59 protein-coding genes and 1 pseudogene are annotated in these 53,895 nt (G+C 70.4%); 27 read left to right on the top strand and 33 right to left on the bottom strand.

Annotated elements, in window-relative coordinates; genetic code table 11:
- Positions 1-156 precede the first annotated feature (156 nt).
- The 3 genes from RZ50_RS19905 to RZ50_RS19895 all read right to left on the bottom strand — a co-directional run bounded on the left by RZ50_RS19905 (position 157) and on the right by RZ50_RS19895 (position 3,593).
- Entirely contained in the window at positions 157-2,169 is a 2,013-nt protein-coding gene (locus tag RZ50_RS19905; RefSeq protein ID WP_308271920.1) for a beta-N-acetylglucosaminidase domain-containing protein, read from the bottom strand.
- Complete coding sequence (locus RZ50_RS19900) at positions 2,166-2,591, bottom strand: hypothetical protein (protein ID WP_254802882.1); 426 nt, start codon at positions 2,589-2,591, stop codon at positions 2,166-2,168. Before RZ50_RS19900 ends, RZ50_RS19905 begins: the two co-directional genes overlap by 4 nt.
- Before the next feature lie 672 nt (positions 2,592-3,263).
- Complete coding sequence (locus tag RZ50_RS19895; RefSeq protein ID WP_196948912.1) at positions 3,264-3,593, bottom strand: hypothetical protein; 330 nt, start codon at positions 3,591-3,593, stop codon at positions 3,264-3,266.
- A gap of 207 nt (positions 3,594-3,800) precedes the next feature.
- On the opposite strand from RZ50_RS19895, the gene RZ50_RS19890 reads away from it, so the two are divergent.
- Genes RZ50_RS19890 through RZ50_RS19880 form a run of 3 tightly spaced genes read left to right on the top strand, consistent with a single transcriptional unit; the run spans position 3,801 to position 7,079 of the window.
- The gene (locus RZ50_RS19890) at positions 3,801-4,187 is read left to right on the top strand and encodes a hypothetical protein (protein WP_196948913.1); all 387 of its coding nucleotides are present in this window, start codon (positions 3,801-3,803) and stop codon (positions 4,185-4,187) included.
- On the top strand, positions 4,184-5,926 hold the full coding sequence (locus RZ50_RS19885) for a relaxase/mobilization nuclease domain-containing protein (RefSeq protein WP_196948914.1): 1,743 nt from the start codon (positions 4,184-4,186) through the stop codon (positions 5,924-5,926). The genes RZ50_RS19890 and RZ50_RS19885 overlap by 4 nt, the downstream gene beginning before the upstream one ends.
- A gap of 16 nt (positions 5,927-5,942) precedes the next feature.
- Positions 5,943-7,079: a hypothetical protein gene (locus tag RZ50_RS19880; RefSeq protein WP_196948915.1), complete on the top strand. Its 1,137-nt coding sequence runs from the start codon at positions 5,943-5,945 to the stop codon at positions 7,077-7,079.
- A 284-nt stretch (positions 7,080-7,363) separates the two neighbouring features.
- On the opposite strand, the gene RZ50_RS19875 is transcribed toward RZ50_RS19880, so the two are convergent.
- From RZ50_RS19875 to RZ50_RS19860, 4 genes are all read right to left on the bottom strand, one after another.
- Positions 7,364-7,672, bottom strand: a complete 309-nt coding sequence (locus RZ50_RS19875) for a GNAT family N-acetyltransferase (protein ID WP_196948916.1) — start codon at positions 7,670-7,672, stop codon at positions 7,364-7,366.
- A gap of 101 nt (positions 7,673-7,773) precedes the next feature.
- Positions 7,774-8,208 (bottom strand): NUDIX domain-containing protein, encoded by a 435-nt coding sequence (locus RZ50_RS19870; protein ID WP_308271917.1) that lies wholly within the window; start codon positions 8,206-8,208, stop codon positions 7,774-7,776.
- Positions 8,205-9,458 (bottom strand): DegT/DnrJ/EryC1/StrS aminotransferase family protein, encoded by a 1,254-nt coding sequence (locus tag RZ50_RS19865; RefSeq protein WP_196948917.1) that lies wholly within the window; start codon positions 9,456-9,458, stop codon positions 8,205-8,207. Before RZ50_RS19865 ends, RZ50_RS19870 begins: the two co-directional genes overlap by 4 nt.
- Complete coding sequence (locus tag RZ50_RS19860; protein WP_196948918.1) at positions 9,455-10,447, bottom strand: Gfo/Idh/MocA family protein; 993 nt, start codon at positions 10,445-10,447, stop codon at positions 9,455-9,457. Before RZ50_RS19860 ends, RZ50_RS19865 begins: the two co-directional genes overlap by 4 nt.
- Positions 10,448-10,602: 155 nt before the next feature.
- On the opposite strand from RZ50_RS19860, the gene RZ50_RS19855 reads away from it, so the two are divergent.
- Entirely contained in the window at positions 10,603-11,928 is a 1,326-nt protein-coding gene (locus RZ50_RS19855; protein WP_196948919.1) for a helix-turn-helix transcriptional regulator, read from the top strand.
- A gap of 276 nt (positions 11,929-12,204) precedes the next feature.
- Here the strand turns inward: RZ50_RS19855 and RZ50_RS19850 are convergent, their stop codons facing one another.
- From RZ50_RS19850 to RZ50_RS19835, 4 genes are all read right to left on the bottom strand, one after another.
- Positions 12,205-13,053, bottom strand: a complete 849-nt coding sequence (locus tag RZ50_RS19850; RefSeq protein WP_196948920.1) for a helix-turn-helix transcriptional regulator — start codon at positions 13,051-13,053, stop codon at positions 12,205-12,207.
- Positions 13,054-13,089: 36 nt separating this feature from the next.
- Positions 13,090-13,611, bottom strand: a complete 522-nt coding sequence (locus RZ50_RS19845) for a DUF6879 family protein (RefSeq protein WP_196948921.1) — start codon at positions 13,609-13,611, stop codon at positions 13,090-13,092.
- Positions 13,583-13,825, bottom strand: coding sequence for a hypothetical protein (locus tag RZ50_RS19840; protein ID WP_196948922.1), 243 nt, complete (start codon positions 13,823-13,825; stop codon positions 13,583-13,585). The genes RZ50_RS19845 and RZ50_RS19840 overlap by 29 nt, the downstream gene beginning before the upstream one ends.
- Positions 13,826-14,157: 332 nt before the next feature.
- Complete coding sequence (locus RZ50_RS19835; protein WP_308271914.1) at positions 14,158-14,700, bottom strand: GNAT family N-acetyltransferase; 543 nt, start codon at positions 14,698-14,700, stop codon at positions 14,158-14,160.
- A 612-nt stretch (positions 14,701-15,312) separates the two neighbouring features.
- Between RZ50_RS19835 and cutA the strand changes: the two genes are divergently transcribed.
- The gene (cutA, locus tag RZ50_RS19830; RefSeq protein ID WP_308271912.1) at positions 15,313-15,624 is read left to right on the top strand and encodes a divalent-cation tolerance protein CutA; all 312 of its coding nucleotides are present in this window, start codon (positions 15,313-15,315) and stop codon (positions 15,622-15,624) included.
- Here the strand turns inward: cutA and RZ50_RS19825 are convergent.
- A complete protein-coding gene (locus RZ50_RS19825; RefSeq protein WP_196948924.1) occupies positions 15,621-15,965 on the bottom strand; it encodes a hypothetical protein in 345 nt (114 codons plus the stop codon). The two genes, cutA and RZ50_RS19825, sit on opposite strands and share 4 nt — an antisense overlap.
- Before the next feature lie 637 nt (positions 15,966-16,602).
- Positions 16,603-17,178, bottom strand: coding sequence for a TetR/AcrR family transcriptional regulator (locus tag RZ50_RS19820; protein ID WP_196948925.1), 576 nt, complete (start codon positions 17,176-17,178; stop codon positions 16,603-16,605).
- Between the two features lie 291 nt (positions 17,179-17,469).
- On the opposite strand from RZ50_RS19820, the gene RZ50_RS19815 reads away from it, so the two are divergent.
- Positions 17,470-18,231, top strand: a complete 762-nt coding sequence (locus tag RZ50_RS19815) for an SDR family NAD(P)-dependent oxidoreductase (protein WP_196948926.1) — start codon at positions 17,470-17,472, stop codon at positions 18,229-18,231.
- 310 nt (positions 18,232-18,541) lie between these two features.
- Here the strand turns inward: RZ50_RS19815 and RZ50_RS19810 are convergent, their stop codons facing one another.
- Complete coding sequence (locus RZ50_RS19810) at positions 18,542-19,570, bottom strand: bifunctional lytic transglycosylase/C40 family peptidase (protein ID WP_308271910.1); 1,029 nt, start codon at positions 19,568-19,570, stop codon at positions 18,542-18,544.
- 219 nt (positions 19,571-19,789) lie between these two features.
- Here RZ50_RS19810 and RZ50_RS19805 point away from each other — a divergent pair, with 219 nt between their 5' ends.
- The 10 genes from RZ50_RS19805 to RZ50_RS19760 all read left to right on the top strand — a co-directional run bounded on the left by RZ50_RS19805 (position 19,790) and on the right by RZ50_RS19760 (position 29,954).
- Complete coding sequence (locus tag RZ50_RS19805; RefSeq protein ID WP_196948927.1) at positions 19,790-20,218, top strand: hypothetical protein; 429 nt, start codon at positions 19,790-19,792, stop codon at positions 20,216-20,218.
- Between the two features lie 3 nt (positions 20,219-20,221).
- Complete coding sequence (locus tag RZ50_RS19800) at positions 20,222-20,506, top strand: hypothetical protein (RefSeq protein WP_196948928.1); 285 nt, start codon at positions 20,222-20,224, stop codon at positions 20,504-20,506.
- A gap of 52 nt (positions 20,507-20,558) precedes the next feature.
- Entirely contained in the window at positions 20,559-21,317 is a 759-nt protein-coding gene (locus RZ50_RS19795; protein ID WP_196948929.1) for a hypothetical protein, read from the top strand.
- Positions 21,290-22,750 (top strand): hypothetical protein, encoded by a 1,461-nt coding sequence (locus RZ50_RS19790; protein WP_196948930.1) that lies wholly within the window; start codon positions 21,290-21,292, stop codon positions 22,748-22,750. The genes RZ50_RS19795 and RZ50_RS19790 overlap by 28 nt, the downstream gene beginning before the upstream one ends.
- Positions 22,747-24,195 carry an SCO6880 family protein gene (locus tag RZ50_RS19785; RefSeq protein WP_374199961.1) on the top strand — a complete coding sequence of 483 codons (1,449 nt, stop codon included), beginning with the start codon at positions 22,747-22,749 and terminating at the stop codon, positions 24,193-24,195. The genes RZ50_RS19790 and RZ50_RS19785 overlap by 4 nt, the downstream gene beginning before the upstream one ends.
- A 159-nt stretch (positions 24,196-24,354) precedes the next feature.
- A complete protein-coding gene (locus RZ50_RS19780) occupies positions 24,355-25,728 on the top strand; it encodes an ATP-binding protein (RefSeq protein WP_308271908.1) in 1,374 nt (457 codons plus the stop codon).
- On the top strand, positions 25,725-27,461 hold the full coding sequence (locus RZ50_RS19775; RefSeq protein ID WP_196948932.1) for a type IV secretory system conjugative DNA transfer family protein: 1,737 nt from the start codon (positions 25,725-25,727) through the stop codon (positions 27,459-27,461). The genes RZ50_RS19780 and RZ50_RS19775 overlap by 4 nt, the downstream gene beginning before the upstream one ends.
- The gene (locus tag RZ50_RS19770; RefSeq protein WP_308271906.1) at positions 27,454-28,050 is read left to right on the top strand and encodes a DUF4913 domain-containing protein; all 597 of its coding nucleotides are present in this window, start codon (positions 27,454-27,456) and stop codon (positions 28,048-28,050) included. The genes RZ50_RS19775 and RZ50_RS19770 overlap by 8 nt, the downstream gene beginning before the upstream one ends.
- A gap of 129 nt (positions 28,051-28,179) precedes the next feature.
- Positions 28,180-28,431: a hypothetical protein gene (locus RZ50_RS19765; RefSeq protein ID WP_196948933.1), complete on the top strand. Its 252-nt coding sequence runs from the start codon at positions 28,180-28,182 to the stop codon at positions 28,429-28,431.
- Positions 28,371-29,954: an ISL3 family transposase gene (locus RZ50_RS19760; protein WP_217680670.1), complete on the top strand. Its 1,584-nt coding sequence runs from the start codon at positions 28,371-28,373 to the stop codon at positions 29,952-29,954. The genes RZ50_RS19765 and RZ50_RS19760 overlap by 61 nt, the downstream gene beginning before the upstream one ends.
- 25 nt (positions 29,955-29,979) lie before the next feature.
- Here the strand turns inward: RZ50_RS19760 and RZ50_RS19755 are convergent, their stop codons facing one another.
- From RZ50_RS19755 to RZ50_RS19695, 13 genes are all read right to left on the bottom strand, one after another.
- Positions 29,980-30,768, bottom strand: a complete 789-nt coding sequence (locus RZ50_RS19755) for a hypothetical protein (RefSeq protein ID WP_196948935.1) — start codon at positions 30,766-30,768, stop codon at positions 29,980-29,982.
- Between the two features lie 120 nt (positions 30,769-30,888).
- Positions 30,889-31,089 (bottom strand): hypothetical protein, encoded by a 201-nt coding sequence (locus RZ50_RS19750; protein ID WP_196948936.1) that lies wholly within the window; start codon positions 31,087-31,089, stop codon positions 30,889-30,891.
- Between the two features lie 296 nt (positions 31,090-31,385).
- The gene (locus RZ50_RS19745) at positions 31,386-31,787 is read right to left on the bottom strand and encodes a hypothetical protein (RefSeq protein WP_196948937.1); all 402 of its coding nucleotides are present in this window, start codon (positions 31,785-31,787) and stop codon (positions 31,386-31,388) included.
- 210 nt (positions 31,788-31,997) lie between these two features.
- Positions 31,998-33,653, bottom strand: coding sequence for a hypothetical protein (locus RZ50_RS19740; RefSeq protein WP_196948938.1), 1,656 nt, complete (start codon positions 33,651-33,653; stop codon positions 31,998-32,000).
- A complete protein-coding gene (locus RZ50_RS19735; RefSeq protein WP_196948939.1) occupies positions 33,650-34,036 on the bottom strand; it encodes a hypothetical protein in 387 nt (128 codons plus the stop codon). Before RZ50_RS19735 ends, RZ50_RS19740 begins: the two co-directional genes overlap by 4 nt.
- Positions 34,037-34,191: 155 nt before the next feature.
- Positions 34,192-35,298 (bottom strand): hypothetical protein, encoded by a 1,107-nt coding sequence (locus RZ50_RS19730; RefSeq protein ID WP_196948940.1) that lies wholly within the window; start codon positions 35,296-35,298, stop codon positions 34,192-34,194.
- A gap of 412 nt (positions 35,299-35,710) precedes the next feature.
- Positions 35,711-36,217, bottom strand: coding sequence for a GNAT family N-acetyltransferase (locus RZ50_RS19725; RefSeq protein WP_196948941.1), 507 nt, complete (start codon positions 36,215-36,217; stop codon positions 35,711-35,713).
- A 14-nt stretch (positions 36,218-36,231) separates the two neighbouring features.
- Positions 36,232-36,894: a hypothetical protein gene (locus tag RZ50_RS19720; RefSeq protein WP_308271902.1), complete on the bottom strand. Its 663-nt coding sequence runs from the start codon at positions 36,892-36,894 to the stop codon at positions 36,232-36,234.
- A complete protein-coding gene (locus RZ50_RS19715) occupies positions 36,807-37,019 on the bottom strand; it encodes a hypothetical protein (RefSeq protein ID WP_196948943.1) in 213 nt (70 codons plus the stop codon). Before RZ50_RS19715 ends, RZ50_RS19720 begins: the two co-directional genes overlap by 88 nt.
- A 148-nt stretch (positions 37,020-37,167) precedes the next feature.
- Entirely contained in the window at positions 37,168-37,386 is a 219-nt protein-coding gene (locus RZ50_RS19710; protein ID WP_196948944.1) for a hypothetical protein, read from the bottom strand.
- Between the two features lie 344 nt (positions 37,387-37,730).
- Positions 37,731-38,579: a helix-turn-helix transcriptional regulator gene (locus RZ50_RS19705; protein ID WP_196948945.1), complete on the bottom strand. Its 849-nt coding sequence runs from the start codon at positions 38,577-38,579 to the stop codon at positions 37,731-37,733.
- A 24-nt stretch (positions 38,580-38,603) separates the two neighbouring features.
- The gene (locus tag RZ50_RS19700) at positions 38,604-39,128 is read right to left on the bottom strand and encodes a DUF6879 family protein (RefSeq protein WP_196948946.1); all 525 of its coding nucleotides are present in this window, start codon (positions 39,126-39,128) and stop codon (positions 38,604-38,606) included.
- Entirely contained in the window at positions 39,052-39,363 is a 312-nt protein-coding gene (locus RZ50_RS19695) for a hypothetical protein (RefSeq protein ID WP_196948947.1), read from the bottom strand. The genes RZ50_RS19700 and RZ50_RS19695 overlap by 77 nt, the downstream gene beginning before the upstream one ends.
- Positions 39,364-39,581: 218 nt before the next feature.
- On the opposite strand from RZ50_RS19695, the pseudogene RZ50_RS19690 reads away from it, so the two are divergent.
- A pseudogene (locus RZ50_RS19690) lies at positions 39,582-39,890 on the top strand (SAM-dependent methyltransferase); the annotation flags it as partial.
- 149 nt (positions 39,891-40,039) lie between these two features.
- Here RZ50_RS19690 and RZ50_RS29345 read toward each other — a convergent pair.
- The 4 genes from RZ50_RS29345 to RZ50_RS19675 form a co-directional block, all read right to left on the bottom strand.
- Positions 40,040-40,285, bottom strand: coding sequence for an ATP-binding protein (locus tag RZ50_RS29345; protein WP_308271899.1), 246 nt, complete (start codon positions 40,283-40,285; stop codon positions 40,040-40,042).
- Positions 40,177-40,572, bottom strand: coding sequence for a hypothetical protein (locus tag RZ50_RS19685; RefSeq protein WP_374199960.1), 396 nt, complete (start codon positions 40,570-40,572; stop codon positions 40,177-40,179). Before RZ50_RS19685 ends, RZ50_RS29345 begins: the two co-directional genes overlap by 109 nt.
- 185 nt (positions 40,573-40,757) lie before the next feature.
- Complete coding sequence (locus tag RZ50_RS19680; protein WP_196948948.1) at positions 40,758-43,097, bottom strand: glycoside hydrolase family 3 C-terminal domain-containing protein; 2,340 nt, start codon at positions 43,095-43,097, stop codon at positions 40,758-40,760.
- A gap of 61 nt (positions 43,098-43,158) precedes the next feature.
- On the bottom strand, positions 43,159-44,487 hold the full coding sequence (locus tag RZ50_RS19675; RefSeq protein WP_196948949.1) for an MFS transporter: 1,329 nt from the start codon (positions 44,485-44,487) through the stop codon (positions 43,159-43,161).
- A gap of 107 nt (positions 44,488-44,594) precedes the next feature.
- On the opposite strand from RZ50_RS19675, the gene RZ50_RS19670 reads away from it, so the two are divergent.
- The 6 genes from RZ50_RS19670 to RZ50_RS19645 all read left to right on the top strand — a co-directional run bounded on the left by RZ50_RS19670 (position 44,595) and on the right by RZ50_RS19645 (position 49,284).
- Positions 44,595-45,206, top strand: a complete 612-nt coding sequence (locus RZ50_RS19670; protein ID WP_196948950.1) for a TetR/AcrR family transcriptional regulator — start codon at positions 44,595-44,597, stop codon at positions 45,204-45,206.
- Between the two features lie 60 nt (positions 45,207-45,266).
- On the top strand, positions 45,267-47,117 hold the full coding sequence (locus RZ50_RS19665) for a sulfatase-like hydrolase/transferase (protein WP_196948951.1): 1,851 nt from the start codon (positions 45,267-45,269) through the stop codon (positions 47,115-47,117).
- Positions 47,118-47,200: 83 nt separating this feature from the next.
- Entirely contained in the window at positions 47,201-48,193 is a 993-nt protein-coding gene (locus RZ50_RS19660) for a formylglycine-generating enzyme family protein (protein ID WP_196948952.1), read from the top strand.
- Positions 48,190-48,585: a YidH family protein gene (locus tag RZ50_RS19655; RefSeq protein ID WP_196948953.1), complete on the top strand. Its 396-nt coding sequence runs from the start codon at positions 48,190-48,192 to the stop codon at positions 48,583-48,585. The genes RZ50_RS19660 and RZ50_RS19655 overlap by 4 nt, the downstream gene beginning before the upstream one ends.
- Positions 48,582-48,884, top strand: coding sequence for a DUF202 domain-containing protein (locus tag RZ50_RS19650; RefSeq protein WP_196948954.1), 303 nt, complete (start codon positions 48,582-48,584; stop codon positions 48,882-48,884). Before RZ50_RS19655 ends, RZ50_RS19650 begins: the two co-directional genes overlap by 4 nt.
- Before the next feature lie 130 nt (positions 48,885-49,014).
- A complete protein-coding gene (locus RZ50_RS19645) occupies positions 49,015-49,284 on the top strand; it encodes a hypothetical protein (RefSeq protein ID WP_196948955.1) in 270 nt (89 codons plus the stop codon).
- An 11-nt stretch (positions 49,285-49,295) separates the two neighbouring features.
- On the opposite strand, the gene RZ50_RS19640 is transcribed toward RZ50_RS19645, so the two are convergent.
- A complete protein-coding gene (locus RZ50_RS19640) occupies positions 49,296-49,934 on the bottom strand; it encodes a TetR/AcrR family transcriptional regulator (RefSeq protein WP_196948956.1) in 639 nt (212 codons plus the stop codon).
- A 117-nt stretch (positions 49,935-50,051) separates the two neighbouring features.
- Between RZ50_RS19640 and RZ50_RS19635 the strand changes: the two genes are divergently transcribed.
- From RZ50_RS19635 to RZ50_RS19625, 3 genes are all read left to right on the top strand, one after another.
- Positions 50,052-51,104 (top strand): medium chain dehydrogenase/reductase family protein, encoded by a 1,053-nt coding sequence (locus RZ50_RS19635; RefSeq protein ID WP_308271891.1) that lies wholly within the window; start codon positions 50,052-50,054, stop codon positions 51,102-51,104.
- A gap of 278 nt (positions 51,105-51,382) precedes the next feature.
- A complete protein-coding gene (locus RZ50_RS19630) occupies positions 51,383-51,787 on the top strand; it encodes a nuclear transport factor 2 family protein (RefSeq protein ID WP_196948958.1) in 405 nt (134 codons plus the stop codon).
- 94 nt (positions 51,788-51,881) lie between these two features.
- Positions 51,882-52,385, top strand: coding sequence for a nuclear transport factor 2 family protein (locus RZ50_RS19625; protein WP_196948959.1), 504 nt, complete (start codon positions 51,882-51,884; stop codon positions 52,383-52,385).
- 151 nt (positions 52,386-52,536) lie between these two features.
- Here the strand turns inward: RZ50_RS19625 and RZ50_RS19620 are convergent, their stop codons facing one another.
- Positions 52,537-53,151: a TetR/AcrR family transcriptional regulator gene (locus RZ50_RS19620; protein ID WP_196948960.1), complete on the bottom strand. Its 615-nt coding sequence runs from the start codon at positions 53,149-53,151 to the stop codon at positions 52,537-52,539.
- Between the two features lie 37 nt (positions 53,152-53,188).
- Between RZ50_RS19620 and RZ50_RS19615 the strand changes: the two genes are divergently transcribed.
- Entirely contained in the window at positions 53,189-53,515 is a 327-nt protein-coding gene (locus tag RZ50_RS19615) for a rhodanese-like domain-containing protein (protein ID WP_196948961.1), read from the top strand.
- Positions 53,516-53,895 lie beyond the last annotated feature (380 nt).

Genomic DNA, 53,895 nt, shown 5'->3' with positions numbered 1-53,895 from the left:
GCCCGCGATCGCCAGGGTGCGGGCGGGGATCCGGGCCAGCCCCTCGCGCCAGGCCGGGTCGGGGTCGCTTCCGGATGGTGCTGACCACCGGCTGACCTCGCACCTCCGCCCGCGCTGGACCGCGCGCTCCCGCTACGCGGCCGGTGGTGACGGCCGTCACCCGCCCGTGTGGCGGGGCAGGTGAGGGGCTTGTTCGAGGAAGGTGTCGAGCACGCCGTCGGCGATTTTGACGGGGCCCTGGGGGCGGGTGGCGCCTGGCAGGGTGTGCTGGCGGGCGGCTTGTCCGGCGTGGTCGCGGGAGCGGGAGAAGAGCTGCTCGGCGCGGGCCGTGTCACCGTCGAGGCGGGCCAGCAGGGCGTCGCTGGTGTCGGTCAGGGCCTGTCCCCACAGGGCGATGGCGTCCAGCCAGGGTTTCGCCTCGGCCGCCAGACCCGCATCGGGCACATGGGCGCGGATCTGCTGAGGGGCGGCGGCCATGGAGCGGGCGTAGCGGCCCAGTTCCTGTGCGGCCTGCTGTTGGCGGCCGGCCTCCCAGTCGGCCTGGAAGCGGTTGATGCGGGCCTGCAGCTCGGGAGCTTGGGGCTGCCAGGGGGTGCCGTCCCAGCTGGGGGCGAGGTGCTGGGTGTCGAAGAAGAGGGCCAGGGCGTCGGTGGTGGAGGGATCGCCTGCGGCGAGGTAGCGGGCAGCGGCCCGGAGGCTGGCCTCGGGGGTGTAGGCGCGGGTGTTCCAGGCGTAGTCGGCGCCGGTGAACAGGACCGGCTTGCTGGCCGAGGCCTGGTTCATGGGGTTGAGGACGATGCCGGTGAGGTGTTCGTCCAGGGTGGGGGCGCGGCGTGCGTAAGGGGCGAGCAGCAGGCGTCCGGCCGCGTGGTCGTAGTCGTTGGTGGGGTAGTTGTCCCACAGGGTCACCTCACGGCCCCACACGTCCGTGGCGTCGTCGGCCTGCTGGGCGGTGACGCTGGTGGGCACGACGTCCGCGCCGGTCCACATCATCGCGATCCGGCCGTCCAGTGTGCGGCGCAGAGTCTTCTTGTACGGAGTGTCCTTCAGGTCGCTGTACTGGGTGGGGACCATCTGCAGCGGTCGCACGTCGGGGTGCTGGTCCGCGAAGTCGTGCTGGAGGCGGTTGAGGAGTTCGCTCTGGGCTGCCGCCATGGCCTGTTCGTTCAGCGGTCCCCAGCGGGCCAGGTCCGCGGCGCAGCTCCACACCGGCAGCGGGTGGATGTCGTCGAAGGCCATCACGAAGTCGCGTATCCCCAGCTGGTACAGGGACCGCAGTTTGCCGGTGACGGCGGTGCGGTCGGCGGCCGAGCTGTAGCACATCGACTTGCCGGGAGAGAGGGCGTAGGTGAAGTCCACGTGGTTCTCGCGGGCGGCCCGGGCGAGTTCGGCCAGCTGTGCGGCCTGGGCGGCGGGGTAGTCCTCGCGCCACCGGTCGCGCTCATAGGGGTCGTCCTTGGGCGCGTACAGATACGTGTTGAGCTTCATCCGGCCGTAGAAGGCCAGTTGGTCAAGCCGCTGGGCCTGCGTCCAGGGAGTGCCGTAGAAGCCCTCGACCACGCCACGCTGGGGGATGGAGGGGTAGTCCACTACCGTCGCTCCGCTGAGGGTCCTGCCACGGATCAGCTGGGTGAAGGTCTGCGCCGCGTAGTAGACGCCGGCCGTGTCCTGCCCGGCCAGCACCATGCCGCTGCGGCCGTCCACCGTGCCGGAGGTGATCTGGTAGCCCTCGGCGGGAAGGCCGCCAGGACCGAAGGCTCCGCTGCGGGCCAGCAGTTCGCCGACGCGCGGAGCGTCGCGCCGGCCCAGAATCAGCGTCAACTCAGCTTGCGGGGAAGGTTGTTCCTCGACACGGGCGGTGCGCACCTCGGCCCCTGCCGCACGCAGCGCCTGGGTGACCACCTCCACCGCCTGGTCGTCGGCCCCGTCGTCATGGAGCACATCGACCCGGCGGGGAACGGGCAGGTCCGCACCGGTGCGGCGGATCTCGTGCGGCGTGGGCGACACCTCGGGCAGGTCGGGCCCGTCGACCGGGCCGGCAGTGATCGACGGGGCCGATGTCGCGGGCCTGGCGGACGGCGGGCCCGGGTCCCGGGGTGCGCATGCGGCGGCGGCGCCCAAGGCCATCGCCACCGCCGTCGCGGTGGCGGCCTGCTTGACCCGCCTCACCGGCCGCTCCCGTGCGCACGGTCGGTGCCTGCCTTCAGCAGGGACCAGGCGGCGACCGCCAGCACCAGGAACCAGCTGCTGGGAACGAGCAGGAAGAGCGAGGTGATCACGGAGGAGACGGGGTCACCGAGCGGAAGAACCAGCCAGTACGCGGCAGCACTGGTGACCACCAGACCGAGGGTGCACAGCGGCCATACGAGCACCCCTGCGATCTTCGACGCCCTCGTCCACCCCGGGACGAGCAGCCACACGACCGCCCCGATCAGCCAGCCCACGACGGGCAGGAGGTAGCCGCCGAAAACCACCAGCAGGACAGCGACCACCTGGCGCCGGCTCCACCGCGGGAACGGCTGCTGTCGACTCTCCCCGGAGGGCACCTGGTCGGCGGCGGACGGCGGGAGGGACACGAGGGGATGTGTCACGGGCACTCCTTCTGCATCGGGCTGCGGCAGCCTCCCCCGGGCTAACCCTGGAAAAGAGGCATCTGTTCGGATTGTGACGAAATAGGACGGTCGGCCGGTTCCCCCCAGATACAGCGGCCCGGCACGGGGCGAGCGTCCTACGCGGTCACGCGCGTCGGACGGGAGCACAGACCCGCCGATGTCGCCCCCCTTGATGCCCATTCGCCCTGCCCGCTGGCGGCTTCGGCGTCCAGGTGCCCGTACCGGTCGTGCCGCGCCCCGGCCTGCCGCCGGCCGACGTGTCGTTCTTCCGCTGCTGGTCACCGGCCCCGCTCTCGCTGGCGAAGCTCGTCTACGTGGTGTGCTGCCGCTGGCGGATCGAAGAGGACTTCCAGACCGCCAAGAGCACCATCGGCCTGGACAAGGGCCAGGTCACCAGCTGGACCTCCCTGGCACCGCTGGAGTACCGCCGCCCTGGTCGGCTACGCCTTCCTCGCCGTCATCGCCGCCCTCGAACGCGACACCCCGGACAGCGATCGGCACATCGACCTCGCCCCCCTCACCTGCCACGAACTTGCCGCGGCTGAACGTCCTACAGTTTCCCGGGAGATCCGCCCTGGAGTTGATGGAACAATGACCACTAACTCGCTGTAGGCAGCCACCGCCACCCACCAGCCGAAGCCGCGCCGACGCTCAGCCGCTTTGCACGCTGGCGTCGGCGTTGCTCTCCTCGCCGCCGGACGAGGGGCCGGGGACGGTGGTCTTGGTGGTCGGGGCGTGCTTCCGGGGCCGACCCTTGGGGCGGCGCGCCGGCGCCTCCACACCCAGTCTTACGAGCTCCTCCGCGCTCCAACCAGCCGCTTCTGCTGCTGCATACGCTCTTCCGTACGGGACCTCGGTTTCGGCCAGCTGATCCTTCAGGTGCTTTCGCTCCGCCATGATGGCGGCGAGCGGCACGATGGCCTTCTCGCGGCCGTCCTGGATCTCGCGCATTCGCCTCAGGAACTCGTCTTCCCTCGTCATGCTGCGGATCGTAGAACCACCGCTTCCGGTGGTTTCGAACCTGCCCACAGAGGTCACCCGTGTCGGTGATTTTCAGCTGCCACTCCGGCGTATCCGCTAGCAGTCAATTCGATTGCGAAGCAAGGTGGCGCAGCAGGGAGTCGCGGCATAGGCCGCATTCGTTCCGGCCGCCGGAACACCGGCCCGCGAAGCCGAGGAGGATCGACGGTGAGTGGCACGGAGGGCGCGCGGCGGCGGGAGCGGCAGATGCGGTCGCCGCGGTCGAGACGGGTGAATCTGGCGTACAACGATGCCGAGCTGACGATCGTGCAGGAGGCGGCGAAACGCGACGGCATGGCGGTGTCCGCGTGGGTGGCTCGGAAGGCGTTGGCGGTCGCCAAGGATCAGCTCGTACCGGTGTCCGCAGACGCCCGGGAAGTACTGGAGGAGCTCATCAGATCACGCGGGGAGCTGGTGCGGATCGGCGAGTCGGTCGGGTCGATCGGCCCGGTCGATCCCGGTACGCGGCCCACCACCCGTCTCGTCGAGGAAGCCGTGCGGCGGGTCGACCGGGCGACGGTGCAACTGATGCGGGAGCGGGCGTCACGCTGGTGATCCCGAAGCTGGCGAAGGGTGGGAGTGACACCTCCGGGCTGCTGTTCTACCTGTACGGCCCCGGGAAGCGGGACGAGCACGAGGACCCGCGCATGGTCGGCGCCTGGGCGCCGTGGGTGCCCGACCCCGCGCGGTCGGCGGGGACGACGGTCGGGGAGCTAGCGCTGCTCCTGGACGCTCCGGTGCACGCGTCACGGGGCAACGTGCCGGCCGAACACGTCTACCACGTCGCGGTGCGCTTGGCGCCCGAGGATCCGCTCCTGACGGACGAGCAGTGGGCCGAGGTCGCCCGGGCGATGATGAGCGCCGTCGGTGTCGCCCCGCAGGGCGACAGGTGGGGCTGCCGCTGGGTGGCGGTCCGGCACGCCGACGACCACATCCACATCGTCGCGACGAAGGTCCGCCAGGACGGTACGCAGCCGAATCTGCGGCAGGACATCGTGCGGATGCAGCAGCTTGCCCGGCAGTTCGAGGAGAGGTGGGAACTGCGTCGGCTGACGTCTGGGGATCGGACAGCGAAGCGGTGGCCGACCACGGGCGAGACGCGGAAGGCCTCCCGCCGCCATCTGCCCGAGAGTGCGCGCGAGCAGCTTGAGCGGACCGTCCGTACGGCGGCGGCCGCCGCGGCGAGCGAGGACGATTTCTTCGCCCGTCTCCGCTCCTCCGGTCTGCGGGTCGCGCAGCGTTGCGGCCCGGGGCGCAGCGCGCCGACCGGTTACACGGTCGCGTTGCCCGGCGACCGGGACCAGGCCGACCGGGCGGTGTGGTTCGCGGGTTCGAGCCTGGCTTACGATCTGTCGCTGCCTCGGGTGCGCGAGCGCTGGCACGTTCCGATTCCAGAGCCGGATGTGCCGCCTCACGCGTTCTGGCAGACGCTCGAACGCAACCTCAGCGCGGCATCGGGTTCGCTCGGCACCGGCGGACGGTGGGCGGGGGCGGGCGACGTCGCCGCGCTGGGCGACCTTCTCGTCGTGGCGCCCGCCGCCGCTCCTCCCCTGGTCGAGCCGAACCTGCGTGTCTCGGCGGCGGAGTTCGAGCGTGCGGCCAGGGCGCCGGGCAGGCGTGACCTGGGCGGTGAGGCGCGGATGCTGCTTCGTTCCTCGGCCCGCATTCTCGTGTCGTCGGCCAGGTCGTCCGGCCACAACGACGCGGCCGCTTTCCTGGGATTCCTCCTGGCCCTGGTCGCGGCCGTCACGGCCGCGCGGCTCTGGCACGAGGAGCAGGGCTATCACCTCCAGGCCGACGCGGCGGGGAAGGCCGGTCGGTCGCTGCGGGAGACCGTGGAGGTGAGCACCGGGGCGTGTGCGGGTGCCGGCGTGCGGCCGCGCGCCAGGCGGGCGGGATCGGCTTCGCCGAGGGCCGGCCGTCCGTCCCTGCTGACCGAGGTGGTGGCGAGGGCTCTGCCCGCCCATGCGTCGGCGGTCCTGGTGGACTCCGCTTGGCCCGTCCTGCGTGAACGCCTCATCGCCCTGGAGCAGCGGGGCTTCGACCCCGCGGCGGTTCTCGCTGCGGTCGTGGCGCGACGCGAGCTCCGCTCGGCGGGGTCCGTCGCGCAGGTGCTCGTCTGGAGGTTGGACGGGTGGGCCGGCGCTCACGGCGCGGCGCTTGGCACACGAACACCGGCAGCGGCTCCGCGATCCACCGGCACGCCACCGGGTGTCAAGAGGACCGTCGCCCCTTCGGCCGAGGCGACACGCTTCCCCCGGAACGACTCGCAAGGGCCCAGACGGGACCACTGAACGACAGGAGATCACGATGACCATGCCCTACCCGGGCGAACCGTTCGCTGAGGCGGTCGGCGAGGCGGTGCAGACGTCGACGGCGGCCGTGCGCCTGGTGCTGGCCGTCGCGGACGCGGTGCGGCGCGCGGCGCAGCGGCGATCGGGGCGGGAGCACCCGCTGCCGCCAACCGACCAGGCCCTCCCCGAGGCGGCCTCGGATCTCAAGACCCTGCTCGCCCCGGACGTGGCCTGGTTGCTGATGTCCGGTCCGGACTGGCCGGTCATGGCGCAGCAGCTGGTCGCCCTGCGGCGGGCCGGTGTCGACCTGGAGCGGTTCCTGCCGCAGGTCGGGGACATCGCGGTGTCGGTACGGGATGCCGTCCTGTCCGACTCGGCGCGGATCGCGGCCGAGCGGACGCAGGAGTGGGCGGGGCTGCTCCGCGCGACCGTGCCGGCGGGCCCGGTGCGCGAGGCGATCCTGGCCTCCCCCTTGTGGCCGGAGATCGCCGCGACGATGCAGGAGCTCCAGGAGCGGGGCGTCGACGTCCGGCGGGTTCTGGCGGCCGCGTATGCCGAGGGGGTCGGTGTCGATGAGGCCGTCGACCGGGTGCCGGACGCCGTTCGGCGGCGGTCGAGCGCGCCGAGCCGGGACGCCGTACGGTCCTACGGTCCGCTGACGGTGGGACTGGACCTTCCGAGGGAGCTCGACCTCGGCAACCGTCGGAGGGCGCTGGCGCAGCTGGGCGTGAGCCAGTCGGAGAACGCCCGCTTCGTGCGCTGGGTCTACGAGGCGATGCCCGGCCTGGAGCGCGAGGCGGCGCTGCTGGTGAACTCCCGCCAGTGGCCGCTGCTGGCCGCCCGAATGGCGCGGATGCAGGACGACGGCAAACCGGTCCGGGACCATCTGGCGCGGCTGATGCGCGATCGCGGCTGGGAGTCCGGCCCCGTCTCCTACCTCGGGCCCCGCCTCGTCCAGGCCGCCACCGAGGCGCTGCGCAGGCCGGCGCACGACGAGTTCACGTCGGCCGCCGTGGTGACCGACGCGGCCAGGGCCTCCTCTGCGAGTGCGGGGCCGCCCCCGTCGTGGACGCGGGGCCCAGCGCCCACCGGCCCCAGGCCCGCCGCCCACCGAGCGCCTATCCCCAAGCCGAGCACCGGACGGTCGAGGTAGCGGCCCCGGCCAACCTGTCGGCCGGGCTCAAAGGGGCGAATGCCTCGAACCCGGGCTGTGGGTTCCTGTAGTGCTGCCGACCCGGGCGCCGGGCCGGCGCGCGCGGGGTGTTCGGTTCACCGCCTCGTGGTCGTAGCCCAGCGGCAGCGCCAGGGCGGCGGAAAGGTGGACGGCACGTTGGCGCACGTCACGACGGTTGACGTCCATCAGGGCCCTCCCCCAGGCCTGCGGCGGCGACCGGATCCATCGACAGTGCTCCGCCGGGAGTACGTCGCGTGCGTGGGTCAGGCGATCGTGCGGAGCATGGAGTCGTAGCGTGGCCCGTCCGGGTAGGGCCGCACGGTGCCCATCCGGGAGTAGCCCAACCTCTCGTAGAGGGCCCTGGCCCGCGGGTGGCCCTCCTCGATCCGGTGGGACAGCAGCTCCTCGTGCAGGGTCCGCGCAACTCCCGCACCACGCCACGGCTCACGGACCATCACCTCGCACAGGGCGAAGGTCCTGCTGTCGGTCTCCTCCAGCAGGTCGGCCGACGCCGGGGTGATCAGCCCGCCCCACCGGTACGCCGCCGTGCGGGCAGGAACTCGGCAGCGCATCGGCAGTTACCCCCTTGAGTCGCCGCAGGTCATATCGACCGTAGTGGGGCGGGGCCCCTGGAAGCCGCCGATCTCAGGGGTCCCGTCCTACTCACCGCACCTCAGTGTGCGATCAGCTCGCGAACCGCGTCGCTCACCTCGGGCAGCTCACCCGGGAGGGCCCACTGATGGGCGTCGTGTTCGGTGAGGACGACCGGTTCGGTCTTCTCCACGGTGACGGCGAAGTTGAACTGGCGGGTCGTGCCGCCCCGGCTGTTCTTGTAGTCGAAGTGTCCGATGTAGCCGGTGACCTGGTCGACGGTCAGGCCGGTCTCCTCGGCGGTCTCCCGGTGGAGGGCGTCCAGGATGGTTTCCCCGGTCTCGACCGTTCCGGAGGGGATCTCCCACAGGCCGCCCATGTAGTCGTCGGGGTTGCGACGGACGAGCAGGACCCGGCCGTCGTGGTTGATCACGGCGGCGGCGACAAAGCCGGTGATGCCGGCGGCTTCGGCATCGGCCGCCAGGCCGGCCACGAACTCGGGGGAGGTGACAGTCACTGCAGCTCCTTGTGATGGTCGCTGATCTTGATGGCCGCGCGGACGTACTGCTCGGCCACTTTCAGATCCTGCTCACGATGCCAGACCGGGAGCTTGATCGTGTGGGCGTGTGCGCGCTCGGCAACGGGGAAGTCCCCGGCCTTGTACCGGCGGTGGGAGTGCGGGTGACCGGGGAACAGCATGCTGGGCTGCTGGTACAGCGGCAGCTGATTCATCGGGCAGGTGGAGCCGGGCCGGTCGAACTCAGTGGCGCCCTCGGCGATCAGCGCCTGGTGGAACCTCTCGATCGGTAGGCCGCCGAGCTCGTCCGGCCGGTAGGTGAGCGTCAACCCGTACCAGGACGGGATCACTCCGTCGGGCATCTCGGTGACCGCCAGGCCGGGTATCCGGGCCAGCTGGCCGGTGAGGTAGCGGGCGATCTCCGCCCGTCCGGCAAGGTAGCCGTCGAGGCGGGCGAGCTGGTCGCGGGCGATGGCGGCGGCGAGCGGGTGGATGCGGAGCTTGAGGCCGGCTCCGGTGACCGCGTACCGCGCGAGCGGATGGCCTTCTGGGATCTCGGTCTTGGCGCGCTTGTTGTAGTGCGCGAGCGTGATGATGCGGTGGTAGGTGTCGTCGTCGTCCGTGAGGACGAACCCGCCCTCGCCGCCGGACAGCGGCTTGGGGCCGTTGAGGGAGAAGGCCGAGGCGAGACCGAAGGTGCCGACCTTCTGCCCGGCGATGCTCGCGCCGTGGGCGTGGGAGCCGTCCTCCAGTACCGCCAGGTCGTGGGCGTTGGCGACCGCGACGATGTCGGTCATGTCGGCGGGCTTGCCCCATAGATGGGTGACCATCACCGCCCGGGTCCGGGGTGTGATCAGCTCCTCGATCCGGTTGGGGTCGATGTTGCCGTCCGGCCCGGTCTCGCACAGCACCGGCACCGCGCGCAGGTGGAACAGCGGGGAGGCGGTGGCGTGGAACGTCCAGGTCGGCACGATCACCTCGTCGCCGGGCTTGATCCGCGCGGCCCAGTAGGTGGCGTGCAGGGCGGCGGTGCCGGAGCTGGTGGTGACCGCGTGCCGGACGCCGAAGTACTCCTGCAGGCCGTCCTCCAACTCGGCGACGATGCCGGACCGGCCGGGGATGGAGATCGACTCCTCCAGCTGGGCGGCAACCTTGGCGCGGGTGGTGTCGTCGATCGGCGGCCAGGTGAAGTGCGGGCCTTTGGCGGTGACAGCGGGCTTGCCGCCGAGCAGGGCGAGGACGCTGGTCACAGCATCTCCTTCGGGTCGATGTAGCGCCCCGCCGCCTTGGACCGGTAGCAGGAGGCGATGAAAGCGGCGTGCGCGAGGTGCTGTTCCGGGCCGGAGGTGTTGGGCCGCTCGCCGTCCAGGACGCGGCAGAAGTAGTCGATCTGCGCGGCCGATGCCGAGGCCGGCGCGTGCGGTCGGGTCAGCTCCTCCACGACCGCGCCGCCCAGGTCGAGGCGCTGGACCTGGCCCTTGGTCAGCAGCACCGAGCCACGGGTGCCGACCACGTGCAGCCGCTCGGTCTTGGGGGCCACCCACCGGGACAGCAGCACCGAGCCGTACAGGTCGCTGTCGTAGCCGAGCTGGATGACGGCGGTGTCCTCGGCGTCGTACCCGCCGCCGGGGACGGCGGTGGTGGAGAAGTCGGCGATGACCCGGCTGGGCAGGCCGAAGTACCACAGCAGCAGATCGATGAGGTGGTAGCCCATGTCGATGATGCAGCCGCCCCCGGCCTGGCGGATGTCTCCGCGCCAGCCGCCGCCGGGGTCGTCGGTGTGGAAGGTGTACTGGCCGTCGATGAGGAACGGCGTGCCGATCTGGTCCAGCAGTCCGGCGACGCTGGTGTAGATCGGGTTGAAGCGCCGCTGGAGGGTGACCATCAGCTCGATCTGCCCGGCTCGGCAGATCTCGGCGAGGTCCTGAGCCTCCGGCACGGAGGTGGCGAAGGGTTTCTCCTTGAGGACGTGGACGCCTCGGTCGGCGCACTCCTGGACGACCTCGCGGCCGGCGTGGTGTGGGACTACGACGACCACGAAGTCCGGGGCCGCCGCGTCCAGCAGCTCACTGGCGCGGGTGAATCCTGGGACCTGGAGCTGTTCCTGCCGCTGCCGCAGGGTGTCGAGGTCGCTGTCGCAGACGGCGACGAGTTCGGCCCTGCTGGAGGCGAGCAGGCCGGGGAGGTGATCTCCGATTGCCTGGTGGCCAAGGCCGATGACCGCAGCGCGTCGTTTCATGCGCGGACTCCTTCCGCTTCGTGAAGGAACTTGTCGGTGCACGACGAGTAGAGCTCAACTCGCAGTTACCGACCAGGCGTTGTCTGTAGTCCCGGGGTAGTCCCGCCCGTTCGCGCAGTAGGCTCACGGTCACCATCGATGATGGGATTCGCCCCGTGGACGACCAGATCCGGCACCCCCTCGCGTATGCCCGCGCGCTTCGCGGCTGGTCCCAAACAGACCTCGCGGACCGCATCCACCACGCCGCCAGGAACAGGCCCGAGGGTCTCCGCTCCGGCACCGACAAGGCCGCCGTCAGCAAGTGGGAGAACTGGCGCAAGACGCCCAGCATCGAATCCCAGCTCCTGATCGCCGAGGCCTTCGACGTCCCGATCAGCGACATGGAAGCCTTCGAGTGGCCACACTGGCTGCCCGGCCAGGAACAACCGGTTCCGCTCGGATCGGCGTTCACCGTCCACGCACTTCGAGACGCACAGAGAGCCGCAATGGACAATCGCCGCCGCACCTTCATGACCTTCAGCGCGCTCGCGCTGGCCGGGCTCTCAGCCCAGTGGGCTGCCCTCGAACCCGACCGGCTCACCACCGCCTTGAGCGGCAAGCGCGTCGACGGCGAACTGGTCGACTGGCTGGAGGACACCAGCGCCAAGCTGACCTCCCTGCCCACTGAACAGCGCCAGCACACCGCGAAGTTGATGGACGCCCACCTGGAGACGGTCACCGACCTGCTGGAACAGGGCCGGTACACCCAACCCATCGGCCGGCGGCTCCACGTGCTGGCCGCCTCCCTGGCCAGCACCTGCGGCTGGCACCGCTTCGACCAGGGCCAGCACTTCGCGGCGGGAAAGCTCTGGAACGCGGCCCTCACCAACGCGCACGCCGCCCGTGACCGGGACCTCGGCGCCGGCATCCTCTCCGACTTCGCCTACCAGTCGATCTGGCTCTCCCAGCCCGACGCCGCCGTCGAACCGCTCAGCCAGGCCCTCATCCACACCCAGCACCCCACCGCACAGTCCTTGCTCTTCCTTCGCCGGGCCCGCGCACATGCCGCCCTGGGAGCCGCCGCCGACTGCCACCGGGACCTGGCCGCCGCCGAGACCGCCCTACTAACCGACAGCCCCGACCCGGCCCCCGGCTGGTGCCGGTGGATGAGCACGGCGGACCTGGCCGTTGATTCCGGCCAGTGCATGCTCGACCTCAACCGTACCCACGAAGCGCATGCCCGCATCGACGAGGGCATGAGTCTGCTGCCACGCGCCCGCGACAAGACCCGCGGGATCTTCCTCACCTACGAGGCCCGCAGCCTCCTACAGGCACGCGAGGTCGAACAGGCCCTCGCCGTCACAAACCAGTCGCTCGACCTAGCCACCCGGATCGGCGCCGAGCGATGCGTCACCCTTGTGCGCGAACTGGCCCCGTCGTTCAAGCCCTACCGGCAAGTCGACGGCGTCGCCGACCTAATGGACCGACTCAAGGCGGGCTGACGTTACGGGATTGGAGCCGACACCTTCAATCCCGACACACGACTTGCCTAATGAACGCAGTTGAGGTTGCAGAAGGTTGTGGGTTGCAGAACGATCTGCTGGGGCCGGGCGGTGATCCGGCTCAGGTACCGGGTCCTGAGGCCGCGTTCCTGCGGTCCGGCTGTCGAACGCTCCAGTGCTTGTCGCATCGTGGCCGCCTCTCCGTGAAGTGGCGTTGCACAGACGCTACGCAGTGCCCGTTCCGGAGAGCCATGATCTTGCGAGTTCTTGCGCAAGCTACCTGCGATGGTCGATGACCGCTGCGATCAGCGCCCGGGCCTCCGCCCCGAACTCGGCCATCTGGGACAGCTCGACGAAGGTGCGGACATACATCTCCATCTCGTGCGGCTGTGTCAGCCGCAGGTGCCCGCTGACCAGTTCGACGGAGGTCTGGGCGTCGTCGAACATGTAGAAGTCCTCCGCCGGCGACCTGGTTCGGCCTGTGGCCAGCGGGATGACACCCAGGCTCACCTGCGGCAGGGTGCTCACCGTGATGAGCTGGCCAAGTTGGCCGTCCATCGTGTCCGCGTCGCACACCGCTCCGCGCAGGACCGCCTCCTCGACCAGGAGGGCGAACGTGGCGCCGCCGACGAAGACCATCGCCTGCCGGGCCATCCGGAACTCCACCGCGGCGTCCACGTCGTCCACGGTCCCCCGGGCCCGCTGGACGGCCCGAAGGACAGCCGTGGTGTAGGCGCGGGTCTGGACCATACCGGGCACAGTCCGACTGGCGTAGACGCGAAAGCGCCGGGTGCACCGGTAGAGGTCGAGCACAGAGTCCTGTGCCTGGCGCAGCCCTGTCTTCTCCAGGCGGCGCCACTCGACGTACATCGACTCGACCGCGCGAGAGGTGGTGATCAGCTCCTGGGCCTGGTCTTCGGCGCCGCACGCCCGGCACCAGGCGCGGATGTCGGCGTCGGACGGGGCTGCTTTGCCACCCTGGAGGCGGGAGGTCTTGGCAGGGTCCCAGCCGCACCGGGCCGACAGCTCGTCGCCGGTGATCCCCGCGTCCCTCCGCAGGCCCCGGAGCCGCTCGGCGAGGGCCTTGCGGGCCGCGACGACGCTGGAGGGCAGGGTGTACGCCACAATGCTGTCGGTCCGGTGTGCTCGTGGGTGCGCCGGTCAAATCGTGTACTTGTCGTGCGGAATCGCCCGCTCCCACACCTTCTCGAAGGCATCGACACAAAGCCGCACCACGGCCGGATCCTCGGTGAGTTCACCGCCGAGGGCGTCGCCGTCGCCTGAGAAGTGGCCCCACCGCACCACGCGCCCGTCAAAGAGCCAGAAGTCGTTGCCAGGCAGCGCCAGGTCGCTGGCGCTGCGCCGGGGCAGCCAGCGGACCTGCTCCCCGGCCTCGACGTTGGGAAACGTCACGTCGTACTCGTAGCGGATGTACTCGCTGACCGGCTCGGAGACGATCCGCGCTCTGCGGATCTCCACACCGCGGCCGACGGTTTCGACGATGACGTCCAGCCACGGCCGCCACCACGACGCCCTGTCGGCGGGGTCCAAGCGGTGCCCGGCCCGCCAGGCGTGCAGCGCGGGGTCGTCCTGCATGTAGCCGTCGCGCATTTCGAGGTGGAGCGCGGAGTGGGTGGCGCTCCTCAGCAGTTCGTCAATCTTCGCCGCGGCGCTCTGCGACATCCAAAGCCTCCCTGATCGCCTGCGCGAGCCGCGCCGGCACACGGACGACTGCCTCGTGATCGGGGATGCGACCGGTGGCCAGGCACTCAGCTTCCGTTGCCGAGTCGATCTTCCATCCCTGGATCACCAGGTCCCTCGTCTCCTCATCGACCCAGACCGTCGGCGAATCACCGTCGGGGCTGTTCGGGTCCTTCGCGATGAACAGTAGCGACATGACGTCCCCCTGCACTCGTCGGTTGCGAGATCTTGCGCTATCGCTCCATGCTGCCCTGCCCGAGCGCCTGCGGCAGGGCGATTCGGGCCAACTCTGCTTGTCTCCAGTGGCCCCCGCCCGAACCCCTGCGCCGGGCACGCCAGGCGCAGGACGGCGCGGGTGACCACCACCCCGCCCGCCCAGTCGGCCGTGGCAGACTCTGGCACCACTACGGCCGCGCCCGCGCCGACACTGGCCGCACCATCCCCGATGTCTTCCGCTGGACGTGGGGGGCAGGACGGCGGACTGGATCCATCGACGGCGCTTCGCCGGGAGTATGTCGCGTGCCAGGGTCAGGCGATCGTGCGGAGCATGGAGTCGTAGCGTGGCCCGTCCGGGTAGGGCTGCATGGTGCCCATCCGGGAGTAGCCCCAGCGCTCGTAGAGGGCTCTGACCCGCGGGTGGCCTTCCTCGACCAGGAGGTGCGAGCGCTCTTCGATCCGGTGGGACAGCAGTTCCTCGTGCAGGGTCCGCGCGACTCCCGTACCGCGCCACGGCTCACGGACCATCACCTCGCACAGGGCGAAGGTCCTGCTGTCGGTCTCCTCCAGCAGGTCGGCCGACGCCAGGGTGATCAGCCCGCCCCACCGGTACGCCGCCGTGCGGGCGAAACCGTAGGCATAGCCGATCTCCGCGCCGTCGACCTCGCCGAACACGCAACCCCAGCGCGGCCCGGCGGCATGGCGATGCAGACGCTCGGTGAACCGCTCGACGGAGAAGAACGGGTCGGTGGCGGCCTCCTGCGCATACACCTCGGCGTACACCTCGATCAGCCGCTCCTCGATGACGGGCAGGTCCCCGGCGGTGTAGTAGCTGACGGTCAAGGCGGCGGCCACGGTCGTGCTCCTCACGAGGCAGTCAGGACCTTGTAGCGTCCCACGAAGGCCCTCGTCACCGGTAGGTCGAGGTCGGACACCTTTTCTCGGAGCGCTCCGAGGCGCACGTCCTCGCGGGCGTAGCACCTGCGGGGTCTACCGGCCTAGAGAGGTCAGGACCGTTGCGTCGTAGACGGGGCTGTTGTCGGCGAGATGGTCAGCGAGAACATCGACCCGGACCGCGACGACCCCGCGCAGCTGATGCGCCCCACCGCAAACGCGACGAAATGTGGCCGGCTGGCCTCGCCCCGCTGCAACCCGACCCGGCCACCGGCCAGGGCGAGCTACGTCTGTACGTCGACCACGCCTGTGCCGTGCAGTTCTCCCCGCCGAACATGTCCACCAACAGCGGCGGTGCCGTGTCGAAGCGGTCGCTGATGGCCCACGGGTGTCGAGCCCGGACCGTGCCGACGGCGCGCTGATGGCGGGGCACGAACCCGAGGACCTCTTCGGCCACCGCCGGATGGGCCTCATCGCCTGAAGGCCGCCTCCCCTGGTTCGATCAGGGGGCGCGCATCATTTCGCGCCCCTTCAGTGCCGAGTACTGTCGCGGATGTGGCTAACTTCTTGATCGTGATCACCACCGTCGACAGTGAGGCCGTTGGTGCCAAGCTGTCCCGGTCCGCCGTCGAAGCCGGCCTGGCTGCCTCAGGACAGGTCACCGGGCCGGTCTCCACGACCTACCGGCACCTTGGAGAGATGTGCGAGGGCACCGAGTGGCAGGTGACCTTCCGTACAACGGAGGACCGGGTGGCCGAGTTGGAGAGGCACGTCGTTGCTGAGCATCCGTACGACAACCCGGAAGTGATCTCGCTGCCGATCCTGTCCGGGCCGTCGCTCTACCTGGACTGGATCACCCGGGCGACGCGACCCGTCGGCAGTTAGGACGCCGCGCTGCGTTCCAGGAGCTCGGCGACTGGCGTGAGCTGGCGGTGTTGCTGGAGCCGGTGGAGGAGAATGCGGGAGCGCCCGGCCGGACGGGCCGAGGCGAGTCCTTGGGAGAGGTCGAGGACCTTGCCGGTGATCGCGGCGGAGTACTCGACCTCGCCTGCGTCCAGGTAAGCGGAGGCCAGCCAGGACAGGTAGAGCGCCTTGTCGCGGGCTCGGGTGTCGTCGTAGCGGGACAATGCCGACTCCAACGCGGGGATCGCTCGCAGCAGCCGGTGGAGTTCGGCCCAGCATCGGCCGGTCATGATGGCGATCTCGTCCAGGTCGACCCAGTACACCCAGTCAGGCTCAGGCCGGTCGCTCTGCTCGCGGATGGTTTCCTCGGCTGAGGCGAGTGCCCGGTCGGCGGCACTTGCGTTGCCACTGGTCGCGTACTGCCAGGCCAGACGGTCCCACAACAGGGCCCGCACTGCCGGTGAGGCATCGTGGCCGGCAATGTCGCAGGCTGTGGTAGGGCGAACCGGCCGCGCCACCGACGCACCGTGTCCAGGTGCAAGCCCGTATCTCGGGCGATCTGGGCATGGAGTGACCCCGCGCGGCGTGGAGTACGACCTGCGCCCGTATCCGGGCCCGGTGAGGGCTCTTGTGACCGTAGGCCGCCTTCTTCAGGCGCTGTCTTTGCGAGGCGGTCAGGGATATCGGGCAAGCGGCGGCAACGGGCAAGGCAGGCAAGCCGATCAGCAGAAGTGAATCTTCACTACGGGAGTCGGCCAACCCCCTCCACGGCGACCGGGCTGGATCGGCGCATGCCCGACATGCCGGAGTCGGCCAAGGCCCCCTCGCCCGGAAACTGCCTACTTCACCCGGGATCGGCCACGGGCATCCGAGGATGCAGTCCTGCTCCTCCGCCCCGTTCCACCGGGTCGGCGAGTGGGGCTCTCCCGGAAGCGACGAGATCCTGAGTCCCGCCGTCTGTCAGCGTCGGTCGGTGCTCAGGCCGTCCAGGATGAGGTCGAGGAGGCGTTCGGCCTGCTCTCGCTGCTCCGGCTTTCCCGAGGTAAGGGCGATGCCGGTGAGGGCGGCGAACATATCGGTGGCGCCGATGTCGGATCGGATGGTGCCGGCTTCGATGCCGGCGGCCAGGAGCGAGGTCAGGGCGGCCATCATCATCTCGTGGCTCTGGGCGTAGGGGTTGACGCCGGATTCGACGAGGGCGCGTAGGGCGTCGGCCATGCCGAGCTTGGCGGTCGCGTAGTCAATGAAGCGGCCCGTCCAGGCGCGCAGGGCCTCACGCGGGGCCAGCGCGGCCAGCAGGTCGGGGGCCGCGTCGCACAGCCGGATCAGCTCATTGCGGTAGGCGGCCTCGATGAGGACCTCCCGGGTGGGGAAGTTGCGGTAGAGCGTGCCGGAGCCGACGCCGGCCTCCTTGGCGATGCGCTCCATGTGCGCTTCCAGTCCCTCTTCGGCGAAGACGCGCACCGCGGCCGAGAGGATCTTGTCCCTGTTGCGCTGCGCGTCGGCCCGTAGGGGGCGCCCTGTCTCTCTGGTCATCCGCGGTCTCCTGTCGTTCCGGGCTTGCTAACCGGCGACGCCTCCACTTACAGTGAGGGAAGTGGAGGAGCCTCCACTTTCACTCTAGGGCATGCAGGCCCGCATCGGCCGCACACGAGCGCGTGCGTGCCTCCGACCCACGTTCCCGACGTGGCGCGGCCACGGCCGCCAGTCCCGGGAACAACGGGTAGGCCACCAGCCCCAGCCCCGTCACGCCCTGGGTTTTCACATCCGCACGACTCCCACTGCGAACGCGGCACATGGCAATCCACTCATTCAGAGGAGAAGAAGATGAGTCTCTCGCTCGTAGAAAAGGTCGCCGTCGTCACGGGCGGCGCGTCCGGGGTTGGCCTGGGCATCGCCCAGGAGTTCGTTGCCAACGGCGCCCGCGTGGTCATTACCGACCTGCACCAGGAGACACTCGACGAGGCGGTCGCGGCGATCGGGCCGAACTGCTCGGGGGTCGTGGCCGACGTCACCAAGCTCGCGGACATGGAGGCCGCCTACCGACAGGTGAAGGAGCGCCATGGGCGACTCGACGCGGTCGTGGCCAACGCCGGGATCGGCGCGCACGCCCCGCTCGGCGCCATCACCGAGGAGCAATTCGACCGGACCTTCAACGTCAATGCCAAGGGCGTCCTCTTCACCGTTCAGCCCGCGCTCGCGCTGCTGCCGCCCGGCGGCACCGTCGTCATCATCGGCTCCACGGCGTCCATCCAGCCGCCGCGCGGTATGAGCCTGTACGGCGGCTCGAAGGCCACGGTACGCAACTTCATCCGGGCCTGGATCCAGGACACCAAGGGATCGGGCATCCGAATGAACATCCTCAGCCCCGGCGCGGTCGACACCGGCTCCCTGCGCAGCGCACTGGCGATGGCCCAGGGAGCCGATCACGTCGACGCCGCCGTCAAGACCATGGGAGAGGGCAACCCGACCGGACGGATCGCCGACCCGCGCGAGATGGGGAAGGCCGCGGTCTTCCTCTCCAGCGACGCCTCCAGCTTCATCACTGGCGTCGAACTCTTCGCGGACGGCGGCATGGCACAGGTGTGAGCCACTCAGCCCAGCGGTCCGGCCCACCCGGCCGGGCCGTCCCCGCCTGGCGCATCGCAGCGAGGCGCCGGCACCCCCGAGGACGCCCTGGACTACACCTGCAGTCTCCACCTCGCCATGCCCGGGATCTGACCGACCGTCAGACGCGACAGCGGCTCCCGAGTCAACCCCCGAAGGACTTCCGGAGCCGACCACCAAGCCAGGTGCCAGGGTGCTGTAGTGAGTGCCTCACTGATCTTGCGTGCGCCTCCCCCATACGCAGAACTGGTGGGAAAGCGCAAAGTGGGGTGGGAACCTACAGGACGGCCCGCTACGGTCGCGTGGCGCCCACGAAGTCGGAGGCGGGCATGTCCGTGACGGGGGCTTTCTTGACGACGTCGCCGGTCTTCGATGCGGAGACCATCAGCCCGTCGCCGATGTAGAGGGCCACGTGGTAGACGTGGCCGTCGCCGCCGTGTCGCCAGAACAGCAGGTCGCCGACGCGGAGTTCGGCCTGGGCGACGGGGTGGTCGGCCGTGGCGGAGTACTGCTCGGCGGCGGTGCGGGGGAGCTGGCGGGCGGGCCAGTAGGCGTACTGGACGAGAGCAGAGCAGTCCCAGCCGACCGTCGTGTCGGCCAGGCACCGTCCGTCCAAGTAGCCGCCGTCCCCGTCGCAGTGGCCACGGCTGGGACCGGCCGGGCTGCCACCGCCGTAACTGTAGGGCACCCCCAGCTGGGTGGCGGCCCGGCGGGCGGCGTCCGGGCCGACGCCGTACCCCGTGATCTCCGAGAACGGGCCGGCGCCCTGGAAGCGGCCCAAGTTGCCCATGATGTCCAACACATACCGTTGGGTCTCGCCGTAGGGCGGCACACCGCGGTTGGCCTCCACCGCGCCCCACCCCGCGTTGTAGCCGGCCAGCGCCAGGCGGCGGGGGTCATCGGCGATGCCGGACGCCGCCGCATGCCCGAGCAGACTGCACATCAGTCGCCCCTGCGCCATCACGGCGTCTCCGATCTCGAAGGGCGAGGCCGTACCGCTGCGGTCGTCGTCCCTCCCCCAGGTCGCCCAGGTGCCCGGCATGAACTGCGCCGGTCCTTCGGCACCCGCCGGGCTGCGGGCGTCGGCGCGGAAGCCGCTCTCCTCGAACAGCTGGGCCGCGAGCAACGCGGGTGTTAGCGCCGGGTCGTGGCAGTCGTCGGCGGCCCGGAGCACCCACGGCCGGTACTCCTCGGGCACCCCGCTGACCGACACGCTGCCCGTCGCCGCGGCTCCCGCCGTCAGCACCGGAGCGAACGCCGCGGCGACCACACCAAGCAGCAGCAGGAGGGGCACCGCGCACCCGACCAGAACCTTCTTCACTGGGACCGCCCTTGTGAGGTGCGCCGATAGGCCCGAATGGGCGGATGGGCGTGCCTTCCGCACCACCAGGGGCGTTACGTTACGTGGCCAAACGATCACGGCCTCGCTCGTGATCGAAAGGCCGCTCTGACAACGCGAGTTACTGGGGGAGGTTGCGGCGTGGCACCCAATCCGGTGGTACCCGCACAGCTGGAACGCACCGTTCTGAGGTACGGGCTGATGCCGGTTCACGGGTACGACATCGCCTCCGCCGTGGTGCTTCAGATGCTCAACGGCGGTGACGGTGACGACCGCCGGGGCCCGCGGGCCCGCGGGCTCGGGCCGGGAGAACCGGTGCCGCACGGAGTCCAGCCGGTGCTCGTCACCCCCAGCACCGTCTACGGCACCGTACAGGTGGAGGCGATCGTCCGGAACTGGCCGACCGGCACCCTCCCGGCGCCCTGGCTCATCGTGGTGGCCGACGTCCCCGCCCGCCCTGCCGTGGCCGCCCGCTACCGCCTCCGTGCCCTGGGCGGGCGCCTCGCCGGAACGGCGTACCTGCCCTACCTGCCGGCGCTTCGCTCGGCCGAACGGCCCGAAGACGCCCTGGCCGACGCCGCCGTGGCACGCGCGGCCGTCCAGCTACGCGCCCAACTCGAAGGGAAGTGACTGATGTTCATCGCCGACGACCCCAAGAACTCGGGGCTGATCCCCGCCGCCAAGCCGACCAAGATCCCAGGTATGGACGGCACCGTCAGCACCTTGTTCGGCTATGGCCTGTGGATCCTTCTCCTGGCGGGTGTTGTCGCCGCCGGTGTCGGGGTGTGGAAGCTCGCCATGTCCGACAAGTCCCGTCACGGCGGGGGATCCGAACCGTTCAAGTGGATGGGCAGCGGAGTCGCGGCCGTCCTCCTGGCCGGTTCGCTGATCTCCATTCTCAACGGCATCGCGGGCTGACATGAGGAAGCCGAGGGGGCCTCTGTCCCGGGTCGTGACGTGGAGTTCAGGCGTGATGCTGGCCGCAGTGCTCGGGCTGACCGGGTATGCGGCTCTAGTCGGCAACGACAGCGATTCCAGAGTGCAGCACAGCGGTGTGGCGTCCACGTCGTCCCCAGCCGCACCGCCGACGACCACCGCTCCTCAACTGACGCCCACGTACAGCGCTCCGCCGACCTGGACCGAGCCGGAGCGCTGGCTCGCCGCGCCGAAGGGCTCCCGGAAAGCCGCAAGCGGGCGGGAAACCGGCTTCCCCGCCACCGCCGACGGCGCCATCGGGATGATGGTGGCCGCCTCAGCGATCAGCGTCGAAGGAAGCGACACCCTGGCGAACCAACAACTTGTGGTCTACAGCACCTACATGCTGCCTGCCGACCAGTCCCCGATGGCGGAGGCGAAGGTGCGCCAGGGCGCGGAGCGGGCCGATGCCGGGATACGCCGCGCGCTCGGACTGCCGAGCACTGGCCCGCTGCCGAGCGGCGCGTTCATGCGGACCACCATGATCGGGTTCAGGCCCATCCAGGTCACCCCCACCCAGGTAGCCGCCTACGTGCTGGTGTACGTCACCAACAAGGGAGGGGAAATGGTCCCGGAGCAGACGGTCTACACCATGGGGATCCTCGCAGCCGTCTGGCAGGACGGCGACTGGAAGCTGTCGGGACAGGCCACCAAGAGCGCCATCGCGCAGGCCGACCAGAAGCCGCCCATCGCGGCACCGGGTGACGCGGCCTTCAACGCGGCCGGTTGGACCGCGATCAGGCAGGCGTCGTGAGGTACCGGCTCGCCAAACTCCTCCTGGCGCTGGCAATCGTGTTCGCTGGCGGCATGACCACCACACCGCCGGCCGCTGCGGACGGCATCATCGGCTGGGCCGTGGAGTTCACCTGTGACGCGAGCGCTTTCGGCCTGGTCGAGCGGATCGTTGACAAGAACTGGTGCGACTCTGCAGGCAAGGCCACCGACAAGGCGGTCAAGGAGGAGTGGAACTCCATCTGGAAGTCCGCCGTCGGCGACTGGCTCAAGGCGGTCATCGAACTGTGCAGGACGCTGATGGCGGCGACGCTGACGGTCGCGTTGAAGGGGCCATCACTGAAGCTGGAGAACACCGGGCTGTGGAGCGGGGACGCCGTACTGGCCGGGATGATGACCTGGCTCGGCCTGATGATCTCCGTCTTCGGATTCATGTGGCAGGCCGGGCGCATGGCCGTAACCGGCCAGGCCAAGCACCTGTTGCGTGCCGCCTCCGGGTGGGGGCAGAACGCGATGCTGAGCATGTTCGGGGTGTCGCTGGTCGCGCTGCTGCTGGCGGCCGGTGACGCGCTGACCGACGGCCTGGTCCAGGGCGTCTTCCACGACGACAAAACCGCCTTCGACAAGATCATCACCACCATGGTTCCCAACGGGATCGCGAACCCCGTGATCGTGGCCGGCGGCGCCATGGTCCTCATCCTGGTCGGCTTCATCCAGCTCATGCTGGTCTTCCTACGCAACAGCGCGATCCCGATCCAGTGCCTGCTGCTGCCGATCGCCGGGGCCGGACGGGCCGGTGGCGACACCTCCCAGAAGTGGGTGCCAAAGCTGATCTCCTCGATCCTCGTCGGCGTCGCCTACAAGCCCATTCTGGCGGTCATCGTCTGCGTGGGCTTCACCGAGTTCGGAAAGTCGGACGGTCTCACCGCATGGCTCCGCGGCCTAGCCACGCTGATGCTCGGCATCCTCGCGCCCGGACCGCTCACCCGGATCTTCGCGTCCCTGAGCGAGGAGCTCGGGTCCGGTATGGCCGGCTCCGGCGCTATCGGGGTCGTCGGCGCGATCGGTGCGATGGCCAGGCGCGGGAGCGGTGAAATCGCCGCAAGCGGGGCCGAGGGCGGCGGCCAGCCGGCCACGGCCGTCGAACACGCGAAGCACGTTGAACGGACCATGTCCCAGGGCAAGACCGGCAACGAAGAGGAGGGCGGCAGCAGAGACGCCCTCGCTCAGGCGGCCCGCACTGGCGCCGGTCGGATTCCGAACCCGACCGTGGCAGGAGACGGACTGAGCTCCGCAGCCGATGCCGGGGACGCAGCAGGAACCGCTGGTGTAGGAGGTGTTACCGGGGCCGCTGGAACGGCAACCGGAACGGGCCCCGTGATCCGGGTGCTGGACGGACTCGACCAGACCGTGCAGCGGGGTGCGGGGGAGATCGGAAGCGGAGGACACCTGTGACCACGTATGAAGTCCCGGATGGACTGCGGGTGCAGGGATTCCGCACAAGGCGCAGCTTCGGCCTCGGTGGAATGTCGCGCCAGGCGACCATCATGGCGGCCGTCGTGCTGATCACCGACGGTATCGTCGGCGCCCGCTACCCGAGCACCTTGCTCGTCGATGTACCGCTCACCCTCGCCCTGGCGGGGCTGGCCGCCGCGCGCCGTCACGGCATGTCGGCTCTGGCCTACTACTGGGCCGTCCTGGCGTGGCGACGCGCCAACCGTTCGGGTAGCACCTCCTACCGCCAGGTTCTCCTGCCGCAGCCGTACGCCCTGGACCTGCCGGGCGTCGGTGCGAGCTCCGTGCTGATCGCCGCCCACGACCCCACTACGGGCCACCCGGTCGGGGTGGTCCACAACCGCTCCAGCGGGGCGATGACCATCACCACTCTGCTCGCCCCTGGTGGAACACTCATGGCCACCACCAGCGCTGTACGCGCGGGCCTGCGCAGCTGGAGCGCGGTCCTGGACGCGATGAGTACCGACGAACAGATCCTGGGTGCCTCCGTCACCATCCAGATCACGCCCGGCGCGGGCGAAGCCCTCGCCGACGACGTCAAGGCCCGCCGCCGGTCGGACGCCCCGCGCCTGGCACTCGACACGATCGACGAGCTCGTTCGCACCACGCCACGCGCCACCGCCTCGGTGGCACCGTGGATGAGCGTCATCGTCGACCCGACCACAGGGGCGAACCCACCGACCGACCTGGCCGAGCAGGTGGCCGAGGCCCTGCGGGTGGTCGACACGCTCGACTTGAACGGCACCGGCACCGACATCGTGCGCCGGAGCACGCCCACCGACCTGCGCCGTCTGGTCCGTTCCGCCTACGATCCGGCGGTGTTCGACGGCCGGGACGAGGACTTCGCTGATCTGGCCTGGGGTGAGTGCGGCCCGGTCGCCGCCGACGACCTGCTGGAGACCTACGCGCACGACGGCGCCGTCTCCGTGAGCTGGGTGCTCCGGGAGATGCCGCGCCGCCCGATCCCCTACAGCGTGCTGCTGCCGTTGCTGAGCCCCGGACGGTTCCAGCGCCGCGTCACCGTCTCCTACCGGGTACTCGACCCCGTCGAGGGTGAGGCGGTCCTTGAGCGTGAGATCTCCAACGCCGAGCAGCGTGCCCAGGCGACCGCGCAGGTGCGGGGCCGCGCGAAGTGGAGCCAGAAGGCCGACTACCAGCGCGCGGAGCAGGCTGCCAACCAGGCTGCGAGCGGCGCCCAGGTCGTCGACTGGACGCTGCGGGTCACCACCACCGCCCGCTCCGCCGCCGAACTCCCCGACGCCAGGCAGGAACTGGAGCGCGCGGTGAAGGCGACGAAGGGCATCCGGATGCGGCCGGCCTACGGCGCTCAGGCGTCCACGTTCGCTGCCGGTCTGCCGATCGGCTATCACCCCCTGGTGAAGTAGGGAAACGACATGGGACGGCCGAAGGTACTGACGCCGCGTTGGGCTGCCGAGCCGGACGATGGGCAGCGGGAGTACGGAAGGGCGCGTCGCGCAGCGGGTTCCCGGCGGGCCTACGCTCCGCGGCTCGGTTGGGGCGGCCTGTACGGCGGCCGGGCGGTCGTGGAGGACAGCGGCACCGTCTACACCGGTCCCTCCACTCAGGTCGGCGCGGTCTACCCCTTCCTGCTCGGCTCACGGCTTCCGCCGCGCGGAGTGCCGGTCGGCCGCGACGTGCTCACCGGGGAGCTGGTGTGCATCGATCCGTCCGGCTGGACCGGCAAGCTCACCACCAACCCGGGTGTGTGGGTCATGGCGCAGCCCGGCGTCGGCAAGTCCGCCCTGATCAAGAGGATCTGCCTCGTCTACGTCGCCTTCGGACACATGATGTGCGTCCCGGCCGACGTCAAGGGCGAGTACTCCATGATGGTCCGCGAGCTCGGTGGCAGCGTGCTGCGGATCGGCACCGGAAGCGAGCGGATCAACCCCTTGGACTCCGGCCCGTTGAAGCACCGTCTGCCCGCTCTGCCGACCGCCGATCGCTACGCCCTGTTGGATGTGCTCAACGGCCGGCGGTTGGAGACACTCGGCGCTCTGCTGGCCACCCGGGTGGGGCTGGGGCGCCAGCCCGACGAGGTCGAGCGCTCCGCGTTGACCACCGCCGTACAGCTTGCCGCCGACGCCGTTCCGGGGGCCGATCCCGTGGTTCCTGATGTGATTGCCGTCCTCCGGCAGGCCCCTGCGGCGTTGCGGGCCAAGCTCGCTGCCGAGGGCGACACCTATCTCAACCTGACCCGCTCGATCGTTGCTGGCCTGGACAACCTGGTCGACGGTCCACTCAAGGGGATGTTCGACGGTCCGACCACGACGCCGGTCGATCTGGCCGCACCGGCCGTCTCCGTCGACATCAGCGCTCTGCGGGCCCGTGGCAACGACGTCGTTTCCGCGGGGATGATCGCGAGTTGGGCGTACACCTACTCGTCCATCGACAGCGCTCGCAGTCTCGGCCTGATGCGCCGCAAGCTCGTGTTGCCCATGGACGAGATGTGGCGGGCCCTGCGCGCGGGCCCGGGCCTCGTCGATGCCATGGACGGAATCAGCCGCCTCAATCGGACCACGGACGATGTCAGCATCTACGCCACGCACTCGACCCTCGACTCCGAATCCCTGCCCACCGAGGAGGACCGGGCCAAGGCCCGTGGCCTGATGGACCGGTGCGACACCTGGGTGATCGGCGGCTCCACCGGCGAGGAGCTCGGCCGGGTCTCGGGCCGAAGGGCTCTCACCGAGCAGGAGCAGATGATGATCGAGTCCTGGGCGTCGGCCACCTCCACCGGCCTCGACACCTCCGACCAGGTCCACCCCGGCCGCGGCAAGTACCTGATCAAGTTGGGCACCCGGCCGGGCATCGCGGCTGCGATGGAGCTCACCGCGACCGAGCACCGGCTCTACCACACCGACGCGGCCGAGAACGTGCGCGAGGGGGTTCCCCGATGATGACCGAGAACGACCGGGCGTGGCTCGCCGGCGGCATCCTCGTCGGCGGCGCGGTGGTGCTGTCCGCCTCGACGTGGACGGGGGCCGCCGCCGGCGCCGTCCTCGCCGGGGCCGACGCCCCGCCGCTCAGCCCGTACACCGTCTTCGAGATGGCGCGCGACTGGCACTCCGTCTGGCCGCACTCCCCCACCGCCAGCGGCATCGGCGCCGTGCTCCTCGACCTGGCCGCCCTCGCCGGCATCGTCCGGGGCCTGTGGGCGGGACTGCGCTGGTTCCACAACGCCTCCCACCTCGCCACCCTCCACCAGGTACGCGACCTCACCCCCGAGCGGGCAGGCCGTACCGCCGTCCGGCTGCGCGCTTCCCTGTACGGCGTCCGGCCGCGTGACGTCGCCTCGCGTGATCGCGGCGTACTGCTCGGGGACCATTTGCCCACCGGCGTGGAACTGCGCGGGTCCGACGAGGACACCTACCTCGCCCTCATGGCGCCCCGGGCCGGCAAGTCCTCGGCGATCGCGATCCCGGTCGCCGAGGAGGCACCGGCGGCCCTGCTGCTGACCAGCAACAAGCCGGACGTCTACGCCGCCACCCTGGCCTCCCGCCAGCAGGCGGGCGACGTCTGGGCGTTCGACACCCAGGGCGTGGCCCAGGTCGAGCGAGCGTGGTGGTGGGACATCGTCGCCGAGGCCGAGACGCTCGACCGCGCCGAGCGCCTGGCCGGGCACTTCGTCAACCAGGTGAAGTCGGACGTCGCCGACCCGTTCTGGGCCCAGGGAGCCAGCGATCTGCTGGTCGGCATGTTCCGCGCCGCCTGGTGGGACGGCGCCACCGTGCGGGACGTGCTCAGGTGGCTGGCCGACCCCAAGGAGCGGGCGCCGCTGCGGGTCCTCTACCAGCACGAGGAGGTCCTCGCCGAACAGGTCGACAGCTCCATCAACATCGCCGAGGAGACCCAGTCCGGCATCTATCAGAACGCCCGTACCGCCGTGAGCGCGCTGCGCGACGACAAGGTGCTCGCCTGGATGCTCCCCGACCGGCACCGGCCCCGGTTCCGGCCGGAGGAGTTCGCGCTCTCCCGGGACACCCTCTACCTGCTCAGCAGGAAGGGCGGCGCCGCGTCCGCCGTCGTGGCCGCGCTCGCCGACTCCGTGTTCACCGCGGCGTCCGAGACCGGTGAGCGCCACGGCGGGCGCCTGCCCGAGCCGATGCGCGCCGTGCTGGACGAGGCGGCCAACATCTGCCGGATCGAGGACCTGCCCGACCTCTACAGCCACCTCGGCTCGCGCGGCATCACCCCGTACACGATCCTCCAGTCCTACCGGCAGGGCGTACGGGCCTGGGGCGAGGTCGGCATGGACGCACTGTGGGGAGCGGCCACGAAGAAGGTCATCGGCGTCGGCCTGGACGACCCGCGCTTCGTCACCGACATCGCCACCCTGGTCGGCAATCACGACATCACCCGCGAGTCCTACTCCAGGAGCCGCGACGGCGGCTCCACGTCCTTCAGCGAGCAGCGCGAGCAGATCCTCGAACCGGCCCGGATCCGCGCCATGAAACGCGGCACCGCCCTCCTGCTGTCCACCGGCATGCCCGTCGCCCAGATCGCCCTGCGCCCCTGGTACGAGGAGCAGGCCATGGCCCACCTCGGCCCCGCGATGAAGGCCGAGGAGACCCTCATCGCCAAGCGCGCCGCCGTCGCCTGGGAGGCACGGAAGGCGGCCCGCCGTGGCTGACGATACCGCGCACCGGGTGCTCACCGAGGACGTTGAGGATCTCAAGGCCATGCTCCGGGCCGTTCAGGCCGAGCTGCGGGACCTCCGGGAATCCGGCTCCGGGGCGGCCAGTTCGGCGGGCAACAGGGATGACGTAACGCCGGACGGCGCCGAAGCAGAGCTGGAGGAAGGCGCCGAGTGGCAGTATCCGCCGTTCCTCTTCCTCCTCGAAGGTGAACAGCTCGACGCCGAGCTGAGGCTGCTCACGGAGTGGGTCGAGGGCGTCCTCGTCCCCAGTTGCCTCGGCGAGGTGTCCGCCGACGCCCGGTGGTGCCACCGGTGGACCGAGCACTGGGACGCCGTCGGCGTGCTGCACGCGATGTGGCTGGCCTGGCAGGAGCTGACCGATCCCGCCACCTGCGGCTACACCGGGCCCAGCGTCTGGTACCGCGACCACTACCGGCCCCACATCGCCGCCCTGCGCGGCCCGGGCGGGCCGTTCGCCGGCTGCACCAAGGGCGAGCACCGGACCGGGCACCGGCTCCCTGGTCGAGTGCCCAGCGTCTGGTACATGGACGACCGCACGGACGGCGAAGGATCAGCCGTCTGACCCGACTCCGTGCTGGCCTGTCCTATCTCGTCCTCCCGCGTTGCGGCTGATGGGTGCCGACCTCACGGGCCAGTAAGGCAACCCGGTGCCCCGGCAGCGGCGCGGGCTCCGGGGCCTACCCAGCGAGCGGTGGATGTCGATCGCGGCCTGCTCGATGCGGCCGACCGGCTCCGCGAGCCGACGGGCGACGGGGTGGCTGCCGGCCACAGGGCGATCGGGCTGATGAGGATCGGTGAAAATGGCTCTGACCGGATTTTCGTGAAAGACCAGGTCATCGGCATGCATGCAGGATCGTTTCCCTGCGGGATGACCTGTGCGTGGTGTTCCACTCGATCGAAGATGTGCTGTTTCCCGGAGTCGATGTTGAACTGGAGCGGCTGACCGCCGGTCCGGAGCTCGTGGTGATGGAGGTCGCCGCGTGCGGTCCGGCGTCCTGCTGTCCGGGCTGCGGAAGCCCGGGAAAGCGGACCCACTCCACCTACTGGCGAACGCTGGCTGAACGTCCGCTCGCGGGACGGAGGCTGGCGATACGGCTGCGGGTGCGGCGGTTCTTCTGCGACCGCAGCCGATGCCGGCGGCGGACGTTCGTCGAGCAGGTCCGGGGGCTGAGTGAGCGCCACGTGCGCTCCAGCATCGGGCTGCAGCAGTGGCTGCGGGCCGTCGCGGTCGAGTTGGGAGGGCGGGCCGGCGAGCGGCTGTGCCGCAAGCTCAGCGTCGCCGCCGGCCGCACCCGCCTGCTCGGGCTGCTGGAGGCCCCCGAGGTACCCGAGCGGGCGCCGCGGGTGCTTGGGGTCGACGAGTTCGCGTTCCGCAAGGGCCGGACCTACGGAACCGTGCTCGTGGACGTCGAGACGGGCCGGGTGGTCGACGTGCTCCCGGACCGCACCTCGGAGACCTTCGCCGCGTGGCTGCGTGAGCACCCCGGTGCCGAGATCATCTGCCGCGACCGGGCCACCACCTACACCCGAGCGATCAAGGAAGCCGCACCTGAGGCGATCGAAGTGGCAGACCGCTGGCATCTGCTTCAGAACCTGTCGGCCGCGGTCGAGAAGACCTGCCATCAGCATCGCTCCTGCCTTCGCAAACACGCCGAGCAGGAGGATCCGCCCGAGCCGCCGACGATCGACCTTCCGCTGCTGCAGCTGCCCCGCACCCCGATCATCGAGCGGACCCGGGACCGGTACGCGGACGTGCACCGGCTGCTGGACCAGAAGTGGACGATCAGCGCCATCGCCCGTCACCTGAGCCTGGACCGCAAGACCGTGCGCCGTTTCAAGACCACCCCACTGGACGAACTCCTGGCCTCTGCCCGGGACTTCGGGGCCAGCAGGCAGGTGCTGATCGACCCGTTCAAGCCCTACATGAACAACCGGTTCACCGCCGGCTGCACTAGCGCCCAGCAGCTGTTCCGAGAGATCCACGAGCGCGGCTACCAAGGCAGCGTCCAGGTGGTCCGCCGCCACGTCGCCTCCCTACGCGAGGGGACCGCCGAACCGGTTCGCGCCGACATCCCCAGCCCCCGTCGGATCGCCTCCTGGATCACGCGTCCGCGCGAGACGCTCACCGATCAGGAACAGGAGAGGCTGCTGGACATCCGTCTCGCTTGCCCGGACATCGCCCGGGCCTGTGACCTGGCCCGATGCTTCCGCGACCTCATGGTCAACCGGCGCGGCAGCCTGCTGCCGGGCTGGATCCGGCAGGCCGAGCAGGATGCTCCCGCGCCGATGCGCTCGTTCGCCGGTTTCCTCCGCCAGGACCTCGACGCCGTGACCGCTGGCCTCACCCTCGAATGGAGCTCCGGCAAGGTCGAGGGCAACGTAAATCGGGTCAAAACGCTGAAGAGAGCCATATACGGCCGGGCCTCGTTCCGACTCCTGCGGATCCGGATCCTCACCCGGGGATAAGCCCAGGGCCTCTCGATCGGTCCACTCAGGGGCGATCCTTGGGATCGTTGGCGAGGTGATCGAAGAACTCGTCGAGCAGGCGGATCAGTTCGGTCGCCGCGTGCTTCTCGGTCTCGGGCGACCAGGGTTCCTCGGGACGGCCGTCGGGAAAGATCATCTTCTCGGCCAAGGCCCAGTACACCAGGTTCCAGCCGTATCCCAGTTTGGTGGCGAGCCACTCCTGGAACCCGTCCAGCAGGGCTCCTTCGGAGGCGGTGTCGTAGCCGTTGAGGAACCCGACCACGGCCCCGAAGCTGACGCCGCCGACGTACATCCCCGGACGGGTCTTGAAGGCCTCCCAGATGTCCTGGCGTGACCACTCGGGCTTCGACCGGCCACGCCACCAGGCATCGGGCATGTGTGCCAGGTCGGTGCCGGCTCCCCAGGTGGAGTACGAGACCGCCTCTGGCCCCACGCTGAGAGCCGCGAGGAGGCTGCCCGCGCGCGTGGCGGGATCGGCAGGTCCGCCTTTCCGGGTCCAGACGTGGGTGCCCGGAGGGTCGCCCTCGTGGTGGGTGACGACGAAGTCCGTCCCGTCCAACACGAAGAACGCCGCCCGAACGCTGCCGTGCCCGTCCCACGAGGTCTCGATGGTCAGCTTCAGTCGCCGGGCCACCGCATCCAAGTCCACCGAGAGCAAGGCCAGCGACCTCAACGGCCAGGCCGCGCTCTGGAACATCGATGCCTGCCGCGCCGGATTGCGCCCACCTGCCTGGAGCTCTGTCGCAGGCTCCCAGTCGCCTTCTACATCCGGTATCTCGATCATCTCGGTCACGACGGACAGTCAACCAGTACGCGATCCCACCGCAGCTGCCCGCCGGCAGGTCCGCGGCATCTCTCCGCTCGTTCACAGAACTCCGGTCAGAGCCATTTTCAGCGATCCTCATCAGCGGGCTCAGCTGGCCCAGCAGGCAGCCAGACGCCCGGTGGTGCTCGCGAGTTCAGCTGTCTCGGCGATGACGTGGCACGCGGCCATCGGGCTGTCCAGATAGGCGGCGTAGGGGCTGCGGGGCTGGTCCGCCGGGCCGTGGTGGCTGGCCAGCGGATCGCCGGCCGAGGAGAGGGATTGGGTGGCGTCAGCGATCTGGCGGGCCACTGGGTCGGGCTCAGGGGACGCGAACGTCGCCTCACCCTGCAGCGCTTGCCCGAGAGCGTCCAGATTGTCCCTCAGGCGGGCGACATCACCCTCACCAATGCCGAGCGGGTCATGGGCGAGCGGGCCGGAGCAGCCAGCGTACTGGTGCGGCAGGCGTCAGGTGTCCGCAGGGGTCTCACTGCGGGCGGCGTTCCGGCCCTACGTGCTTCGCCCCGCGTTCTCGGCCAGGGCCGCGAGCGTGGACTCCAGCCGCGCGGAAGCCGTGGTGATCAAGTCGCCCCAGGTGACATCCCACCTCATCCAGCCGCATCGTCCGCGCCTTCCTCGACAGGCAGGGCGTTGCGCAGCGCGATGGCCGCGTTGCGGGCATGTAGGGCGGCTGTGTGGTGGTCCCGCATTTCCCGGAGGTCGGTCGAGCTGCGGCCGAGCTCGTCGAGGGCGTCGGCGACGGCGTCCACACGGTGGATCAGGTCGTGATGGCCGATCCCACCGTCCATGTCAGCAGGGGAAGCGTCCGACAGCGGCAGATAGCAGCTCGCCTGACTGGCATAGGCAGCGGCGGCGAGGGCGGCCAGTTGGTCGTAGCGGTCGTCCTGGACCGCGAGGTCGGCCAGATCGTGCGCAGCCGTGATCGCGCACGACAGAAGGCCGGCAGCAACCTGCTCGACATCCTGGGCACCGTGAGGATTCAGGTTCATAGGTCTGTACTCCAAAGTGGCTCGGCATCAAACAGTAGGCAGTCACACTGGCGGGGCCGGCGACAGTCTGGCCGCCTGTGGACAAACATGTACGGCCCGAACTGCCGCTTCAGCGACTGCGCCAAGGGCGAGCACCGGACCGAACATCGCCCCGCGGCAGGGTGCCCAGCGTCTGGCGCACCATCGAGGACGACACCTGACCGGCCGACGCTAACGGGTCCTCCGCCTCGGATGGAGCGCGCCGACCTCACGGGAGAGCTCGGACGCACGGTGTGCCGGCAGTCGCGCCGGATCCGACGGGCGGACCACCGTCGTACTGCGGGCACGGGCGGCGGCGGCCTTCACCCGCCGGGTGTCGGAGGAAGGGTCACCGGTGAAGCCGAGCGTGATTCGGCGGTCGGCGTCGAGCACGGCCCGGCCGAGCGGGTGGCCAACCGCTTCGGCCGCGCGGGCGGTGGCGATCTGCGCTGCAGCAGACGCCTGGCGGGCGCTGTTGTAGGCGTCCGTGATGTGGTGGATCTGCTCGGGCGCCGCTCGGTACCACCTGGTCCAGCCATTCCGGAACTGGTCGGCGGGCGTACTGCCGCGGGGGTTGTGGGCGGGGTCGGAGCTGAGGAGTGCTCCGCGCTGGACCAGGGCTGCGGCAATGCGCGGAACGTGTTCCGCGAGGATCTGTCCGGAAGCGGGGACGGCGTGGGCGGCAGCGAGCAAGTGGGCCGCGTCGCCCGGCGCTTTGATGATCTCGTGCGGGGCCCTGGGGGCACGCTGCCCGGTGTCGCGACAGGTCCAGCCTGAGGAGAAGAGGGTGCGGCCGAGCCGGACCACCGCGAATTCTGCCTCACGCACGAGATGGGGGTTCGAGACTGCGGGCGCGCTGCCGAGGCCCGACTTCCAACTGGTCGCGGCCTGCTGCCAGGTCTGAGCTGCCGCGCGCAGAGCACCGCCGGCCGCGTCAATGACTCCCTGAGCGACAGGGTCTGGGGTGAGGAGATGCCGGGTGTGCTCAATAAGACGGGCAGTGAACACGTGGGCGACCGCGCAGTGGTCCGCGGCGATCGACAACTCGGCGACGGTGGCGTCCGGAAGACGCTGGGACGCCTGCTGCGCCACGTGGGCAGCTAGCCATCCCAGACCTGCATCGACTGCCCGGAGCGCTTCCTGCCGCGGCTCGCCCGGTCTGACCGGGAGCGGCCGCTTCGTGGCCGCCGATGGGAGGTGCATGAGACCTGGAGCCGGAATGGATGGGCGGGGCGAGTGGAGCTGACGCTGGATGCCGATCGCCGCCTGCTCGATCAGCACCGCACGCTCCCTGAGCCGGTAGGCCACGGCATGGCTACGGACCACCCGGCGGTCGGACGGGCACAGCTGGCCGATCCGTACGGCCACACGCCCGGCAACGCTGGCGAGTTCGGCCGTCTGGGCAACCACATGGCGCGCGACACCGGCACTGTCCAGATACGCGGCGTAGGGACTGCGGGGCTCTCCATCCGGCCCGTGGTGGCTGGCGAGCAAGTCCCCTGCGAAGCGCAGGAAGCACACGGCTTCGGCCAGGTGCGATGCCGCCGGGTCGGGCTCGGGCCAGGCGTAGAAGGCCTCGTCCCGCAGCAACCGGCCGAGAACCTCGACGTTGCTGTGCAGTCGGGCGACGTCGCCCTCAGCGATGCCGAGCGGGTCGGGAGCGAGGCGGCCGAATCGGCTGGAGTTACGGCGGAGCAGCTGGAAGATATCCGCCAGCGCCTCACTGCGGGCGGCATGCTGGCCTGGTGTGCTTGGGCTCCCGGCGTCGGCGAGGGTGAGGGCCGCCAGGGCGTACTCCATTCTGGAGGCAGCCAAGGTGACGAAATCGCCCCAGGTGGCGTCCATCATCCGGCCGTTCCCTGCTCGACGGGCAGGGCGTTGCGCAGTGCGGTGGCGGCGTCTCGCGTGTGGAGGGCGGCCATGTGACGGTCCCGCATCTGCCGAATGTCCAGCGAGCGCCGGCCGAGCTCGTCGAGTGCGTCGGCAAGGGCGGCCAGGTGACCGACCAGGTTGTGGTCCGCCGCGCAGTCGCTGTCCTCGGGATCACTGTCGGGCAGTGGTAGGTAGATGGTCGCCTTGGTGGCGAAGGAGGCAGCGATGAGGGCTGCCACCTGGTCGTAGCGGTCGTCGCTGACTGCCAGGTCCGCAACCGCGTGTGCGGCAGCGGCGGCGCTCCTCAGGGCGACGGCGGCCGCCTGCTCGACGTCCGGCTGGTCGGAGCTCAGGTTCATGATCGGTCCTCAGGTCGGGTGGCAGTGCGGAGACAGGCAAGCACTGCTCGTGGTGGTTCAGGGTGACAACCGGGTTCCTGTGGATAAACGCGGGGCGGAGCGCAGGGCGCCTCACCGGAAAGCGTGAACGCGCTGACCTCACCCCGGGCCTCGGCTCACCTCTGGTTGGGCTTGCGTCCCGGCTGGACGGCCGATCCGCCGTGCCGCAGGTGTGCGGGCTGTTCACCTGCCGCGACGGCCGGCCGCTTCGGGAGCCGGCAGGCCGACCTTGCCCTGGCCGCGCTCGCCGAGACGCTCCTGAGTTGCGCGGACATCGGGCCCGGCCGTCGCAACGCCTCGCCCATCCGCCGCAGTCCGGGAACATCGACGGTCAAGGACGGCGGTCCGGCCTCGGGGGCGGGAGCGCTGCCCTGACCCCGAGCGGACATGCTGTAGGCACCTGCTGCGTTGCCGAGTGCGAGGAGGGTCTCTGCGCTCGGCAGCGCGACCTGGCCACGGCGCAGACGGTCAGAGCCCAGGTGCGCGAGCCGGGCGATCGCCTCGCACGCGTGGATCGACACATTGCGAAGGAACTCGGAGACACGCTGGTCGGCGAGGAGCCGACCGGCATACTCCCCCGCCCCCACCGTGAGGGTTCGCCACAGGTGGCCCACCGCTTCTCGCACCGCCCGGAGTTGCTGCCACTCCGGTGCGCCGTGAAGGGTTGGGGAACACCGATCGGCGTCGCGGAGCGCCGCGTTGACGGCCTCCGCGCCCTGCCCTGCCGCAGGGTGAACCGTCGCCCGCTCGGTGACCGGCCGCGCAGGCCTTCCCAGGGCCACAGCAACCTGCTGCCACCGAACCTGCAGCGCCTCGACATCGGCTTCCAGGGCCAGCCGCAGGTCGTCGGCCGTGCTGCGCCCCTCGGGCACGATCTCCTTCCAGGCCGCCACCACCTCCCGTAGCTGCGCCTTCAGATCGGGCAGACCGGCCTCGTCCGTCGCCGACCGAGCACGTACTGGCTCAGCCGTTCCCTGCCCGGCCCACAGCGGCAGCTCATCCATCCATCCCGCCTGAACATCCACTTCCGAGGGCTCGTGCGTCGCGGATTCCGGTTGTGTGTGCGCTGCCCGGCCGTCCGTTCCGGCATCCGCCGTCCAGCTCCCTACGAGTCCGGCCGAGGCCTCATTCTCCTCGGCCAGCCGCTCCCAGATCCTCTGATCATTCGCTGGAGGAACACCAAGAATGAGATCCTCCTGCTCTGCTGGCTGCAGTGATCGCATCCGCCAACTCCCACACGACAATCCGCATATAGGCCCGCCTGCACTGACGATGAGTGAAACGTCGTTCTGGACGAGCGCCACTCCGCTCGCGGTAAGGATGCCCCTGGTGTAGCACATACCCGCCGAGCGTTTACCCATCAACGCGACCGCCGTGTCCGAACTAATCAGCCAAATCGCTGCTCAAACGAGCACTACGTCAAATCGCGGCGAAATAGTTCACACCCTGGACTGAAAGCACACCGACCGGGCGTGCCATTAGCGAGCCTAGTACTCCAGTGTGGTTTCAGGGCCACCAAGCCCACGTGCTCATCACGGCCATAGGCCCGGTCAATACCTGCCGAGCTGTCCGACCCAAAGCCCCAAGCCGCTTCCAGCGATTCCTCGGGGACGTAGCCGCAGCAACCGCGCTTCTTCAGGGAGAACTCAACATGGTGACACACGGACTCCGCAGCGGTGCAGGTCGAGGATCTGCCCGTCCGCCGGGGATGCGTATGGCGTAGGTCATGAAGCCGGCGTGCTCGCCGGTCGGGACGAACCCTGCCTTTCGGAGGACGCGGCCAGAGGCCGGGTTGTCCTGGTGGTGCTTGGCGCGGACCTCCGGCAGCCCAAGCCGGCCGAAGGCCAGGGCAAAGATCTTGCGGACCCCCTCGGTGGCGTAGCCCCGGCCCCAGGCATCCGCGCGCAGGATGTAGCTGATGGCGGCGACGGGACGGTCGCGGTGAAGCTTGACGATGCCGAGGAGGTCCCCGTCCACGTCGAGGCCGAGCAGGTACAGCGTGCGGGGCGACTGAACTGCGGAGGCGGCGGCGTCGCGCACGTAGGAGCGAGCTTCGGCGGCGTCCATCGGTGCCCGGCCCAGGTACTTGGTCGACTTCGCGCTGTAGATCCGCAGCAGGGCCTCGGCGTCGCCGGGGCCCAACTCCCGGATCCCTATCACCCGTCCACCGCTTCGATGAGCTGCGCCAGTTCGGCGGCGGTGGGCCGGTCGTCGGGGGCGGCCAGCAGGACATGGCGCAGTCGGGCCTGGAGGGCGGGCCAGGGCGTCGCGGTGGACATGGGGACGGCTCTGTGGGCCATGGCCTTGCGGATCTCCTCCACCGGTGTTCCCGGTTCGAGGCTGGCGGTGGCGTAGTCCAACGGCCACTTCCCGGTGACGCAGGTCCACAGGGTTCCGGCGAGGGCGTAGACGTCGGCGGTCTGTGTCGTGTCGACGGGTTGGGGGCCGTTGATGATCCGGGCGGCCAGTTCGGGCGCGGTGAGGTGGATCATCGTGCCGTCGAACGTCGGCCACGGGGTGCTGTCGAGCCTGCGGGACCAGGCGAAGTCGAGGAGGCGGACACCGTCGTCGGTGTGGATGCCGTGCTGGGGCTGGAGGTCTCCGTGCACCCACCCGTCGGCGTGGAAGGCCGCCACGGCGCGACACAGCCCGACCGAAGCGGCGAGGGCTTCCTCCCGTCCTCCGTCACCCTTGCGTACGGGTCGGAAGACCTGCCAGGTGGACGGCCCGCTCAGCCATGGGGTGACGTACCAGGTCCCGCCGTCGAAGCGGCCGGCGGCGCCTCGTGCGCAGCCGGGTCGGCGACGAGCCGGTGCCACGCCGCGTCGACGGCGGCGGAGAACATCTCCGGCGCGGCCTGGCCCGCGTCGATCCGGCGCGCGGCGATCGTGAAGAACTTGCCCAACTCGTCCAGCTCGACGCTGGGCGTGATGGTGGTGCTCATGGGCCTCTCCAGTCAGGGTTGGCGCTGCCCGCCCGGACAGGGACGAGCAGCGGTGAGGGTCGTTCAGGCCCGGCCTGTCATGACCCGTTCCGAACGGGCCGGGAGTTCGTGGGCGCTCAGGGGCGCGGTGGTGGCTACCAGTAGCGGGTCAGGCGGCCTTGGCCGACTGGCCGGTGTGGTGGGTCCAGCGGTGGTCGGTGCCGACGATGAGCACGGCGTTCTCGCCCGGGTGGGCGTTGACGTGCTCGGCCGACAGGACGATCCCGTCACACCCGCGGATGTCGCAGCTCCATGTGTCGTCGGTGGGTACCTCGGAGTCGTACGCCGTCTGGAGGTAGCACTTCGGGCAGAGCGGGGCCGGCTCCATCCGCGTGGGGACGTGGGGAGGGCGAAGCTCACGCCACACCCCTGTGGGCCACGCAGTTGGCGCAGAGGCAGAAGGACCGTACGGCGGCGATCTGGAGCAAACTGCCCACGGACGGGGCTTGCCCAGCGGTGTTGGCCGCCAGGTAGTCGTCCAGCGGGTTCCAGCCGGCGGGGGGCCGGTGCAACTCGGACTTCGGGGGCCCGGTTACGGCCTCTCGGTACTCACGCTTGGGGGTGCGTCTCGCCATCGGTCTGTCCTCCTTCGCCGTGGGGGCGGGGGTGCGTGATAGACCGTAGGGAGGCGACTACAGGCGGTGCCACAATCTTGCATCGTCTTGCACGGATTCACCCGAGCGCGTGGATTGCCTGTTCAATGAGGGTCCGAGCCTCACGGCCGTGCACCGCCATGCCGGAGAGGGCCTTGAAAGCCTTCGAGTACGCCGCGATCTCGGTTGGTATCGTGATCTTGACGACGGCGGTCAGCAGCTCGGCGTCCACCTGCCGGTCATCGAACATGTAGAAGGCTTCGAGCGGCCACATGACGCGGGGGGCTCGGAAGGGAATCACTCCGAGACTGACGCGGGGCAGGGTCATGACCTCCAGCAGGTGGCGGAGTTGATCCGCCATGGCCTCATCGTCGCCGAGCGGGTAGTAGAGGACCGTTTCCTCCAGGACGAAGGCGTAGGTGCAGCTCCCCTGGTGGAGGTAGCGTCCACGCTGGAGCCGGCTCTCGACGGCAGCCTCCACGTCGTTCGGCGTGTTCTGGAAAGCCGTGATGGTCTCCATCAGCGCACGGGCGTATTCACGGCGCTGAACGATCCCGGGCATGACGTTGGAGCAGTACATCCGGATCTGCCGGCTGTTCTTGAACTGGGGCAGGATGGCGTCCTGGGCGTGCTTCATCCCCGTTCGGTGAAGGCGCTTCCACTCGATGTACATCTCGTCGGCCGCACGACTTGCGGCGACCAGATCCGCAGCCTGATCCTCCGCGCCGCAGGCTGCACACCATCGTTGGATGTCGTCTGCGGATGGCGGGGTCTTGGCGCCCGCGATGCGCGAGACCTTCGACTCGCTGAAGCCCGTTCGTAGGGCCAGATCATGCCCCGTGAGGCCGGCATCCTGCTGAAGTGCTCTCAACCTCTTGGCGATCGTCTCGCGGGCGCTCTGCGCACTGGACGATGGAGACAGGGGCATAGTCCGGTGGTCCTGCGTACTGGATCAGACGGCGAACTTCTCGTGTTCCACCCCGCGCTCCCAGACCGCTTCGAAGGCGTTGGCGCACAGCTCGATCACCGCCGGGTCCTCGGAGTACTGCGGGTCCAACGCAGCCCCGGGTCCGTCGAACAGGTTGAAGCGCACAGCGCGCCCGTCCACCAGCCAGAAGTCGTTGCCCGGAAGGGCGATGCCCGATGCTTCGCTGCGGGGCAGCCAGCGCACCTGTTCGCCGATGGCCAGGTTCACGCTCGTGATGTGGTGCTCGTACCGCACGTAGTCCGTCACCGGCACCGAGACGACGCGGGCCCGGCGGACCTGGACGCCTCGGGCGACGGTGCGGCGGACGAGGTCGCTCCAGCCGCTCCAGTACTCCGAGTCGGGGTCGACATCGACGGCTTCGCCGCGGTGCCACTTGGCGAGTTCAGCGGCTTCCTCGGCGACGCTGTACTGGTCACGCAGTTCCAGGTGCACCGCCGTGCTCTTCGCCGAGTTCAGCATCTCGACGAAGCTGGGAACGCTCTGCCTCATCACACGCCCTCCTGAGAATCGGCACCATGCGGGCCGGAATCCGAAACACTCCCTCGTGCGACGGGATCGTGTTCTCGTGGTCCGGACCGTGGCCGGCCGCGAGCACGCCGACGATCGACGCCTCGTCGACCACGTAGCTCTGGACCAGCAAGTCCCCGATCCCCTCGTCCACCCAGACCGTCGGGCTGTTCCCCTGACCGGTCTCCGGGTCGATGCCAAAGAACCGTATCGCCATGCCCGTCCCTCCTGTCACTTCACTTGCGTGATCTTGCATGGCTGTTGGTGCCGAAACCAGGATCGCGCGCAGACAGAGGCCGTGTCAGGCGTTTCACTTTCTGATGACCGCCAGCTCAGGGGGTATCGCGATGGCGTTGGGAGGCCCTGTCCGCGTCCACGCTCAAGAAGGAGTGAGGCCCTTGCGAGGACACGTCGGGCAGTCCGGTTCCCGTACCGCTGGACAGCCGGGCCTTCCGGCTGGACTGGCCCCAGGGCACCCGGCTGTTCGAGGTCGACACCGCCGCGCCACTGGACTTCAAGGCCTCGGTGCTGCGCCAGGAGCGGGCCGTCACACGCTGCGAGCGGATCACCGTCGCGGTGGACCTGCGGGAGGACTGGCCGGCCGCGCTGGCCGCCGCAGGGCACGACCCGGCCGTGCCGAGCGTGTGGATCGCCGAAGGGCTGCTGATCTACCTGCCCGAGGACGCGGTGGAGCTGCTGCTGGCCCGGATCAGCGCGCGGTCGGCGGCGGGCAGTCGGATGGGGCAGCGGCGCGTGCACATTCCGCCGCACCGTCGTGTGCTTCCAGAGCTGTGGCGCCCGGACCTCAGGGTTCTCGGCGAGCACGATCTCGCAGGTGCACTCGGCCATGCGGGAACGCGGCGGCTCCGGCAAGGAAGGCCGCCGGATTCGGATCACGCGACGCGTCCGGTCAGGGAGTGCGGGCGGGCGGCGACGTCGTCGACCCTGGCGGACGGCGAGCTGGTCAGCGTCCGCTTCAGCTGCCGGTAGCGCTCCCGCTCCTCCTCGCTCGCCTCGCCGGCCACGATCTTCATCTCCGGCGCGACCAGCATCGCCCGGGCCTCGTCCGCGCGCTGCGAGTACGGGGTGTCGAGGCCGAAGAGCTCGGACAGCGCCGCGTCGTCGCCGCTGCCGAACACCACCCGGTCGTACAGGTCCGTCCCGACGACCTCGGGAGCCAGATGTACGGGCTGTGGGTGGTGACGAGGAACTGCACCAGCGGGAAGTGCTGCATGAGCCGCCCTCCGGTGCGCTTCTGCCAGGACACGTGCCGGTGCGCGTCGATCCCGTCGGTGATCACGACGCCAGGGACGGTCACGACGGGGTGGCCGCTGTCACGTTCGACTCGGAGGGCTCCGTAGGTGTCGTGGAGCTGCCTGAGGATGTCGACCACGAGGGCGGCAACGGTCCGGTAGCCGTCGCTCATCTCCCGCAGGGGAAAGGAGCGGCCGCCACCGCTCGCCCCGTGCCGGGCCCTCGGCCTGTACCGGGAAGGCGTTCGTCCCGCAGTACCGGGCCGGACGCGGGCCGCAGGGCGGCCCGCGTCGCTCGGTGTGATGCTCGGCACCTCTTCGGGGTCGCCGGGGGGAGGCGGCCCGGGAGGCGCGTGGTTCAGCTCACTCCGTGCTGCCCGGGGGCGTTGGCGATGGCGATGAGACCGTCGATCCGGTCCGCCACATCGCCTCCGCCTCCGCCTTCACCACCGTCCCCGTCCCCGTCGCCCAGCGCGGCCAGCATGCCGAGACGGCCGATGGGGAAGGACTCCAGCATCTTGGAGAAGTCGACGCCCTCGGGCATGACCGACGCGGCGGCGTCCGCACTGCCCAGCATCTGGTCGAGCGCGGTCTGGAGGACCGGACCGGCGACGGGGTGCCGCAGGGCCTCGCCGAGGGTCGACGTCCGCGACAGCGGCAGGACGAGCCGGTCGCCGGCGACCTCGACGGTGGTGGTCAAGCGGATGTCGCGGCTGGAGGCTGCGACGTCGACGGCGTAGGCGCCGCCCTCCACGACCCAGCGGTCCGCGCGGATGTCCCAGTACGCGAGGTCCTCGCGGCGCACCGTCAGGGCGATCTCGCGTGCCTCGCCCGGCGCGAGGTTCACCGAGGCGAACGCCTTCAGTTCCCGTACCGGACGCTGCACGCCGCCGCCGGGCAGCGCGGTGTAGACCTGCACGACCTCGCGGCCCTCCCGGTCGCCGGTGTTGGTGACCGTCACCGTCACGTCGATGTCGCCCGCGGCGTTGACCGCGGCGGAGGCGGCCCCGTACGCGAAGGTGGTGTACGACAGGCCGTGGCCGAACGGGAACGCCACCGCCATCCGGCGCGCGTCGTACCAGTGGTACCCGACGAACAGGCCCTCGCCGTACCGCACGTGCGAGAACTCACCGGGGAAGTCCAGGAACGCGGGGGTGTCCTCCAGCCGGAGCGGGATCGTCTCGGTGAGCTTGCCCGACGGGTTGACCTCGCCGAACAGGACGTCCGCGGTCGCGCCGCCGCCGGCCTGGCCCAGCAGCCAGCCTTCGAGGATCGCCGGCACCCGGTCGGCGAACGGCAGCGCCACGACGCCGCCGTTGGAGAGGACGACCACCGTGTTCGGGTTGGCGTCGAGCACGGCGTCGAGCAGTTCGGTCTGAACGGCGGGAAGGTCGATGTCCTCGCGGTCGTACCCCTCGGACTCCAGCCGCGCCGGAAGCCCCAGGAAGAGGACGACGACGTCGGCGCCGGCCGCCGTGGCCACCGCCTCCTCGCGCAGCGCCGCGGCCTCGGCGTCCGTCGTCCCGAGCGCGCTCGCGAAGCCCCGGGCGTGGAGCACGGTGCCGGTCGAGAGCGCGCGGATCTCGTCGAGCGCGTTGTCCAGGCGGGTCGGATTGATCAGCGACGAGCCGGCGCCCTGGTAGCGCGGCTTCCCGGCGAACTCGCCGATGACGGCGATGCGGGTGTCCCTGGCCAGCGGCAGCAGCGCCCCGTCGTTCTTGAGCAGCACGATCGAGCGGCCGCCTGCCTCGCGGGCCAGGGCGTGGTGCGCGTCGACGTCGAGCGGTCCCTCGACGGCGCCCGCCCCCGCCCGCGCCTTGCGGACGAGGTCGACGACGCGTCCCGCGGCGGTGTCGACCACGCTCTCGTCGAGCGTCCCGTCCTCGACCGCGGCGACGATCAGGGCGTCCGTCACGCCGTTCGACGAGGGCATTTCGAGATCCAGGCCCGCCGCGACGGCCTTGACGCGGTCGTTGACCGCGCCCCAGTCCGACACCACCAGGCCCCGGAAGCCCCACTCGTCGCGCAGCACGCTGGTGAGCAGCCAGGGGTCCTCGGAGGCGTACACGCCGTTGATGCGGTTGTACGAGCACATCACCGTCCACGGCTGCGCGTCCTCCACCACGCGCTGGAAGCCGCGCAGGTAGATCTCGCGCAGCGGGCGCGGGTCGACGTCGCTCGACGCGCGCAGCCGGTCGTCCTCCTGGTTGTTGGCGGCGTAGTGCTTGAGCGAGGTCCCCACCCCCTTGGACTGGATGCCCTTGACCAGCGCGGCTCCGAGCACGCCCGAGACGACCGGGTCCTCGGAGAGGTACTCGAAGTTGCGCCCGCACAGCGGCGAGCGCTTGATGTTGATGCCGGGGCCGAGCAGCACCGCGACGTCCTCGATCGACGCCTCGGTGCCGAGCGCCTCGCCGACCCGGCGGGCGAGGTCGACGTCCCACGAGGATCCCAGGCCGACGGCGGGCGGGAAACAGGTGGCCGGGACGCTCCCGCCGAGACCGAGGTGGTCGCCGCCCTCCCGCTGCTTGCGCAGACCGTGCGGACCGTCGGTGAGCATGATCGAGGGTATGCCGTGGCGCTCGACGGCCTTGGTGCGCCAGAAGCTCGCGCCGCTGGTCAGCGAGGCCTTCTCGGCCAGGGTGAGATCGCGCACCTGGTCGGGCACCGCGGCCGCCGGGGTGGTGGTGTCGGTCATGGTTTCCTCTTCCGTGTCTTTCCGTTGTTCAGGGGGTTGTCGGGTTCTGTCCGGTACCGGCTCAGCGGACGGATCGGATGAACTGGTTCGCGACGGCGCCGACGATGGCGATGACGGCGCCGCCGAGGAACAGCGCGGGATAGTTGCTCGACCCGCCGCCGATCATCAGGAACAGCGGCGCGGTGACCGGCACCAGCGTCTGCGGCAGCACGTTCGCGAGGTGCAGTACGGCCATGTCCTTGGCCACGTCCGTACGGGAGGGCAGCACCTCCGCGACCAGCGCCTGGTCGACCGACAGATAGGCGCCCATCGCGAAGCCGGCGATCACCGAGGAGGCGACGAAGGTCGCGAAGTTCGGTGCGAAGCCGGCGACGATGTGGGCGACCGAGAGGACGACCGCGGAGACCAGCACGAAGATCTTCCGGCGGCCCAGGCGGTCGGAGATCCGCCCGAAGACGATGCTGGTGGGGATCGCCGTGACCGCGTTGATGACCGTGAGGAGCAGCACCGCGGGGCCGACGTTGTCCTCGGTGTAGCCGAACCGGTCGAGCAGGAAGAACAGCTGGTAGTTCGCCAGCGTCATGTTGCCGAACATGACCATCAGCCGGGAGATCCAGGCCAGCGCGAAGTCGGGGGCTTCGCGCGGGCTCGTCCAGAACGCCTTGAGCAGGGTCAGCAGGCTGAACGGCGGCAGGTCCTCGCGCTTGGCCCGGCGATCCTTCAGGATGCGCAGGAACACCGTGACGAAGACCAGCATGAACAGCCCGGGGATCAGCATGGCGGCTGTCAGGTTGGGCAGGAACAGCTGCGCGAGGAAGGCACCGCCGACCCCGGCGAGCACCTGGGTGATGCCCATCAGCCCGGAGACGCGGCCGAGTTGACGCTTCGGCACCTGGTCGGGGATGACCGGGTTGAGGCCGGCGATCAGGGCGTTGAAGGTCAGCTGCGTCAGCGCCCAGGCGAGCACGAGCAGCGGGATGCTGTCGGCCGAGGCGAGGAGCAGCAGGCTGGCCGCGCCGGTGACCATGCCGGAGGCGATCCAGGGCTTGCGCATCCCGAACCGGCTGGTGGTGCGGTCGCTCAGCGCTCCGAACAGGTTCTGCCCGACGAGGGCGACGAACGCGCCGACGCCGAGCACGAGCGAGAGGCCGGCCGCCTTCCCGTCGGGATCGATCTGGTTCACCCGCAGCGCCAGGGTGATGCTGGTGGCGGGCAGCAGGGCGGTCCACACGCCGAGGAACGCGAGGAACAGCGAGGCCTGGAATCCCGCTGAGACGAGCTTTCCGGGGTGGTGCTCGCGCTCCGCGCCGGACGCCTCGGCGGCGGTGGCGGGGCCGACGGCTGCGCCGGCCGGTACGTCCACCGGAGCGACGGATCTCTCGTTGTCCATGGTGGTGCGACCTTTCTCCTGCTTTGCCCTCATCGGCCCGAGGGCGTCCGGTATATATACCGAGCACTCGGTAGGTAGCACAATGGCCGCGGCACTACGATTCGGATATGACGGATGTCGCACCCACCGCTCGCCCGAGGACCCGCGCACCGCGCACCTCACCGGAACGCCGCCGCGCCCAGATCGTCGAGGCGGCCATCGCCGTCTTCGGCCAGCAGGGCTACCGGCAGGGCTCCCTCAAGGCCGTCGCCGACGAGGTCGGCCTGACCATCCAGGGCCTGCTGCACTACTTCCCCACCAAGGAACAGCTCCTCCTGACGACGCTGGAGCAGCGCAACGCGCTCACCCAGGCCAAGCTCGACGAGGCGATCGAGGCGGAGGGTGCGCTCGGGGCCTGCCGCTTCGTGCTGCGGCGCAACCGCGACGACCCCGGCTTCATGCGGCTCTTCGTCACCCTGGCCGCGGAGGCGACCGATCCGGAGCATCCGGCCCACGAGTACTTCCTCCGCCGGTACGAGACCATGCACGCCCAATTCGCCGAGCACCTGCGCTCGGAGGCGGCGCGCGGCCGGATCGCCGCCGGCGTCGACCCCGGGGCCGCCGCCGCGTCACTGATCGCCCTGATGGACGGCCTGCAGCTCCAGGCGCTCCACCGGCCCGCGATGGACATGCTCGACACTTTCGAGCAGGCCACCCGACACCTTCGGGCGGAGCCGTAGCGCGATCCCCGTCCGGCCTGCTATATCTACCGAGTAGTCGGTAGATATAGGAGGCCCGTCATGGGAACTGTCGCGGAACGGCCGAACATCCTCTGGATCGTCTCGGAGGACTGCCCGCCCTGGTTCGGCTGCTACGGCGACGCGCACGCCGTGACGCCGGCCATCGACGCCCTCGCCTCGCGCGGGGTGCTCTACGAGCGCGCCTACTCCCCGGCCCCGGTGTGCTCGCCGTCGCGCTTCGCCCTGCTCACCGGAATCGCGCCCGAGAGCCACTCGCCCGCCGACCGGATGCGCGCCGTCGCCGCCCGCCCGGACTGGATGGCGACCTACCCCGAGCTCTTCCGCGACGCCGGGTACCACTGCACCAACAACGCGAAGACCGACTACAACCTCGACGTGGACGCGAACGCGATCTGGGACGAGTCCTCCCGGACGGCGCACTGGCGAAACCGGCCCGCCGGAGCACCGTTCCTCGCCGTCTTCAACTACGACCCGACGCACGAGTCGTCGGTCTTCGACGAGAACTCCCCGCTCGCGCGCGCGATCGGATCGTCCGCGGTGTTCGGCGAGCCGCTGACGCCCGCCGTACCGCTCGAAGCGATCCGCCTGCCCCGCTACCTGCCGGACACCCCCGAGGTGCGGTCGGACTTCGCCCGCTACTACAGCGCCGTCGCCCGGCTGGACGCGTTCGTCGCCGACCTGCTCGGCCAACTGGCCGAGGACGGCCTCGCCGAAAACACCGTCGTACTCCTCACCTCCGACCACGGCGGCGTCACCCCGAGGAGCAAGCGCTACCTCTACGACGAGGGCCTGCACGTGCCGCTGCTGGTGTCCGCCCCGCCCCGGCTCGCCGAGCGGCTGGCACCCGCCGGATCGCGGCACCCCGAGCCGGTCTCGACGCTGTCCGTCGCCCCGACCCTGCTCGCCCTCGCCGGCCTCCCCGTCCCCCCGCAGATGGCAGAGCGGCCACTGACCGAGCCGACCGGGCCCGCGCTCGCGTTCGGCGAGCGCGGCCGGATGGACGAGCGCTTCAGCCTGGTGCGCACCGTCCGCAGCCGCCGCTTCCGCTACCTGCGCAACTACACGCCGCACCGCCCGGTGATCCAGCACCAGGCCTTCGCCTGGAACGCGGCCGGCTTCCGCTCCTGGGAGGTGGAGCACACCGCCGGGCGGCTGACCCCCGAGCAGGAGCGGTGGTGGCTGCCCGCCGCGCCGGTCGAGCTGTACGACGTGGACGCCGACCCGGACGAGGTCGAGAACCTGGCCGGGCGCCCCGAGTTCGCCGAGGTCGAGGCCCAGCTGCGGCAGGCGCTGCGCGAACACATCCTCGCCGGCCACGACAACGGCTTCCTGCCCGAGGACTCCCCGCTCCTCGGCTGGGACGCGAGCCGCGCCCCCGGCGCCTACCCCCTGGAGCGGATCCTCGACCTCGCCGACCGCGGGCTGGAGCGCAACAGCTCCGTACTCCCGGAACTGCTGACCGCCCTGGAGGACGACGACGCGACCGTGCGCCGCTGGGCCGCCATCGGCATCCTCCGGCTCACCCCCGGTGTCCCCGACGCGGCGGCCCCGCTCCGCACGGCCCTCGCCGACCCCGAGCCGTCCGTCGTCGTTCCCGCCGCAGAGGCCCTCGCCCGACTGACCGGCGACGAAGCCGCCTACCAGGCCCTCGCCCGCGTGGCGGCGTCGGAGGGCACCCCGTGGGCCCGGCTGGAGGCGGTCAACGCGCTCACCTACCTCGACCTCGACCGGGTGCGCCCGTACCGGGAGGTCGTCGACGCGGCCGCGACCTCGGGCGGCGAGTACCTCAGCAGTGCCGGGCGCTACCTGCGGCTGCTGCTCGACGACGAGTACACGCCGGACGCCGCCGTGTTCGACCCCGCACCACTCCTGGCCGCGTTCAAGCGCTGATCGCCCCTTCCGGGCCGCGACCGTGCCCGAGCCGTCGACCCGGCTCGGCACGGTCGCGGCCCACACCCCCGCAAGGAAGCACCATGGACCGACCCGAGCACCGCACCGGCTGCTGCGCCCCCCAGCGCGCCACCGGGCCCGCCGTCCCCCCGCCCCCGTCCGGGCACCCGAAGCCGGCGGGGCAGTCCGCGCACACCGTCCCGCAGGCACACATCCCCGCGCAGACCTTCCGGATGGGCGACGCCCACGGCGACGGCGCACCGGCCGACGGCGAGACCCCCGTCCACCCGGTGTCCCTCACCGCCTTCGACATCGACACGACCAGCGTCACCAACGCCGACTGGGCGAAGTTCGCGGCCGCGACCGGGTACCGCACCGAAGCGGAGACCTTCGGCTTCTCCGCCGTCTTCCACCTCGCACTCGCCGCCGACCCCCGCGACATCCTCGGGCAGCCGCCGCAGACCCCGTGGTGGCGCGGCGTCCGGGGCGCGGACTGGCGCCACCCGGGCGGCCCGAGATCGTCGATCGAGGGGCTGGACGAGCACCCCGTGGTCCACATCTCCTGGAACGACGCCCAGGCCTACTGCGCCTGGGCCGGCCGCGCCCTGCCCACCGAAGCCCAGTGGGAGGCGGCCACGCGCGGCGGACTCGACGGCAGGCGCTACCCCTGGGGCGACGACCTCGGCGCGCAGGAGGGCGAGCGCGCGGGCTGGCGGCTGAACATCTGGCAGGGCGCCTTCCCCGCGGAGAACACGATGGACGACGGCTTCCTCACCACGGCCCCCGTGCGCACGTACTCCCCCAACGCCTACGGACTCTGGCAGACCGTCGGCAACGTCTGGGAATGGTGCGCCGACGCGTGGGCCGTGGACACCTACACCCGGGACCTCGCGGCAGGGACCGTGCACGATCCCACCGGCCCGGCCGGCACGGCCCCCCATGCGCCGAGGGTCATGCGAGGCGGGTCCTTCCTCTGCCACGACAGCTACTGCAACCGCTACCGCAACGCGGCCCGAACCTCGAACACCCCCGACTCGTCCATGGCCAACGCCGGCTTCCGCACGGTCTCCCCATGAACGAACGCCTACGGACCCTGCGGCTGTGGTTCGCGCCGACGCGCATCCACGACGAGGGGGACACCCCCGACTACCGGTTCTCGCTGGCCAATGAACGCACCTTCCTCGCCTGGATCCGGACGGCGCTGGCGCTGATCGGCGGCGGGTTCGCCGTCGACCAGTTCCTGCCGGAGCTGGCCCGCGGCGTCCGCGCCGGACTGGCGCTCGCGCTCCTGGCCGCCGGGGTGCTCTGCGCACTGCGGGCGGTCAACCACTGGGTGCGGTGCGAGCGGGCGATGCGGCTCGGGAAGGACCTTCCGGTCTCGCGGTTCCCGACGGTGCTCGGCCTGGGCGTGGCGACCGTGGCCGTGACGATGGTGGTGGTGGTCCTCTTCGGCTGGGAGGGTCCGTGACGACGGCGGGACGGGACCCCGGACTCCAACCCGAGCGCACCCGGCTGGCCTGGCGGCGGACGACGCTCTCGTACACGGTGGCGGCGCTGCTGGCGGTCAAACAGGTCCCGCTGCCGGTGGTTTCGCTGATCGCCCTCACCTGGCTGGGCTTCCTGCGCATGGCTCATCGACGCGTGCTCGGGGTGGGGGCGTCGCGGCCGCGTCCACTGTCCCTGCGCGGCGCGCTGGCGGCAGCGGCGTGCACGATCGCGCTCGCGGTGCTCGCGGCGACCATGGTGCTCCACCCGGCCGACGGCTGAGGCGGCGGCGGAGGGGGCGGGGCCTCTCCGCCGCCACGAGGAGGAACGCAAGCACTTCGGCGAGGTCGCGGACGCGATCGCCAATCCGAACCTGCCCAGCGGCGGCTCGGCGGTCGTCTCCTACAGCCCCTTGATCGAATCCACCCACCGCGCCGGACGCGCCCTTCACGACCTCGACGACCCCGACCTCACGAAGGCCGTGCTCGCCGCGGCCGCCACCGAGCTCGCCGCCGTCGAGAACGCCGAACTCGGCAACCTGACCGGTCGCGCCCAACAGGCCGTCCTCCTCAGCCGGAGCACCCACTTCCCCCGGCCGATCTTCGGTGCGGTCCGAATGAACGGCGGACGCTTCCGTCTGCATGCCGAGCTGGGCGCCGAGATGGCGCCCGCTGCGGCCTGATTGCCCCGCAGCTACGCGTCGTTGAGGTGGGCGAGCGTGGTGATGAGACGTTCGGCGATGTCCGCCGGCCACGGGAAGGCGACGGTCACCAGCCGCTGGTGGGCGAGCCCGTGCAGGCCGAGCCACAGGGCAACGGCGTCGGCGACCGGGTCGCTGCTGGTTGCGCAGCCCGCGCGGACGCAGTCGTCGAGGGTGTCGGCGAGCAGAGTCAGGCTCTCCGCGCCCAGCGATGAAACGTCGCCTTCGGTCACCGAGCTGCTGCCCAGATCGGGCATCCAGGCCCCGCCGAACATCGTGCGGTAACGGCCAGGGTGCTGGTCCGCGAAGTCCAGATAGGCGTTGCAGAAGGCGAACAGCCGTCCTCTGGCGTCACTGCCCGCGGCGTCCATGGCGGTGCGCAACTCTGCATCGAGCATGGCGAAAGCCTGTTGCACCACGGCCAGCATGATGCTCGGCTGGTCGGGAAAGTGGCGGTAGATCGAGGGAGCGGCCACTCCTGCTCGGCGGGCGACGGATCGCAGGGTGACGCTGCTTTCGCCGCTCTCATCGAGGAGCTCGGTCGCCGCGGCCATGATGTCGTCGCGCAGGCGGCCCCCCTCCCCGCGGGGGTTACGAGTGCGGGCGGGCCTCGGTGAGGCGGGTGTGGGCATGTCTTCTCCCAGGTCGTCGTCTTACGCAGAAAAACTTACAGCCGTTCACCTTGCGCGCTCAAGACTTACATGCGTAAGCTTACGAGTGTTAGGGAAGTTCCGGACCAGGAGCCCATCGTGCTTGTCAGCCCCTTCACCACCACTGCCACCGAGATCGTCCTACCCGGGAAGGTCGAGCCGAGCGGCCTCGAAGTCCGGGTCCGGGAACTTCCTGCCCCTGCCGAGGGGAAGGTCGTCCTGCGGATGGACGCGACAGGCGTGTCCTTCGCCGAGCAGCAGATGCGCCGCGGCAAGTACTACGACCAGCCGGCTTTCCCCTTCGTCCCCGGATACGACGTGGTCGGCACGGTGACCGCCGCCGGCTCGCAGGCCGATGCCGCCCTGATCGGGCGGCGTTTCGCCGCGGTCACCAAGGTCGGAGGCTGGGCCAGTCATCTGCTGGTCGACGCCGCGGACCTCGTGCCCGTGCCGGACGAGGTGGACGCCGTCCCCGCGGAGACCGTGGTGGTCAACGGGATCACTGCCTGGCAGATGCTGCACCGGATCGCCAAGGTACGCAGCGGCGCGACGATCGTGGTCCTGGGTGCGAACGGCGGCGTCGGTTCCACCCTCGTGCAACTCGCCCGGCACGCGGGCATCAAGGTGATCGGCACGGCGTCGGACCGTCACCACCGGCTCGTGCGTGACCTGGGCGCCATCCCGGTCGACTACCGCGACCCGGACATGTACCAGCACATCCGAGAGATCGCGCCCGACGGCGTCGACGCGGTGTTCGACCACGTCGGCGGGCCCGGCCTGAAGGAGTCGTGGGGGCTGCTGCGCCGGGGCGGGACCTTGGTGTCCTACGGCACGGCGGCCACGAAGAACGAGGAGGGCAACTCCCAACTGCCGGTGTTGCAGTCGGTCGCCCAGCTGGCCTTGTGGAACTACCTGCCCAACGGCAGGAGCGCGCACTTCTACAACTTCTGGGCCGGCAAGCGACGCCTTGAATCCTTCCGCAGTCGGCTGCGCGAGGACCTCACCCAGGTACTGAGGCTGCTGGCCGACGGGGCGCTCACCTCGCAGATCGCCGCCCGGTTCCCGCTGACCGAGGCAAGCGCGGCGCTGGCGCTTGCCGAATCCCGCACGGTCGCCGGCAAGGTCGTCATCGTCTCCGACCCGAACCAGTGACCGCCGGGCCCGCCGCCGCCCCGGATCATTCGCCCCCTCACCGCGTTCCGCCCTGACGCCTGACCCGCACCCGCACCCTCGACCACGCCACGAGGCACGAGGCACGAGGCACGAGCCAACCACGCATCCGCGCGATCGCCCCGGCCGTCCACCGTGTCCCGCATACCCGCCCCCGCAACGGTCCGCGCGGCCTCCCACCCATGGCCCAGAGCCCCTGGGTCCCGCTGATCTTACGAGTGACCAGTTCGAACCCACGATCAAGAAAGTAGGGCACTGCCATGAACCTCGACCGGATCGTCGCCGCCTGGGCCGCCGCCTGGAACGGCACCGACCCGACCGCCCTGGGCACCCTGTTCACCCCGAACGCCACCTACACCGACCAGGGAATCGGCGTCACCATGACCGGCCGCGACCAGATCTCCGGCTGGAAGGCCCGCACCGACGCCGGGATCGAGGACGTGCAGGTCACCGTGAACCACGCCTCGCACTGTGGCGATCGCATCACCGTCGAGGGCGTCTACGCCGGCCACATCAAGGGCGCACCCACCCCGTTCGCCGTCCCGCTGGCCACCCTGCTCGACCTGGAGAACGGTGAGATCGCCCGGGACCAGGACTTCTACAGCTTGAACGCGGTCTTCGCCCAGTCCGGCCTGCCCGCCGACTGGACCCCCAGCGCCGGCTGACCACGCTGCCGCAGGCGCAGTCCGCTGCCGGTACTGCCGACACTGACCCCTTGCAGAACCCCGACTCCCTTTGACCCCCGTTGAGGACACCGTCATGAAGATCCGCATCGCTTCCGTCCTGATCGCCGCGGCCGTCACCGCTGCGGGCGCCACGACCACCGCCGTCGCGGCCCAGCCGAGCAAGCACCACGAGCCCGAGAAGCCCACGATCGTCACCGCCTGGGCTGCCGCCTGGAGCGGGACCGACCCGGCCGCTCTGGGTGCCCTGTTCACCCCGAACGCCACCTACACCGACCAGGGAATCGGCGCCACCATGACCGGTCGCGACCAGATCTCCGGCTGGAAGGCCCGCACCGACGCCGGGATCGAGAACGTGAAGATCACCGTGAAGCAGGCCTGGCGCAGCGGTGACCACATCACCGTCGAGGGCGTCTACGCCGGCCACATCAAGGGCGCACCCAAGTCCTTCGCGGTGCCGGTGGTGACCCTTCTCGACACCCACGGCCGAAAGATCACCTCCGACCAGGACTTCTACAGCCTGAACGCCGTCTTCGCCCAGTCCGGCCTGCCCGCCGACTGGACCCCCCGCGCCGGCTGACCACGGCGCCGGCCCCGGGCCAGTCCGTATCAACCCCAACGGCGCCGAGGCCCCGAGCCGCACGCTCGGCGCGAGGCGTGTCCGGCCCGGCCCGGGCCGGACACGTAGGGATCGCAGGGCGGGTTGAGCCCGGGCTGGCGGGGCGGGATTGTCACATCGCCGAGTGGGCGAGGTTGAGCAGGCCGGTACGCATCCGCTGTTCGCCGAGCTCTGGCAGGAGTGCGGCGACGTGATCGGCTGCCAGGGGGGCGAGCAGGGCGTGGGCGGTGTGGTCGGGGTCGGGCACGGTGGCGAGCAGGATCGCCACATGGCGGTGCCAGAACCGGTAGGCCCCGATCCGGTACCGGGCTCCGGGCGTGGCGGTCTCGGACATCCGGACCAGCGCCAGATGCTCCAGCAGGTAGTCGAAGTAGGCGTTGAGGAAGGCGGCCAGGCGCTCGTCGGCCGGGGCCCCGGGGCCAAGTGGGGGTGGCCCGGACAGAACCGCTTCCTGCAGGACGCGCTCGCGGGCATCCAGCAGCGCGGCGGCCAGCCCCGACTTGTCACCGAACCGGCGGAACAGGGTGCCCTTGCCGACACCGGCGGCCGCGGCCACCTGATCCATGGAAACCGCCTCGACGCCCTGCTCGGCGAACAGCCTGGCGGCCGCCTCCAGCACCGCGGCCCGGTTGCGGGCCGCGTCCGCGCGCTCCTTGGGCGGCGGCGTCCGCAGCAGTTCCAGCGGCGTTGCAGAACCGGACCGCAGTCCGTTAATGTCGTGAGCCATAAGAGGACTGTAGTCCGATTCCTTTGGAGGCAGTGGCATGACCGCACTCATCACCCGCGACGAGCTGGCAGCAGCGATCGAGATCGGCGCCGTGACCGTCGTCGACGCGCTCGGCGGCGAGTACCACGCCCAGCAGCACCTGCCCGGCGCCCTGGCACTGGTCCTGGCCGACGTCGACGCCCGGGCATCCGCCGTACTCCCCGACCGCGACGCCGCGATCGTCACCTACTGCTCCAACCCGGCATGCCCCAACAGCGGACAGGTCGCCGACCGACTCACCCACCTCGGCTACACCAACGTCCGCAAGTACCGCGAGGGCATCCAGGACTGGGTCGAGGCCGGCCTCCCCACCGAAACCGCCTAATGGGACTTGCCGAGTCGTAGAGACTCGGTGCCGTAGCCGCCAGCAGGTGAGCACTCATGTCGCCGGAACCTGTGAGTTCTGAGGTCAGACCGTGCCCCTGCTGGTCGGCCCGCCAGGTCGAGCCCACGGGCGAGCGGCTGCGGATGGCCGCCAGCGCCGAGGGCCAGCGGATCGCATGGGACCGACCCCAGTGGTTCGGGCTCCTGCCCGGTAGGCCCCACGTACGACAGTGCCCCGTGCAGTCTCGCTGACCGTGCGGGGCCTCTTGCGTGCGCTGACGTGACGGTGAAATCGGCAGAACTGGTAGTCACGTGTGTCGGGGTCGGCCGAAGGTCGGCGGGGCTCGCGGCCGTGCGGTCCTCCGAGGCGTGTCCGGCCCG

Source organism: Kitasatospora sp. SUK 42, assembly GCF_015776785.2.
Lineage (GTDB): Bacteria > Actinomycetota > Actinomycetes > Streptomycetales > Streptomycetaceae > Kitasatospora.
Note: the sequence above shows the minus strand (reverse complement) of the source record. Positions and strands in the feature narration are given on the sequence as shown.

Excerpts from the sequence above, each read along its gene's own strand:
- RZ50_RS19730 (WP_196948940.1), bottom strand. The coding sequence starts at position 35,298 with ATGCGATCACTGCAGCCAGCAGAGCAGGAGGATCTCATTCTTGGTGTT.
- RZ50_RS19680 (WP_196948948.1), bottom strand. The coding sequence starts at position 43,097 with ATGACCGACACCACCACCCCGGCGGCCGCGGTGCCCGACCAGGTGCGC.
- RZ50_RS19815 (WP_196948926.1), top strand. The coding sequence starts at position 17,470 with ATGAGTCTCTCGCTCGTAGAAAAGGTCGCCGTCGTCACGGGCGGCGCG.
- RZ50_RS19625 (WP_196948959.1), top strand. The coding sequence starts at position 51,882 with ATGAAGATCCGCATCGCTTCCGTCCTGATCGCCGCGGCCGTCACCGCT.
- RZ50_RS19840 (WP_196948922.1), bottom strand. The coding sequence starts at position 13,825 with ATGTCGCTACTGTTCATCGCGAAGGACCCGAACAGCCCCGACGGTGAT.
- RZ50_RS19675 (WP_196948949.1), bottom strand. The coding sequence starts at position 44,487 with ATGGACAACGAGAGATCCGTCGCTCCGGTGGACGTACCGGCCGGCGCA.
- RZ50_RS19655 (WP_196948953.1), top strand. The coding sequence starts at position 48,190 with ATGAACGAACGCCTACGGACCCTGCGGCTGTGGTTCGCGCCGACGCGC.
- RZ50_RS19695 (WP_196948947.1), bottom strand. The coding sequence starts at position 39,363 with ATGGCGATACGGTTCTTTGGCATCGACCCGGAGACCGGTCAGGGGAAC.
- RZ50_RS19895 (WP_196948912.1), bottom strand. The coding sequence starts at position 3,593 with ATGACGAGGGAAGACGAGTTCCTGAGGCGAATGCGCGAGATCCAGGAC.
- RZ50_RS19715 (WP_196948943.1), bottom strand. The coding sequence starts at position 37,019 with ATGAGCACCACCATCACGCCCAGCGTCGAGCTGGACGAGTTGGGCAAG.
- RZ50_RS19705 (WP_196948945.1), bottom strand. The coding sequence starts at position 38,579 with ATGCCCCTGTCTCCATCGTCCAGTGCGCAGAGCGCCCGCGAGACGATC.
- RZ50_RS19845 (WP_196948921.1), bottom strand. The coding sequence starts at position 13,611 with ATGTCGCAGAGCGCCGCGGCGAAGATTGACGAACTGCTGAGGAGCGCC.
- RZ50_RS19685 (WP_374199960.1), bottom strand. The coding sequence starts at position 40,572 with ATGAGCGACGGCTACCGGACCGTTGCCGCCCTCGTGGTCGACATCCTC.
- RZ50_RS19745 (WP_196948937.1), bottom strand. The coding sequence starts at position 31,787 with ATGAACCTGAATCCTCACGGTGCCCAGGATGTCGAGCAGGTTGCTGCC.
- RZ50_RS19735 (WP_196948939.1), bottom strand. The coding sequence starts at position 34,036 with ATGAACCTGAGCTCCGACCAGCCGGACGTCGAGCAGGCGGCCGCCGTC.
- RZ50_RS19700 (WP_196948946.1), bottom strand. The coding sequence starts at position 39,128 with ATGAGGCAGAGCGTTCCCAGCTTCGTCGAGATGCTGAACTCGGCGAAG.
- RZ50_RS19660 (WP_196948952.1), top strand. The coding sequence starts at position 47,201 with ATGGACCGACCCGAGCACCGCACCGGCTGCTGCGCCCCCCAGCGCGCC.
- RZ50_RS19630 (WP_196948958.1), top strand. The coding sequence starts at position 51,383 with ATGAACCTCGACCGGATCGTCGCCGCCTGGGCCGCCGCCTGGAACGGC.
- RZ50_RS19620 (WP_196948960.1), bottom strand. The coding sequence starts at position 53,151 with ATGGCTCACGACATTAACGGACTGCGGTCCGGTTCTGCAACGCCGCTG.
- RZ50_RS19665 (WP_196948951.1), top strand. The coding sequence starts at position 45,267 with ATGGGAACTGTCGCGGAACGGCCGAACATCCTCTGGATCGTCTCGGAG.
- RZ50_RS19710 (WP_196948944.1), bottom strand. The coding sequence starts at position 37,386 with ATGGAGCCGGCCCCGCTCTGCCCGAAGTGCTACCTCCAGACGGCGTAC.
- RZ50_RS19670 (WP_196948950.1), top strand. The coding sequence starts at position 44,595 with ATGACGGATGTCGCACCCACCGCTCGCCCGAGGACCCGCGCACCGCGC.
- RZ50_RS19640 (WP_196948956.1), bottom strand. The coding sequence starts at position 49,934 with ATGCCCACACCCGCCTCACCGAGGCCCGCCCGCACTCGTAACCCCCGC.
- RZ50_RS19805 (WP_196948927.1), top strand. The coding sequence starts at position 19,790 with ATGCCGGTTCACGGGTACGACATCGCCTCCGCCGTGGTGCTTCAGATG.
- RZ50_RS19615 (WP_196948961.1), top strand. The coding sequence starts at position 53,189 with ATGACCGCACTCATCACCCGCGACGAGCTGGCAGCAGCGATCGAGATC.
- RZ50_RS19775 (WP_196948932.1), top strand. The coding sequence starts at position 25,725 with ATGATGACCGAGAACGACCGGGCGTGGCTCGCCGGCGGCATCCTCGTC.
- RZ50_RS19740 (WP_196948938.1), bottom strand. The coding sequence starts at position 33,653 with ATGATGGACGCCACCTGGGGCGATTTCGTCACCTTGGCTGCCTCCAGA.
- RZ50_RS19820 (WP_196948925.1), bottom strand. The coding sequence starts at position 17,178 with ATGACCAGAGAGACAGGGCGCCCCCTACGGGCCGACGCGCAGCGCAAC.
- RZ50_RS19880 (WP_196948915.1), top strand. The coding sequence starts at position 5,943 with ATGACCATGCCCTACCCGGGCGAACCGTTCGCTGAGGCGGTCGGCGAG.
- RZ50_RS19875 (WP_196948916.1), bottom strand. The coding sequence starts at position 7,672 with ATGCGCTGCCGAGTTCCTGCCCGCACGGCGGCGTACCGGTGGGGCGGG.
- RZ50_RS19860 (WP_196948918.1), bottom strand. The coding sequence starts at position 10,447 with ATGAAACGACGCGCTGCGGTCATCGGCCTTGGCCACCAGGCAATCGGA.
- RZ50_RS19800 (WP_196948928.1), top strand. The coding sequence starts at position 20,222 with ATGTTCATCGCCGACGACCCCAAGAACTCGGGGCTGATCCCCGCCGCC.